The organism is Kitasatospora sp. NPDC056800 (genome assembly GCF_042789775.1).
Taxonomy (GTDB): Bacteria; Actinomycetota; Actinomycetes; order Streptomycetales; family Streptomycetaceae; genus Kitasatospora.
Map to the genome: position 1 here is coordinate 1 of NZ_JBHUAL010000048.1, position 45,343 is coordinate 45,343.

At 72.3% G+C, this 45,343-nt stretch carries 32 protein-coding genes; 17 read left to right on the top strand and 15 right to left on the bottom strand.

Annotated elements, in window-relative coordinates; all coding sequences use genetic code 11:
- The first annotated feature begins 245 nt into the window (after positions 1–245).
- Together ACFRQN_RS13680 and ACFRQN_RS13685 are read left to right on the top strand one after the other, a co-directional pair.
- Entirely contained in the window at positions 246–950 is a 705-nt protein-coding gene (locus ACFRQN_RS13680) for a hypothetical protein (protein WP_380740384.1), read from the top strand.
- Between the two features lie 46 nt (positions 951–996).
- Entirely contained in the window at positions 997–1,218 is a 222-nt protein-coding gene (locus ACFRQN_RS13685) for a hypothetical protein (RefSeq protein WP_049649072.1), read from the top strand.
- 82 nt (positions 1,219–1,300) lie between these two features.
- Here ACFRQN_RS13685 and ACFRQN_RS13690 read toward each other — a convergent pair whose 3' ends face one another.
- Both ACFRQN_RS13690 and ACFRQN_RS13695 read right to left on the bottom strand, forming a co-directional pair.
- Positions 1,301–1,828 (bottom strand): GNAT family N-acetyltransferase, encoded by a 528-nt coding sequence (locus ACFRQN_RS13690; RefSeq protein WP_380740387.1) that lies wholly within the window; start codon positions 1,826–1,828, stop codon positions 1,301–1,303.
- Between the two features lie 100 nt (positions 1,829–1,928).
- The gene (locus ACFRQN_RS13695; RefSeq protein WP_259316736.1) at positions 1,929–2,363 is read right to left on the bottom strand and encodes an ATP-binding protein; all 435 of its coding nucleotides are present in this window, start codon (positions 2,361–2,363) and stop codon (positions 1,929–1,931) included.
- 159 nt (positions 2,364–2,522) lie between these two features.
- Here ACFRQN_RS13695 and ACFRQN_RS13700 point away from each other — a divergent pair, with 159 nt between their 5' ends.
- The 3 genes from ACFRQN_RS13700 (at position 2,523) to ACFRQN_RS13710 (ending at position 4,611) form a co-directional block, all read left to right on the top strand.
- Positions 2,523–3,311 (top strand): helix-turn-helix domain-containing protein, encoded by a 789-nt coding sequence (locus tag ACFRQN_RS13700; RefSeq protein ID WP_380740389.1) that lies wholly within the window; start codon positions 2,523–2,525, stop codon positions 3,309–3,311.
- 17 nt (positions 3,312–3,328) lie between these two features.
- Positions 3,329–3,529 carry a DUF397 domain-containing protein gene (locus tag ACFRQN_RS13705; RefSeq protein ID WP_380740391.1) on the top strand — a complete coding sequence of 67 codons (201 nt, stop codon included), beginning with the start codon at positions 3,329–3,331 and terminating at the stop codon, positions 3,527–3,529.
- A 209-nt stretch (positions 3,530–3,738) separates the two neighbouring features.
- Positions 3,739–4,611 carry a hypothetical protein gene (locus ACFRQN_RS13710; protein ID WP_380740393.1) on the top strand — a complete coding sequence of 291 codons (873 nt, stop codon included), beginning with the start codon at positions 3,739–3,741 and terminating at the stop codon, positions 4,609–4,611.
- Positions 4,612–4,983: 372 nt separating this feature from the next.
- On the opposite strand, the gene ACFRQN_RS13715 is transcribed toward ACFRQN_RS13710, so the two are convergent.
- The 4 genes from ACFRQN_RS13715 to ACFRQN_RS13730 form a co-directional block, all read right to left on the bottom strand.
- Positions 4,984–5,484: an ATP-binding protein gene (locus ACFRQN_RS13715; protein ID WP_053111920.1), complete on the bottom strand. Its 501-nt coding sequence runs from the start codon at positions 5,482–5,484 to the stop codon at positions 4,984–4,986.
- A 197-nt stretch (positions 5,485–5,681) separates the two neighbouring features.
- Positions 5,682–6,926, bottom strand: a complete 1,245-nt coding sequence (locus ACFRQN_RS13720) for an Ig-like domain-containing protein (protein ID WP_380740395.1) — start codon at positions 6,924–6,926, stop codon at positions 5,682–5,684.
- Positions 6,927–7,111: 185 nt separating this feature from the next.
- Positions 7,112–8,365 carry an Ig-like domain-containing protein gene (locus tag ACFRQN_RS13725; protein WP_234348164.1) on the bottom strand — a complete coding sequence of 418 codons (1,254 nt, stop codon included), beginning with the start codon at positions 8,363–8,365 and terminating at the stop codon, positions 7,112–7,114.
- Positions 8,366–8,561: 196 nt separating this feature from the next.
- Entirely contained in the window at positions 8,562–9,848 is a 1,287-nt protein-coding gene (locus tag ACFRQN_RS13730) for an Ig-like domain-containing protein (protein WP_380740397.1), read from the bottom strand.
- Between the two features lie 175 nt (positions 9,849–10,023).
- Here ACFRQN_RS13730 and glgX point away from each other — a divergent pair, with 175 nt between their 5' ends.
- Positions 10,024–12,189: a glycogen debranching protein GlgX gene (glgX, locus tag ACFRQN_RS13735; protein WP_380740399.1), complete on the top strand. Its 2,166-nt coding sequence runs from the start codon at positions 10,024–10,026 to the stop codon at positions 12,187–12,189.
- A gap of 7 nt (positions 12,190–12,196) precedes the next feature.
- Here the strand turns inward: glgX and ACFRQN_RS13740 are convergent, their stop codons facing one another.
- On the bottom strand, positions 12,197–13,624 hold the full coding sequence (locus ACFRQN_RS13740) for a family 2B encapsulin nanocompartment shell protein (RefSeq protein ID WP_074001470.1): 1,428 nt from the start codon (positions 13,622–13,624) through the stop codon (positions 12,197–12,199).
- Between the two features lie 234 nt (positions 13,625–13,858).
- Here ACFRQN_RS13740 and ACFRQN_RS13745 point away from each other — a divergent pair, with 234 nt between their 5' ends.
- Entirely contained in the window at positions 13,859–15,733 is a 1,875-nt protein-coding gene (locus tag ACFRQN_RS13745; RefSeq protein WP_380740401.1) for an ABC transporter ATP-binding protein, read from the top strand.
- Complete coding sequence (locus ACFRQN_RS13750) at positions 15,730–17,577, top strand: ABC transporter ATP-binding protein (protein WP_074001468.1); 1,848 nt, start codon at positions 15,730–15,732, stop codon at positions 17,575–17,577. The genes ACFRQN_RS13745 and ACFRQN_RS13750 overlap by 4 nt, the downstream gene beginning before the upstream one ends.
- 139 nt (positions 17,578–17,716) lie before the next feature.
- Here the strand turns inward: ACFRQN_RS13750 and glgP are convergent, their stop codons facing one another.
- Complete coding sequence (gene glgP, locus ACFRQN_RS13755; RefSeq protein ID WP_380740403.1) at positions 17,717–20,383, bottom strand: alpha-glucan family phosphorylase; 2,667 nt, start codon at positions 20,381–20,383, stop codon at positions 17,717–17,719.
- Between the two features lie 1,042 nt (positions 20,384–21,425).
- On the opposite strand from glgP, the gene ACFRQN_RS13760 reads away from it, so the two are divergent.
- The 7 genes from ACFRQN_RS13760 (at position 21,426) to pyk (ending at position 34,518) form a co-directional block, all read left to right on the top strand.
- Positions 21,426–23,381, top strand: coding sequence for an alpha-1,4-glucan--maltose-1-phosphate maltosyltransferase (locus ACFRQN_RS13760; protein ID WP_380740421.1), 1,956 nt, complete (start codon positions 21,426–21,428; stop codon positions 23,379–23,381).
- A complete protein-coding gene (gene treS, locus ACFRQN_RS13765; protein ID WP_074001467.1) occupies positions 23,378–25,102 on the top strand; it encodes a maltose alpha-D-glucosyltransferase in 1,725 nt (574 codons plus the stop codon). Before ACFRQN_RS13760 ends, treS begins: the two co-directional genes overlap by 4 nt.
- 252 nt (positions 25,103–25,354) lie before the next feature.
- On the top strand, positions 25,355–26,845 hold the full coding sequence (locus ACFRQN_RS13770; RefSeq protein ID WP_380740405.1) for a phosphotransferase: 1,491 nt from the start codon (positions 25,355–25,357) through the stop codon (positions 26,843–26,845).
- Positions 26,846–27,000: 155 nt separating this feature from the next.
- On the top strand, positions 27,001–29,430 hold the full coding sequence (gene glgB, locus ACFRQN_RS13775) for a 1,4-alpha-glucan branching protein GlgB (protein ID WP_380740408.1): 2,430 nt from the start codon (positions 27,001–27,003) through the stop codon (positions 29,428–29,430).
- Positions 29,431–29,607: 177 nt separating this feature from the next.
- A complete protein-coding gene (pta, locus tag ACFRQN_RS13780; RefSeq protein WP_380740411.1) occupies positions 29,608–31,776 on the top strand; it encodes a phosphate acetyltransferase in 2,169 nt (722 codons plus the stop codon).
- Positions 31,773–32,996: an acetate kinase gene (locus tag ACFRQN_RS13785; protein WP_074001464.1), complete on the top strand. Its 1,224-nt coding sequence runs from the start codon at positions 31,773–31,775 to the stop codon at positions 32,994–32,996. Before pta ends, ACFRQN_RS13785 begins: the two co-directional genes overlap by 4 nt.
- 94 nt (positions 32,997–33,090) lie before the next feature.
- The gene (gene pyk, locus ACFRQN_RS13790; RefSeq protein ID WP_049656903.1) at positions 33,091–34,518 is read left to right on the top strand and encodes a pyruvate kinase; all 1,428 of its coding nucleotides are present in this window, start codon (positions 33,091–33,093) and stop codon (positions 34,516–34,518) included.
- Positions 34,519–34,592: 74 nt separating this feature from the next.
- Here the strand turns inward: pyk and ACFRQN_RS13795 are convergent, their stop codons facing one another.
- From ACFRQN_RS13795 to ACFRQN_RS13810, 4 genes are all read right to left on the bottom strand, one after another.
- Positions 34,593–35,966 (bottom strand): hypothetical protein, encoded by a 1,374-nt coding sequence (locus ACFRQN_RS13795; protein WP_380740413.1) that lies wholly within the window; start codon positions 35,964–35,966, stop codon positions 34,593–34,595.
- On the bottom strand, positions 35,963–36,631 hold the full coding sequence (locus tag ACFRQN_RS13800; protein ID WP_380740415.1) for a DUF6114 domain-containing protein: 669 nt from the start codon (positions 36,629–36,631) through the stop codon (positions 35,963–35,965). Before ACFRQN_RS13800 ends, ACFRQN_RS13795 begins: the two co-directional genes overlap by 4 nt.
- 132 nt (positions 36,632–36,763) lie before the next feature.
- Positions 36,764–37,426, bottom strand: a complete 663-nt coding sequence (locus tag ACFRQN_RS13805) for a DUF6230 family protein (protein WP_049651461.1) — start codon at positions 37,424–37,426, stop codon at positions 36,764–36,766.
- 742 nt (positions 37,427–38,168) lie between these two features.
- The gene (locus ACFRQN_RS13810) at positions 38,169–39,170 is read right to left on the bottom strand and encodes a tetratricopeptide repeat protein (protein ID WP_380740417.1); all 1,002 of its coding nucleotides are present in this window, start codon (positions 39,168–39,170) and stop codon (positions 38,169–38,171) included.
- Between the two features lie 365 nt (positions 39,171–39,535).
- Between ACFRQN_RS13810 and ACFRQN_RS13815 the strand changes: the two genes are divergently transcribed.
- Positions 39,536–40,201 carry a TetR/AcrR family transcriptional regulator gene (locus ACFRQN_RS13815; protein ID WP_079271888.1) on the top strand — a complete coding sequence of 222 codons (666 nt, stop codon included), beginning with the start codon at positions 39,536–39,538 and terminating at the stop codon, positions 40,199–40,201.
- Between the two features lie 74 nt (positions 40,202–40,275).
- On the opposite strand, the gene ACFRQN_RS13820 is transcribed toward ACFRQN_RS13815, so the two are convergent.
- From ACFRQN_RS13820 to ACFRQN_RS13830, 3 genes are all read right to left on the bottom strand, one after another.
- A complete protein-coding gene (locus ACFRQN_RS13820; protein WP_049651459.1) occupies positions 40,276–41,961 on the bottom strand; it encodes a methylmalonyl-CoA mutase in 1,686 nt (561 codons plus the stop codon).
- A gap of 250 nt (positions 41,962–42,211) precedes the next feature.
- A complete protein-coding gene (locus ACFRQN_RS13825; RefSeq protein ID WP_049651458.1) occupies positions 42,212–42,553 on the bottom strand; it encodes a DUF3817 domain-containing protein in 342 nt (113 codons plus the stop codon).
- A 76-nt stretch (positions 42,554–42,629) separates the two neighbouring features.
- The gene (locus ACFRQN_RS13830) at positions 42,630–43,166 is read right to left on the bottom strand and encodes a MarR family winged helix-turn-helix transcriptional regulator (RefSeq protein ID WP_049651457.1); all 537 of its coding nucleotides are present in this window, start codon (positions 43,164–43,166) and stop codon (positions 42,630–42,632) included.
- A 497-nt stretch (positions 43,167–43,663) separates the two neighbouring features.
- On the opposite strand from ACFRQN_RS13830, the gene ACFRQN_RS13835 reads away from it, so the two are divergent.
- A complete protein-coding gene (locus ACFRQN_RS13835; protein WP_380740419.1) occupies positions 43,664–45,295 on the top strand; it encodes a M4 family metallopeptidase in 1,632 nt (543 codons plus the stop codon).
- The last annotated feature ends 48 nt before the right edge of the window (positions 45,296–45,343 follow it).

The following is a 45,343-nucleotide window of genomic DNA, read 5'->3' on the forward strand; positions in this document are numbered from 1 at the left end:
GGGGGGGGGGGGGCGCGCCGGGGGGCGGGTGGGGGGGGGGGCCCCCCCGCCCGGGCCCCGCCCCCCCCCGCCGGGCGCGCCACGGGGGCGGGCCCCCCCCCCCCCGCGGTCGGCGGATGGCCGCGCCACCCGCGACGGCCCCGGGTGTTCCGTCCTGTGGGGGCGAGGAGGCGGTTGCCGCCACTGGTGGCGGCGCCCGGAAAACCCCGGCGGGCCTTGCGGGCGCTGCCGTAGGATCCGGGCCCGTGCAGAGTGACGATACGACCGGGTCCGAGAGTGTCCAGGGGGCCGAGGAGCCCAGCGGCCTCCGGGCGATCTGGGCGAACACCCTGGAGCCGGTGGCTCCGCTGCCCTGGTACCGGCGGGTGCCCCGCAGTGCCGTGATCGCGGGGGCCGTGGTCGTCGTCCTGTTCACCGCGGTGACGGTCGCGGCGGTGACCGGGTTCGGCGCCCCGACGCGGCACCGGATCGTGCTCGCGGACCGGATCGGCGACCAGGTGCGGCTCCCGGACGACGACAGCGTCCTGACCCTGCGCGCCGACTACGAGCGGCAGATGACGGCCCTGCGGCCGTACCGGGAGCTGACGGTGGCCGGCTACGGCGCCGCCGGGTCGACCGAAACCACGCTGACCGTGATCGGGCTGACCGGCAGCTTCCCGGACGTCCGGCGGGAGCTGGACAAGTACTTCGGCACGGAGACGCAGACGGCGGGCGCCCCGTCGGACGACCCGGTGGTGGTCGGGCGCCAGGACTACCCGGCCGGCCCCCTCGGCGGCGCGCTGGACTGCGCGGTGATCGAATCCCCGGCCACGTCCCTGGCCACCTGTGCCTGGGCGGACGGCAACACCGTCGGCATCGTCGTCGACGAAACGGGCGCCGGCAAGCCCGGGGAACTGGCCCGGCGCACGCTGGACATCCGGGCGGCCGTCGAGGTCGAGGAGAAGGACTGATCGACGGTCCGGCCGGAATCGTCGGACACGACCTGGAGCCGCTGAGATGAAACCCAACCTTGTGGACCCGTCGACGGTCACCACGGAGATGGCCGTGCAGGTTCGCACCTGGCGGGTCGACGAGGAGTTCAGTTGGCGCGCCGTGGCCCGGGCCGCCACCGACCTGTGGGGCTCCGGGTACGGCAGCAACCAGCTGTACGGCCGGGACCTCTGTGCGGCCGCCGCCCAGGTGCTGGGCGAGGACCCGGACCGGGAGCCGTGGAACTGACCTCCACCAAAGCGGTTGAGCGCGAGAAGTCGGCCCACCCGACTTCTCGCGCGGCCGGCGACAGGACCAGCGGCGGGGCCGGTCAGTCCCGGTGGGGCTCCGGGGACCACCGGCCGAGCCACTGGTCGGCGCCGAAGGCCTCGAAGCGCTCCACCTCGGTGAAGCCCAGCTTCGCGGCGAGGCGCATCGAGGGGAGGTTGGCGGTCTGGGTGGCGAGCACCACCGGCTCGCCAGGCAGCACGCCGGTGAACCAGTCGAGGACCGCCGCGCACGCCTCGGTGGCGTAGCCACGCCCCCAGGCCTGCGGCAGGAACAGGTAGCCGAGTTCGGCCTGCTCGCCGACCCGGCCGAGGCGCCCCGCCTCCTTGCGGAGCAGGACCTGGCCGATCGTCTCCCCGTCGCGATCGACGGCGAAGACCCCGGGGCTCCGGCTGGGTGCCCCGGGCATCTCGCGCTCGATCTCGTCCCGCGGCTTGGGCCCACCGAGGTAGGTGTTCACCTCCGTCGAGGCCAGCAGCTCGACGAACGCCGCACGGTCCCGGGCCTCGGGCTCGCGGAGTACGAGCCGCTCGGTCCTGATCGGGGCGGGCGGCCAGGGCAGCGGGCGCATACAGGTCTCCTGATCCTCTCGGGCGCCGGTTGCCGACGCCGTCGAAGATCAGGACGCGCTCCGGCGGAGCGCCAGTTGCGCGTCTCCGCAGGTCGCGGGCTCAGCCGTGCGGGTTGGCCGGGGTGGGGAGGGCGAGTTCGCACCAGACCGTCTTGCCGATGTAGCCGTCACCGCGCAGGTGGGCGCCCCACGACGTGGCCAGGGCGGCGACGAGTTCGAGGCCCCGGCCGGACTCGTCCTCCGGGGTGGCCTCGCACGGGGTCGGGAGGGTGGAGTTCGCGTCCGAGACCTCGATCCGGAGCAGGGAGTCGGTGGGGAGGAGAACGCGGACACCGATCATCCGGTCACGCGGGGAACGGGCGTGGCGGCAGGCGTTGGTGACGAGTTCGCTGAGGAGGATCAGCCCGGTCTCGGCGGAGTCGATGGGCACCTCCCACTCGAAGGCCTGCCGGATGAACCGGATACGGGCACGGCCGGCGCTGCGGGGGAGCCGGGGGAACATCCACTCGACGACATCGGCAGGCTGAGTGAGCATCAGGGTCCTTGGGTGTGTACGGACGGCGTCACTCGGGAGAGCTGAGTTCGGCCATTTCACCCTTCGATCGTCGGCATCCAGGCATAGCCTCAGCAGTTACACCGCATGTACAACGACAGCTTGACCGCCCTGTGACCAGGGCAGGGAGGGGTACCGGCCGTGAGCGCGCCGAAGGAGAACCCGATGTCGTGGAAGTACTGCGGCGACCAGCTCAAGCGGTGGCGCCAACGGTCGGGCGTGACGCGGGAGCAGTTGAGTCAGGCAGCCAGCTATGACATCGAGAGCATTCGGTCGATGGAGGCGGGGAGGCGGCGGCCGACGCTCAAGGTTCTTCAGGCTGCGGATGAACTGTGCGACGCGCAGGGGATGCTGACAGCGGCCAACCCTTACCTGATGCCAGAGCCACGGCCCGCACGCAGCGATGTCTTCTTTGATATCGAGAAGGAGGCAGTTGCCCTCTACTTCTTCGAAGCCCTCCACATCCCGGGCTTGTTGCAGACCGAGAACTATGCCCGGACGCTTCTCAGCCTGCCCATTCCGCCCGTGGACAGCGCCACCGCCGAGAACCGCCTGGCGATCCGTCTCAAGCGACAAGAGAGGCTCACGGACCCCGAGGTACTGTTCAGCTTCACCATCTACGAAGCAGCCCTCCACACTTCCATCGGCGGCAGGGAGGTCATGAAGGAGCAGCTCCACCGGCTGCTTGAGTTCGAGGACTCTCACAACATTCGGATCCAGATCGTGCCTACCGGGCGAATCACCCCGTCCGGACTCTCGGGATCGCTCACGATCTTGGAGACGATCAACAACGAGCAGTATGCGTATGTTGAGACGCACGAGACGAACGCACTCCACTCCGAACCGCGACTCGTAGGTAGGCTCAGCCGACGCCACGCGATGATCCGCGCGCAGGCCCTGAACACGCGGGAGTCAGCACAGCTCATCTGAAAGACAGTGGAGCAACTATGAACGCCACCAAACCGTGGTATCGCTCTAGCTACAGCAACCACGACGGTGGCGAGTGCGTCGAGGTCGCCACCTCCCCCTCCACCATCCACGTCCGCGACTCCAAGGACAAGGCCGGCCCGACCCTCACCTTCTCCCCCGAAGCCTGGTCCGCCTTCATCGCCTTCGCCTCCGAAGCTCAAGCAGCACGAGCCGAGTGACCCCTTAATGGAACGGTGAGGTAACTACCTCCCAACCACCCCCGCACGCAGCACATATGACTTATCGTCACGACTACACCACAGCCGGTTCCCCCGTGTAGCGTGCGCACCAACGAAACAACCCCCGCCGGTGCGCCAACACCGAACGGGGGTCTGACCGGCACGATCGAAAGAGACTCGATCCTGTGGCTACCCACGACGATACCGCCATGGCCACCCCTGGGTACGGCAAGCAGTCCGCCCCGGAGCAACTCCCCCGCTCCGCGCGCGACTTCGCCCACCTTCCGGCCCGCGAGGCCTACCTCGCCTCGCTCATCGACCGGCTCCCCGACGGCGCGGCCATGGACGCGAAGACCCTCGCCGTCCTCCAGCCCCACTACGGGCAGATGGCCTGCCGCTCGGCCCTCACCAAGCTCTCCACCGCAGGTCACCTGCGTCGCGTCCGTGAGCGCCTCGACTCCCGCCAGTGCCGCTGGGTGTTCCGCACCTACTTCTCCCGGACGCCCCGCTCCGACGGCTGGTGGGCGCACTTCCTCTCCACCGGGGAGGCGTCAACGCCCGCCGCACCCGATCCCCCCAGGGAGCGAACGCTCAACCGCACCTCCCCCACCTCGGCCGCCTACGCCGCCCTCGCCGGCCTCGGCCTGGTCGACCCCCGCCTCGCCCTCTCCGCCGCCGACTGCGCCGCGCTCGAACCGCTGGCCGCCGAGTGGCTGGACCGGGGCACCACGCTCCCCCTCTTCACCGCCGCGCTCACCGCGAACCTGCCGCCGGACATCCACAGCCCGGCGGGCTTCACCCGGCGCCGCCTGATCGACAAGCTGCCACCCGAACGTCCGCAGGCCCCGCGACCCCCACAGCCGGTCCCCATCCCCGAGTGCACCGACTGCCGCACCCCCTGCCGCCCGCACGCCCTCCTCGGCGGCCTCTGCCGCGCCTGCCGCAGCACCCCCGGCACCCCACCGGCCGCACCACCCCGCCCGGGCACCCTCTCCCCGGCCGCCGTCCACCGCCACGCCGCCCGCGCCAGGGGCGCACTCCGGCGGGACAGCGCCCCGCCCCTGCCCCTGCGAGCCCCTTGACACCGAGCCCCCGGCAGACCTCGCCGTCACAGGCAAGCAGGCCCGTGATCATGAATATTCACAGGCGGCAGCGTTAACCTATGCAAAATCCAAAGGTGAACTACGTAACATGCCTTGCATTCGAAGTCATCTGGTTTGCCCGCATGCTGAGATCCATGCGATAGTCGAAGCAGCCCAACGGCGGGCGACACCGCACGCCGCCCTGGGTTGATGACTTCGGCGGGCCCGACCTGGCACTGCCGACGCCCATCGCGCGGCACGCACCCCCTTGGCCGGCGCGATGACTTGCAAGGGCCCCCGCCCGCCGGACCACGGCGAATCCGGGGGCCCTGCGCGTTTCCCCACAAAAAAAGCGCCGACCGGCCGGAGGCCTCAGCCCCGCTCGCGCACCTTCAGCTCGAACCAGACACCCTTGCCCCGCGGCAGCAGGTCCGCGCCCCAGCGGTCGGCGAGGTCGTCGACGACCCTCAGCCCCCGCCCGCGCTCGTTCACCGGCTGGGGCTCGGCGAGGATCATGCAGGGCAGCGCCCGGGAGGAGTCCCGGACCTCGATCCGGAGCCAGCCGGGCTTGCGGCTGACGTGCAGTCCGATGGTGCGTCCGGCCGCGTGCCGCACCGCGTTGGACACCAGCTCACTGGTGAGCAGTTCCCCGGCCTCCAGGTGCTGGTGGAGCTCCCAGGACTCCAGGACCGAGAGCACCAGCCGACGGGCCACCGGGCCCGACTCCGGCCGGGAGGGCAGCCGTACCTCGTTGGGCGCGGACTGGTCGCACAGTCTGCTGGAATACATCTCCTCCAGCTCCGCGGAGGTGAGCCGCTCCAACGCCGAGAGCCCGCCGCCCTGCACGTCGATCCAGGACACTTCGGCGACCACGCCGGCCCCGGAAACCAATGACTGATCTGCTTCGCCCCAACCCGCCATGCGGACCATCATTGCGGAACGCAAGCAGCCGCGTACGGACAATGAGCAAACGATCTCTCCGCGTCGGCATATGCCGGATGCAAGAAGGGGTCCCCCCGGGCCGACTTCCGTCAATCCCGGGTTGACCCCTCCCCCACCTCAGCGGCGGTTTACCAGGCGCTCCACGGGACGTTCCAGCCGCTCAGCCCGTTCGACGGGTCGAGCGTCTCCTTCCGGATCGAGTTCTTCACGATCATCACGTCACCGATCAGCGAGCCGTCGTAGAACTTGCCCGCCGACGTGCCGGAGCCGCCGCCCTCGACGTCCTTGAGGCCCACGCAGCCGTGGCTGACGTTGTCCTCGCCGAAGGTCCTGCTGCTGCTCCAGTAGTTGCCGTGCACGTACGTGCCGGAGTCGGTGAGCCGCATCGAGTGCGGGACCTGGAGGTCGTACGGCGCGCCGGTCATGCCGGGCATGCTGCTGGACTGCATCCGCACCACGCCCTCCTTGGACATGACCACCATCGTGCCGTTCCAGGTGGGGTGTTCGGGCGCGCCGGCGCTGATGTCGATCTCGCTCGACTGGCCACCCTGTACGACCGTCATCTTGTGCGCAGCGGCGTCAACCGTCGAAATCTGGGACCGCCCGATCGTGAAGGGCTCGTCCCGGTCCGCGCCGTACACCCCGGGGGCGATCTCGACGCTCTTCAGCCGGTACTTGACGGTCACCTTGGTGTCCGGCGCCCAGTACTGCTCGGGGCGGAAGTCCAGCCGGCGGTCGCCGAACCAGTGGCCCTTGACCACGGTGCCGTTGCTGGTCTCGAAGCTGATGCCGCGGGCGACCTCGTCCCGGTTCTTCACGTCCTTGCTGAAGTTCACCGAGACGATCATGCCGACGCCGTAGGTGGCGTTGTCGTCCACGTTGTCCGAGGCCTTGGCGAGCGCCGTCGGGGTCAGCGTGGTGAAGTCGCTGTCCGCCGTGGCGACCGCGCCGTCGGCGTCCGCGGCCATCGCGCTGACCCGGTAGGCGGTGCCCACCTCCAGGCCCGCCGTGGGCGTCCAGGAGGCGCCGTCGGCGGAGATCGTCCCGGGGACCTCCTTGCCGGTCCTGTCGCTCACCTTGACGGTGGTCAGCTTGCCCCCGGTCGCGCCGACCTTGAGCGCGTTCGGCGCCACGTCCACCGAGCCGGCCTTGGGCTCGATGCTCACCGCGGCCGTGGAGACCTTCGGCGTCTTGCTGCTGGGCGCCGCCTCCGTGGGCTTGGCGCTCGCCGCGCCGGCCGCCAGATCGGCCTTGGCCGCGCTCCCCCCGCCCCCGTTCCCCCCGTTTGCCCCGCTGCCCCCACCACAGGCAGCCGTCAGCGCCATCGCCCCGCCGACCAGACCGACGGCCACCACTCTGCGTATCGACCTCATCGTCGATTCCCTCCCTCAGAAGATCCGAGAAACTCCCCGTGGACCCGACGGACCCGACCGGTATACGCAACCGGCCACCGGAAAGGTTGCGCCATGCGCGGGGCTGCTCGCCCCGGAAACCGCGGCGGCCCGACCCCAACGAGTGAGGACCGGGCCGCACGACGGACGACAGACGCCGAAGGGGCCTACCAGGCGGCCCAGTCGACGTTCCAGCCGCCGAGCCCGTTGGAGGGCGCGACGGTCTTCTCCTTGGTGTTCACGACCTTGATCGGGTCACCGATCATCGAGTCGTTGAAGAACTTGCCGGCGACGGAGGAGTCGCTGCCGCCCTTCACGTCCTGCATCGACACGCAGCCGTGGCTGGCGTTGGTCTTGCCGAACGGGCTGGCCCAGTAGTTGCCGTGCACGAAGGTGCCGGAGGTGGTCAGCCGCATCGCGTGCGGCACGTCCTGGATGTCGTACTCGCCGCCGAGACCGACGGTCTGCGAGTTCATCCGGGTGACCTTCTCCTTGGACATGACCACCATCGTCCCGCCCCAGGACGGCGTGGCGTCCGCGCCGAGGGTGACCGGCAGGGTGGTGCTCTTGCCGTCCCGCTCGACGGTCATCTGGTGCGCCTTGGCGTCCGCGGTGGAGACCATCGACCGGCCGATGGTGAACGGCTCGTCCTTGTCCACGTCGCCGTAGATGCCGGGGGCGACCTCGACGTTCTTCAGCCGGTACTTGACGGTCACCTTGGTACCCGGCGCCCAGTACGCCTCCGGACGGAAGTCCACCCGGCGGTCGCCGAACCAGTGGCCCTTCACCACGGTGCCGTTGCTGCTCTCGATGGAGATGCCCTTGACGACGGCGTCCTTGTTCTTGACGTCCTTGTTGAAGTTCACCGAGACGATCATGCCGACGCCGTAGGTGGCGCCGTCGCTGATGTTGTCGTTGGTGGAGATCTTCTTCTCCGGCGTCAGCGTGGTGAACGAGGTGGTGGACGCGGCCACCAGGCCCTCGCCGTCCTTCGCCTGGGCGTTCACCTTGTACGCCATGCCGACCGCGAGCGCGCCCGCGGGCTTCCAGCCGGAGCCGTCCGGGGTGATCGCGCCCTCGACCGGCTTGCCGTCCTTGTCGGTCACCTCGACCGTCGTCAGCTTGCCGTTCGAGACGGACACCTGCAGCCCGTTCGGCGGGACGTCCAGGGCACCGTCCTTCGGCTCCACGGCCAGCACCGCGGCCGAGGGCTTCGGCGTGGCCGACCCGCCCCCGTCCGCCGCGGCCGAGGCCGCGCTGCCGCCGCCCGAACCCCCCGTACCGCCCGAACCACTGCCCTTGTCGTCGCCACAGGCCGCGGTGAGCAGCAGTACCCCGCCCATGACCAGCGCCATCGCACTCTTCCGCCCGTAGCGGTTGGTGGTGCGTATCGCGGTGCCGGCCGTCTTCCCCGTCTTCACGGTTTCTCCCCTCCCGGTATTCACTCTCTTGACGCGTTGAGTGCCCCCGTGAGTTGCACCGGACGTGGATCTTTCCGGGCCGGGCTGCGGGCGCGCCGGAGCAGGATAGCTAAGCCGTCCGAGTGAATCCTGAGAGGAGTCGGTTGACGCGGGCGTGAAACCGTGGTGAAGACAGGACGTAACGGGCGAACGGGACTTACGGCAGCGCCGAAGCCGACGGAGGAGCCGCCGAAGCGGACGCGGTGGCCGCTGCCCCCCGACCCAGCGCACTCCCCGCCACCCACTGCTCCCACGGCACGTTCCAGCCGTTCAGCCCGTTCTGCGGCGGCACGAAGTCCCCGGACGAGGCCTTCACCTCCAGCACGTCCCCCTCCAGGGTGTGCTCGAACAGCCAGCCCGCCGGGGAGTCCTTGCTCGCCCCGCCCTTGACGTCGGACAGCCCGATGCAGCCGTGGCTCGTGTTGGCGGCGCCGAACACCCCCGGGTCCGCCCAGTAGTTGCCGTGCACGAAGGTGCCGGAGGCGGTCAGCCGCATCGCGTGCGGGACGTCCTTGATGTCGTACTCGTCGCCCATGCCGACGGTCTGCGAGTTCATCCTGGTCACCTTGTACTTCTCCGACACCACCATCACCCCCCGGTAGGTGGAGTGGTCCCGGCTGCCGCCGGAGACCTTGAGCACCCGGACCACCTTGCCGCCCTGCCCCGCCCGGACGGTCAGGGTGTGGGCGTCCAGGTCGACGGTGGAGACCTGCGCCCGCCCGACGGTGAAGTGCAGCTCCCGGCTCTGGGTGCCGTACTCCCCCGGCGCGCCCTGCACGTCCTTCAGTCGCAGCGCCACCGTGACCCTCGTCCCGGCCGCCCAGTACGCCTGCGGGCGGAAGTCCAGCCGCTGCCCGTCGAACCAGTGCGCGGCCACCGGCACCGGCGGATCGGCGGTGACCTGCACCGCCTTCTCCACCGCCGCCCGGTCGGTGATCGGACGGCTGAACCGCAGCGAGACCGGCATCCCGACCCCGACCGTGGAACCGTCCTCCGGGGTGAAGAACGCCACGAAGGTGTGCGTCGGGGTGACGGTCGTGAACGCCGAGTGCTGCGCCGCCCGCTGCCCCTGGTCGTCCTCCGCCACGGAGTCCACCGTGAAGGCCGTCCCGAGCGGCAGCGGCCCGTCCGGCGCCCACGCGCCGCCGTCGGCCGCGATCGTGCCCGGCACCTCCGTGCCCTTCCCGTCCGCCAGCCGCACCGAGACCAGCCGCCCCTGCGCCACCGTCACCCGGACGGCCCCCTCCGGCCGCACGTCCTGCGCCCCGTCCACCGGCTGCACCGAGAGCACCGCCCGCGAGGGCGCCGCCGGGGCCGTACGCCCACCCGGCCCCACCGCGTCCCCGTCCGGCACGACCGGAGGCCCGCCGCACCCCGCCAGGACCGCCACGCAGCAGGCCACCGCCGCCACGCCCCGCGCCCACACCCGTCCACGGCGCCGCATCCCGGGGCCCTCCCACTGTTCAAGTCCGATGCCCGGAACAACGAGAACCCTCCCAACGAAGACACGCCGCCCCCGAAACCCCCGCTCCCGAAACCCCGGACCGCTTCCGGCCAACACATTCCGGGAAAGAGAAGGTGAATGGACCCAGAACACCCCGCCCAGGGAGGCCCCCGCCATGGCGTCAGAACAGCAGCTGAACCCCGGCAGCTGCCAACCCCTCGGCGCCCGCCACCACCTGGACCGCACGGGCCGGCGAGGCACCAACTTCGCCCTCTGGGCCCCCGCCGCCGAAGCCGTCGAACTGTGCCTGTTCGACGAGGACGGCCAGGAGACCCGCCACCACCTCACCGAGCAGGACGTCCAGGTCTGGCACGGCTTCCTCCCCGGCGTACGCCCCGGCACCCGCTACGGCTACCGCGTGCACGGCCGCTGGGACCCGTGGACCGGCGCCCGCTGGAACCCCGCCAAGCTGCTGCTCGACCCGTACGCCCGCGCCGTCGACGGCTGTTACACCTCCCACGACGCCGCCTGCGCGGCCGTCCGCAACTGGCCCGAGGCGGACGTCGCCGACACCGTCCGGGACAACCGCGACTCCGCGCCGTACGTGCCCAGGTCCGTGGTCGTCCACGACGAGGACGACTGGTCCGACGACCGCCGCCCGAAGACCCCGTGGGCCGAGACCGTCCTCTACGAGCTGCACGTGCGCGGCTTCACCATGCGCCACCCCGACGTCCCCCCGCCGCTGCGCGGCACCTACGCCGGCCTCGCCCACCCCGCCGCCCTCGCCCACCTCACCCGCCTCGGGGTGACGGCCGTCGAACTGCTGCCGGTGCACCAGTACGCCAGCGAGGACCACCTCCAGGCCCGCGGCCTGGTCAACTACTGGGGCTACAACACGATCGGCTACTTCGCCCCGCACGCCGGCTACTCCGCCTCCGGCTCCCGCGGCGGCCAGGTCGGCGAGTTCAAGCGGATGGTCCGCGCCCTGCACGCCGCCGGGATCGAGGTGATCCTGGACGTGGTGTTCAACCACACCGCCGAGGGCGCCGAACTCGGCCCCTCGCTCAGCCTCCGCGGCATCGACAACGCCGCCTACTACCGCCTCCCGCCGAACCGCCCGCGCGGCTACGCCGACTACACCGGCTGCGGCAACACCCTGGACACCCGCCGCCCCCAGGTGATCCGGCTGGTCACCGACTCGCTGCGGTACTGGGTCACCGAGATGGGCGTGGACGGCTTCCGCTTCGACCTGGCCGCCGCCCTGGCCCGCGGCAGCACGAACGGCGGCGACGCCGTCGACACCGACCACCCCTTCCTCGCCGCCGTCGCCCAGGACCCGGTGCTGAACCGGGTGAAGCTGATCGCCGAACCCTGGGACGTCGGCCCCGGCGGCTACCAGGTCGGCGGCTTCCCCCCGCTGTGGGCCGAGTGGAACGACAAGTACCGCGACACCGTCCGGGACTTCTGGCGCGGCGCCCGCCCGGACGTCCGCGAACTCGGCTACCGCCTCTCCGGCTCCTCCGACCTCTACCAGCGGGCCGGCCGCCGCCCGTACGCCTCGGTCAACTACGTGACGGCGCACGACGGTTTCACCCTGCGCGACCTGGTCTCCTACGACCGCAAGCACAACGAGGCCAACGGCGAGGACAACCGGGACGGCACCGACGACAACCGCTCCTGGAACCACGGCGCCGAGGGCGAGACCACCGACGAGCAGGTCAACCGGCTGCGCCTGCGCCAACTCCGCAACCTGACGGCCACCCTGCTGCTCTCCGCCGGCGTCCCGATGCTCACCGCCGGGGACGAGCTCGGCCGCACCCAGGGCGGCAACAACAACGCCTACTGCCAGGACAACGAGGTCGGCTGGCTGGACTGGTCACTGCTGGAACAGCCCGGCTGGCAGGAGCTGTGCGCGCTCACCGCCCGGCTGGTCCGGCTGCGCCGGGACCACCCGGTGCTCCACCGGCGGGCGTTCTTCTCCGGCCGGGCCACCACCCCCGGCGGCCGGCCCGACCTCACCTGGTTCACCCCGCGGGGCACGGAGATGACCGAGGCCGACTGGTTCGCGCCGACCGCCTGCCTCGGCATGCTGCTCTCCGGCTCCGCGCTGCCCGAACGCGACGAGGCCGGGCGGCCGATCGGCGACGACGGCTTCCTGCTGCTGCTCAACGCGGGCCACGAAGCGGTGGTGTTCACCCTGCCCGCGGCGGCGCCGGCCCCCGGCTGGGAGCCCCTGGTCGACACCGCCGCCGCACACCCCGACGAACCGGCCCCGGCCGGCGCCGTCGTGCTGGGCGGGCGCTCGCTGCGGCTGCTGCGCGCGCCCGCCCCCGCCACGTAGCCGGGGCTCAGCTCCCGGCGTGCCCGAGCTCGACGTTCTCCAGCACGCCGATCGCGTCCGGCACCAGCACCGCCGCCGAGTAGTAGGTGCTCACCAGGTAGGAGGCGATCGCCTTCTCGTCGATGCCCATGAAGCGGACGTTCAGACCCGGCTCCACCTCGTCCGGGATGCCGATCTGGGTCAGGCCGACCACGCCCTGGTTGTCCTCGCCGACGCGCATCGCGATGAACGCGCTGGTCTGCTGGTCGGACACCGGGATCTTGTTGCACGGGAAGATCGGCACCCCGCGCCAGGTCGGCCGCTGCTTGCCGAGGACGTCGACGGTGGACGGGTAGACGCCGGCCCGGTTGCACTCCCGCTCGAAGGCCGCGATCGCGCGCGGGTGGGCGAACAGGTAGTCGGTGTCGCGGCGCATGCTCAGCAGCTCGTCCAGGTCGTCCGGGGTGGGCGCCCCGGCGCGGGTCTGGATCCGCTGGTCGAAGTCGGTGTTGCCGAGCAGCCCGAACTCCGGGTTGTTGATGATCTCGTGCTCCTGCCGCTCCCGCAGGGCCTCGATGGTCAGCCGCAGCTGCTCCTCGGTCTGGTTCATCGGCTGGTTGTAGAGGTCCGCGACCCGGCTGTGCACCTTGAGCACGGTCTGCGCGACGCTCAGCTCGTACTCGCGCGGCCTCAGCTCGTAGTCCACGAAGGCGCCGGGCAGCTCGTACTCGCCCTGCCGGCCGGCCGCGAGGTCGATCTCCGCCTCGCCGTGCTCGTTCTGCGCCTGCGCCGCGTCCGCGGCGAAGCCCAGCAGCTGCTCGCGCAGCGACTCGGAACGGCCGATCAGCTCCTGGAGCACCGGCCAGGACAGCGCCATCGCGACCCCGGAGGTGCTCGCCTTCACGGTGTACGGCCAGCTGCCGCCGCCCTCGGTGATCGCCTCGTCGCCGACGTGGTCGCCGTCGGCGAGCGTGCCGAGCACCGTCACCTCGCCGTACTTGCCGGTGCCGATCCGGTCCACCTTGCCGTGCGCGATCAGGAACACCTCCTCGATCGGCGCCCCCTCCTGCACCAGCACCTCGCCCTGCGCGAAGTCCCGCTGCACGAACCGGCGGGCCAGCTCGGCCAGCACCTCCTCGTCCTCGAAGCCGCGCAGCGCCGGGACCTCCGCCAGCGAGGGGGCGATCACCGTCACCGCGGCGCCGGTCTTGGCGAAGCTCACCCGGCCGCGCCCGGGCGCGTAGCTCAGCCGCCGGTTGACCCGGTAGGTACCCGCGCTGACCTGCACCCACGGCAGCATCTTCAGCAGCCAGCGGGAGGTGATCTCCTGCATCTGCGGCTTCGACTTGGTCGTCGTCGCCAGGTTCCTCGCCGCGGTCGTGCTGAGGCTGAGCTGGGCCCGTACCTGCACGATTGCCGAGCCGGGGCCGGGGGTGGGCTCGGTTTCGACCGTCATCTGTGCACTCCTGTCACTCACGCACCACTGGACATCCGTACAGGACGTGTCATCGGCTCATCGGCAGGCGCCCGCAAGAGGCGCACGGCGCACTCCTACCTGCACGAATGGCGGCGCGCGCCCCCTAATTCGCGCCCGCACCGCCCGTCCGAGTGGCCGGTTCTCGCCGGGCGCCACCGACAGGGGCGAAAAACCGGATGAGAAATGACGGCCCGTCTGCCTACCCTCACCGCGATGGCCGAGAACAGACAAGACCCCGAGAACCCGACCCCGGGAAGCCCCCAGAGCGACGGAACCGGCCCCGCCGGGCCCGGGCCGCGGCACTCCACGGTCCGCTCCCTGCTGCGCCTGTGGCCGTACGCGCGCGCCGTCCGCGGCCGGCTGGCCGTCTCGGTGACGGCCGCCACCCTCGGCATGCTCAGCACCCTCGCCGTCCCGGTGGTCCTCGGCCTGATCGTGGACGGCCCGCTCGCCGAGCACGACCTGGCCGGCCTCTGGCCGCTGGTCGGCCTGCTGCTGGTCCTCGGCACGGTCGAGTCCGCGCTGTTCTACACCCGCCGGGTGGTGCTGGCCCGCCCGCTGGCCGGGCTGGAGACGGCGATGCGCGGAGACCTCTTCGCCAAGCTCCAGCGGCTGCCGGTCTCCTTCCACGACCGCTGGGGCTCCGGCCAGCTGCTCTCCCGGGCCACCGCCGACATGTACACCATGCGGCTGTTCCTGGCCTTCCCGCTGGTCTTCCTGATCGTCAACTCGGTGATGTTCCTGGCCGGCACCGTGGTGATGTTCACCCAGGACTGGCGGCTCGCGCTGATCGCCCTGGTGCCCGTCGTCCCGCTGTTCGTGCTCACCCGGCGGTTCGAGTCCGGCTTCTCCGGCGCCGCCCGGCTCGCCCAGGACCAGAACGGGGACATCGCCACCCTGGTCGAGGAGTCCGTCCTCGGCATCCGCATCCTCAAGGCCTTCGGCCGGCACCGGTCGATGACCGAGCGCTTCCGCGCCCAGGCCCAGGAGCTGCGCCGCACCGAACTGCGCAAGGCGCACCTGCTCGCCAACCTCTGGGCCGTCATCGTCGGCCTGCCGGAGATCGCGCTCGCCGGCGCCCTCGCCGTCGGCGCCTACCTGGTGGCCCACGACGACCTGAGCGCCGGCACCCTGGTCGCCTTCCTCTCCACCGCGCTCGCGCTGCGCTGGCCGGTCGAGTCGCTCGGCTGGCTGCTCGCCTACGCCAACGAGGCCGCCACCGCCACCGACCGCTTCTTCGAGGTGCTGGACGAACCGGACACCCCCGAGGCGGACACCCCCGCCCCAGGCACCGCCGCGGCGCCCACCGCCCCGGACGGCATCCGCTTCACCGGCGTCCGCTTCCGCTACCCCGACGCCCCCGACGGCAGCCCCGACCTGCTGGCCGGCGTCGACCTGCACATCCGCAGCGGCGAGACGATGGCCCTGGTCGGTGCCACCGGCAGCGGCAAGACCACCCTCACCGCCCTGCTCCCCCGGCTGTACGAGGCCACCGCCGGCACCATCACGCTGGACGGCCGGGACATCCGCGAACTGCCCCGGCCGCGGCTGCGCGAACTCGTCTCGGTCGCCTTCGAGGAGCCCACCCTGTTCTCCGCCACCGTCCGGGAGAACGTCCTGATGGGCGCCCCGGGCGCCGGCGAGGAACAGCTGCGCACCGCCCTCGACACCGCCCAGGCCGGCTTCGTCGAGAAGCTCCCGAACGGCCCGGACACCGAGGTCGGCGAGCAGGGCCTGAGCCTGTCCGGCGGCCAGCGCCAGCGCCTCGCGCTGGCCCGCGCGGTGGTCGGCGACCCGGCCTTCCTCGTCCTGGACGACCCGCTCTCCGCCCTGGACGTGCACACCGAGGCCCTGGTCGAGCGGGCCCTGCGCGAGGTCCTCGGCACCACCACCGCCCTGGTCGTCGCCCACCGCCCCAGCACCGTGCTGCTCGCCGACCGGGTCGCGGTGCTGGCGGACGGCCGGATCACGGCCGTCGGCACCCACCAGGAACTGCTGCGCGACTGCGCGCACTACCGGGAACTGATGTCGGGCGAGGCCGCCCTGATACCCGACGGCCCCCTCGCACCGGAAGGAGCGCGCGCATGACCACCACCGCCGAACCCGTACGGGCCGAACCCGTCGCGCCGGCCGAGGAGGAGCTGCCCCCGCCGCCCGCCGACGAGGAGGACATCCCCGTCCCACCGGGCGCGCCCCGGGCGCTGCTGCGCTCGCTGCTGCGCACCCACCGGGCCCGGATCACCGTCGCGATGGTGGTGATCCTGGTCCAGCAGGCCGCGCTCCAGTCCGGCCCGCTGCTGGTCGCGGTGGCGATGGACCGCGGCATCCCGGCGCTGCGCGAGCACGACTCCGGCCCGCTGGTCGCCGTGGTCGCGGCCTACCTGTTCTGCGCGCTGCTCAGCCCGGTGCTGCAGTGGGTCTTCATCAAGATCAGCGCCCGGGTCAACCAGGACATCGTGCTGGAGCTGCGCGGCCGGATCTTCCGGCACGCCCAGCGGCTCAGCCTGGACTTCCACGAGCGCTACACCTCGGGCCGGATCATCTCCCGCGCCACCAGCGACATCGACGCGCTGCGCGAGCTGCTCTCCGAGGGCCTCCAGGAGCTGCTGACGGTCCTGCTGTCGGTCTGCTACATCTCGGTGCTGCTGGTGGTGCTGGACTGGCGGCTCGGCCTGGTCTCGCTGGCGTCCTTCCTGCCGCTGGCCCTGATCGCCCACTCCTTCCGCCGCCGCTCGCGCCGGGTCTACCGGCGCTCGCGCACCTCGGCCGCCTCGCTGATCGTCCGCTTCACCGAGACCATGAACGGCATCCGCCCGGTGCAGGCCTTCCGCCGGGAGAAGGCCAACGACGCCGCCTTCGCCGTGGTCAACCGGCAGTCCGCCACCGCCACCGCGGACGGCCTGCTGGAGATCGCCCGCTACGTCGGCCTCTCCCGCCTCACCGCCAACCTGTGGTTCGCCGGCGTGGTGCTGCTCGGCGCCTACCTGGTCGTCGACGACGCGCTGGAGCTGGGCGTGCTCACCGCCTTCGCGCTCTACCTGCGCCGGCTCTTCGACCCGGTCGACCAGCTGGCGATGTTCCTGAACAGCTACCAGTCGGCCGCCGCCGCCCTGGAGAAGATCGCCGGCCTGCTCGCCCACGAGCCGACCGTCGCCGAGCCGGCCGAACCCGCCGAGCTGCCGGAGGCCTCCGGCCAGGGCCGCGCGGTCGCCTTCGAGGGCACCCGCTTCGCCTACCGGACGGGCAAGGAGGTGCTGCCGGCCTTCGACCTGCTGATCCCCGCCGGGCAGACGGTCGCGGTGGTCGGTGCGACGGGCGCGGGCAAGTCCACGGTCGCCAAGCTGCTGGCCCGCTTCTACGACCCGACCGACGGCCGGATCCGGCTGGACGGCGTGGACCTGCGCGACCTGGCCACCCCCGAACTGCGGCGCGGCGTGGTGATGGTGACCCAGGAGTCCTTCCTGTTCTCCGGCACCGTCGCCGAGAACATCGCGGTCGGCCGCCCCGGCGCCACCCGGGAGGAGGTCGAGCAGGCCGCCCGGGACATCGGCGCGTACGAGTTCATCGCCGCCCTGCCGGACGGCTTCGACACCGACGTGCGCAAGCGCGGCGGCCGGATCTCGGCCGGCCAGCGCCAGCTGGTGGCCTTCGCCCGCGCGCTGCTGGCCGACCCGGCGGTGCTGATCCTGGACGAGGCGACCAGCTCGCTGGACGTCCCCGGGGAGCAGGCCGTGCAGCGGGCCATGCGCACCGTGCTGGCCGGCCGGACGGCCGTGATCATCGCCCACCGGCTCTCCACCGTGGAGATCGCCGACCGTGTCCTGGTGATGGACCAGGGCCGGATCGTGGAGGATGGCTCCCCACAGGAGCTGATCGACGGCTCCGGCCGTTTCGCCGCCCTCCACCGGGCCTGGCGGGACAGCCTGGTCTAGGGCCCCGGCCCCGGACCCCACGAATGTGCCCGTCCGGGTGCGCCGTCACGCACCCGGCCGGGCATTCCCCATTTCCCGCACGGAGGTACGCGGGCGGCCGCCCACCCGGTTCACCACCGGTGGACGGCCGCCCGCGGCCTCAGCGCAGCAGCCCCGCGTCCATCCCGGCCGACTCGGCCGGCAGCGCGACCAGCCCCAGCTCGGCCGGCGAGGCCAGCCGCGGGTGCGCGGGCAGCACCCGGACGGTGTAGCCGAACGGGCCGGTCCGGCAGAGCTCCAGCGAGCCCTCGTAGCGGATCCGGCCGTCCAGATCGGGCCCGCCGACCGGCTTGAGGGCGAGCAGGCAGGCGTCCGAGATCCGGTCCCGCTCGTCCACCCGGCCGGAGACCGCCTGCACCTCCACGTCGCCCGGCCGCAGCGTCCCGAGCGCGACCTGCACCCGCAGCTCCAGCGAACTGCCCAGCTCCTGCGCCTCGGTCGGGCAGTCCGCCTCGACGTGCTCGACCCGGACGGCCGGCCAGGCCTCCCGGACCGTCGCCTTCCAGAGCGCCAGCTCGCGCGCGCCGTGGCCGTGCTGCCCGGCCAGCTCCCGCTGGGCCTGCGCCGCCGGGGCGTACAGCCGCTCGACGTACTCCCGGACCATCCGCCCGGCCAGCACCTTGGGCCCGAGGGTGACCAGGGTGTGCCGGACCATGGCGATCCACTGCTGCGGCAGCCCGTCCGCGTCCCGGTCGTAGAACCGGGCGGCGACCTGGTTCTCGATCAGGTCGTAGAGCGCGGCCGCCTCGATGTCGTCGCGCCGCTCGGCCTCGCCGCTGTTCGGGTCGAGCGCCCCGCCGCTCTCGTCGGCCGTGGGGATCGCCCAGCCGTTGCGGCCGTCGAACCACTCGTCCCACCAGCCGTCCAGGACGGACAGGTTGAGGCAGCCGTTGAGCGCCGCCTTCATCCCGGAGGTGCCGCAGGCCTCCAGCGGGCGCAGCGGGTTGTTCAGCCAGACGTCGCAGCCCGGGTAGAGGCGCTGGGCCATCGCCATGTCGTAGTCCGGCAGGAAGACGATCCGGTGCCGCACCGCCGGGTCGTCGGCGAACGCGACCATCTGCTGGATCAGCCGCTTGCCGCCGTCGTCGGCCGGGTGGGCCTTGCCGGCGACCACGATCTGCACCGGCCTGGTGGGGTGCAGCAGCAGCGCGCGCAGCCGCTCCTGGTCGCGCAGCATCAGGGTGAGCCGCTTGTACGAGGGCACCCGGCGGGCGAAGCCGATGGTGAGCACGTCGGGGTCGAGCACCGAGGAGACCCAGCCGAGCTCGGCCTCGCCGGCCCCGCGCCGGCGCCAGGAGGCGTGCAGCCGGCGGCGGGCCTCCTCCACCAGCTGGGCCCGCAGGGCGCGCCGCAGTTGCCAGACCTCGGTGTTGCCGATCCGCTCCAGACCCGTCCAGCGCTTGCTCTCGCCGGTGGTCATCGCCTCCTCGGCGCGCTCGGCGCCGATCTCGGCGGCGCCGAGCCGGACCACCGCCGGGTCGATCCAGGTGGCGGCGTGCACGCCGTTGGTGACCGAGGTGATCGGCACCTCAGCCGGGTCGAAGCCGGGCCACAGGCCGTTGAACATCGAGCGGCTGACCTCGCCGTGCAGGGTGGAGACCCCGTTGGCGCGCTGGGCCAGCCGCAGGCCCATGGCGGCCATGTTGAAGAGCTTCGGGTCCCCGTCCTGCCAGCTCTCGGCGCCGAGCGCGAGCACCTGCTCGACCGGCACGCCGGGCAGCGCGGCGTCGCCGCCGAAGTGGCGGGCGACCAGCTCGCGGTCGAAGCGGTCGATGCCGGCCGGGACGGGCGTGTGGGTGGTGAAGAGGGTGCCGGCCCGGACGGCCTCCAGGGCGGCGGCGAAGTCGAGGCCGGTCCGGTCATCGGCGACCAGTTCGCGGATGCGCTCCACGCCGAGGAAGCCGGCGTGGCCCTCGTTGGTGTGGAAGACGTCGGGGGCGGGGTGCCCGGTGAGCCGGCAGTAGGCGCGCACCGCCCGGACGCCGCCGATGCCGAGCAGCATCTCCTGGAGCAGCCGGTGCTCGCTGCCGCCGCCGTACAGCCGGTCGGTGACGTCCCGCTCGGCGGGCGAGTTGGCCTCGATGTCGGAGTCGAGCAGCAGCAGCGGGACCCGCCCGACCTGGGCCTTCCAGATGTGGGCGGCCAGGGTGCGGCCGCCGGGCAGGGCCAGGTCGACCCGGCCGGGGGTGCCGTCGGCCTCCCGCAGCAGGCTGACCGCGAGTTCGTCCGGGTCGAGCAGCGGATAGCGCTCCTGCTGCCAGCCGTCCCGGCTCAGGGACTGGCGGAAGTAGCCGTGCCGGTAGAACAGTCCGACGCCGACGACCGGCACGCCGAGGTCGCTGGCGGCCTTGAGGTGGTCGCCGGCCAGGATGCCGAGCCCGCCGGAGTACTGGGGCAGCGCGGCGGCGATGCCGTACTCGGGCGAGAAGTAGGCGATCGCGGCGGGCAGCGGGGCGGCGTCGGACTGCTGCCGGGTCTGGTACCAGCGGGGGCCGGTCAGGTACTCGCGCAGGTCGTCGGCGAGGTCGCCGAGTCTGCGCAGGAAGCGCCGGTCGGCGGCGAGCGCGGCCAGCCGGGCGGCCGGGACCTCCCCGAGCAGCCGCACCGGGTCCTCGCCGGTCGCGGCCCAGACCTCCGGGTCCACGGACCGGAAGAGGTCCCTGGTCTCGGGGTGCCAGGACCAGCGCAGGTTGAGGGCCAGCTCGTGCAGCGGCTGGAGTTGTTCGGGCAGGACGGTGCGGACGGTGAATCTGCGGATTGCCTTCACGGCGTGAAGCGTAGCCGTGGCGGTCGGCCGGACAGTGCGTCAAGTGGACTATTGGGCATCCGTTCGGGCTATTGATGAGATCGCATTCGGCGCATTGGACTGCACGGGGGGCGCGCGAGGCGCACATTTCGGGGGCCCGCGCTACCAATACGTGAACTCTTCGGTACGGCTTCATTTCCGATGGCGCATCCACCCGGGAGAAGGCCCGAAACTACTGTCGTACCGCTGCAAAAACCTTGTCGCCGGTGCGAGGATGACCGAAGGTCGTTGATGCAGTGGGGAGTACGACGACGGGTGGCGTCCCCCGCGAAGCAGCACGTCCGAATCCTTTTCGTGTTGTCCGTTCCCGTCCTTCTTAGCCCATTCGGCGCTCACCGCGCACGGACGCGTGTCCTCCCTACCGGCCCGCTCGTTCACGGGTGGACCGGGTCGGCCGGGGCGCGCCCGGCGGAGGCGTGCGCCGGGACGCACACGGGCTCCGGGGCGTCCCACCGCCGGCTCGGCGGGCGCCGGGCAGGTTGCCGGGAACAGCGGCGCGGGCAGGCTTCCGGTCGCACGTCCTCCCCACCCAGCAGTCCTCCGGTACTCCCCCGGCCCGTACCCAGGCCCGCGGGGAGCTGCCGCCGATCTCGGGCAGGAGCTTGGCATGCACGGCGACACGCGGGACCAGTCCACACCGGTGGCCGAAGGCCTCGACGCAGCGGTCGCGGAATCCGCCGGACGGATGGATTCTGACACTCGGACAGATCCGGCGATGCCGGCGCCGAGGGCCTCCGGGGCGGTCCGTGCCGGATCCTCCGAATCCGAAGCCCCCTCGACGGCCCGGCACCCCGCGGCCGAGGAGGACCGGGCGGCGACACCCCGCAGGCGCACCACCACCACGCGCCGCACCACCGCCGCCACCCCGAAGACCGCAGCTCCGAAGGCCGCCACCGCGGAGGCCGCCGGGTCCGCCTCCGCGAAGGCCCCGGCCGCCGGGGCAGCCGCCCGGAAGGCCCCCGCTCGCAAGCCCTCCGCCCGCAAGACGACAGAGAGCGACACCGTGATCGGCCGCATCCCCGTCCTGGACGTCAGTCCCCTCGTCGACGCCGGCCGCCGCCCGGCCAAGGCCGTCGTCGGCGAGACCTTCCTGGTCACCGCGACCGTCTTCCGCGAGGGCCACGACGCCGTCAACGCCAACGTGGTGCTGCGCGACCCGCGCGGCCGCAGCGGCCCGTGGACGCCGATGCGCGAACTGGCCGAGGGCACCGACCGCTGGGGCGCGCACGTCACCCCGACCGCGCCCGGCCGCTGGTCGTACCTGGTGGAGGCGTGGAGCGACCCGGTCGCCACCTGGCGCCGGACCGCCTCGGTGAAGCTGCCCGCCGGGATCGACACCGCGCTGGTCCTGGAGGAGGGCGCCCGGCTGCTGGAGCAGGCCGCGGCCGGGGTGCCCAAGAAGGAGGGCCGCGCCGACGTGCTGGCCGCCGCCGACGCGCTGCGCGACCAGACCCTGCCGCCGCTGTCCCGGCTGGCCGCCGCGCTCGCCCCCGAGGTGCTCGACGCGCTGGTCCGCCACCCGCTGCGCGAGCTGCTCAGCGCCTCCCGCCCGATGCCGCTCCAGGTCGACCGCGAGCGCGCGCTGTTCGGCTCCTGGTACGAGCTCTTCCCCCGGTCGGAGGGCGCCGTGGTGGACCCGGCCGGCGTCGAACCGCCGCGCCCGGGCAACCTGCGCAGCGCCGCCGAACGCCTGCCGGCCGTCGCCGCGATGGGCTTCGACGTGGTCTACCTGCCGCCGGTCCACCCGATCGGCCGAGCCTTCCGCAAGGGCCCGGACAACACCCTGACGGCCGGCCCGCACGACGTCGGCTCGCCCTGGGCGATCGGCTCCCCCGAGGGCGGCCACGACGCCGTCCACCCGGACCTCGGCACCATCGAGGACTTCGACCACTTCGTCGCCGAGGCCAAGGCGCTGCACCTGGAGGTGGCGCTGGACTTCGCCCTCCAGTGCTCCCCCGACCACCCCTGGGTGAACAAGCATCCGGAATGGTTCAGCCACCGCACGGACGGCACCATCGCGTACGCCGAGAATCCGCCGAAGAAGTACCAGGACATCTATCCGGTCAACTTCGACCAGGACATGGACGGAATCGTCAAGGAAACCATCCGGATCCTCCGGTTCTGGATGTCGCACGGCGTCCGGATCTTCCGGGTCGACAACCCGCACACCAAACCGGTGGTGTTCTGGGAGAAGGTGCTCGCCGACGTCGCCCGGACCGACCCCGACGTGGTGTTCCTGGCGGAGGCCTTCACCCGCCCCGCGATGATGCACACCCTGGCGAAGATCGGTTTCCACCAGTCGTACACGTACTTCACCTGGCGCACCACCAAACCGGAACTCACCGACTACCTCACCGAACTCAGCGGTGACGCCGCCGCCTACATGCGGCCCAACTTCTTCGCCAACACGCCGGACATCCTGCACGAGTACCTCCAGCACGGCGGCCGGGCCGCCTTCGCGGTCCGCGCGGTGCTCGCCGCCACCCTCTCCCCCAGCTACGGCGTCTACGCCGGCTTCGAGCTGTACGAGAACGAGCCGGCCCACCCGGGCTCCGAGGAGTACCTCCACTCGGAGAAGTACGAACTGCGCCCGCGCGACTGGAGCCGCACCGACACCCTGGCCCCGCTGCTGACCGTGCTGAACCGGCTGCGCCGCCGCCACCCCGCCCTCCAGCAGCTGCGCGACCTGCGCTTCCACCCCACCGACAACGACCAGGTGCTCGCCTACTCCAAGACCGCGACCACCCCCGAGGGGCTCACCGACCAGGTCGTCACCGTGGTGAACCTCGACCCGCACCACGTCCAGGAGGCCACCGTCACGCTCGACGGCGACGGCCCGTACGCGGTGCACGACGAGCTCACCGGCGCCGTCTACACCTGGGGCCGGCACAACTACGTCCGGCTCGATCCCTCAGCCGAGCCGGCTCACCTCCTCACGGTTCGGAGGAACCCAGCGTGACAGTGAACGAGCCCGTCCCCGACACCTTCCCCGAGACCTCGAAGAAGAAGCTCGACCCGCAGTGGTTCAAGCGTGCGGTCTTCTACGAGGTGCTGGTGCGGTCCTTCCAGGACAGCAACGGCGACGGTGTCGGGGACCTCAAGGGGCTCACGGCCAAGCTCGACTACCTCCAGTGGCTCGGGATCGACTGCCTCTGGCTCCCCCCGTTCTTCGCCTCGCCGCTGCGCGACGGCGGGTACGACGTCTCCGACTACACCTCGGTGCTGCCGGAGTTCGGCGACCTCGCCGACTTCATGGAGTTCGTCGACGCCGCCCACGCCCGCGGCATGCGCATCGTGATCGACTTCGTCATGAACCACACCAGCGACCAGCACCCGTGGTTCCAGGCCTCCCGCTCCGACCCGGACGGGCCCTACGGCGACTTCTACATGTGGGCCGACGACGACAAGCAGTACCCGGACGCCCGGATCATCTTCGTCGACACCGAGACCTCCAACTGGACCTACGACCCGGTCCGCAAGCAGTACTTCTGGCACCGCTTCTTCTCGCACCAGCCGGACCTCAACTACGACAACCCCCGGGTCCAGGACGAGATGATCGCCGGGCTGCGGTTCTGGCTCGACCTCGGCATCGACGGCTTCCGGCTGGACGCGGTGCCGTACCTGTTCGCCCGCGAGGGCACCAACTGCGAGAACCTCCCGGAGACCCACGAGTTCCTCCAGCGGGTCCGCAAGGAGATCGACGCCAACTACCCGGACACCGTGCTGCTCGCCGAGGCCAACCAGTGGCCGGAGGACGTCGTCGACTACTTCGGCGACTTCGCCTCCGGCGGCGACGAGTGCCACATGGCGTTCCACTTCCCGGTGATGCCCCGGATCTTCATGGCGGTGCGCCGGGAGTCCCGCTACCCGGTGTCCGAGATCCTCGCCAAGACCCCGCAGATCCCCGGCGGCTGCCAGTGGGGCATCTTCCTGCGCAACCACGACGAGCTGACCCTGGAGATGGTCACCGACGAGGAGCGCGACTACATGTACGCGGAGTACGCCAAGGACCCGCGGATGCGCGCCAACGTGGGCATCCGCCGCCGGCTCGCCCCGCTGCTGGAGAACGACCGCAACCAGATCGAGCTGTTCACCGCGCTGCTGCTCTCCCTGCCCGGCTCGCCGGTCCTCTACTACGGGGACGAGATCGGCATGGGCGACAACATCTGGCTCGGCGACCGGGACGGCGTGCGCACCCCGATGCAGTGGACCCCGGACCGCAACGCGGGTTTCTCCTCCGCCGACCCGGGCAGGCTCAGTCTGCCGCCCATCATGGACCCGGTGTACGGCTATCAGGTGACCAACGTCGAGGCGCAGCAGAGCAGTTCGAGCTCCCTGCTGCACTGGACGCGTCGCATGATCGAGATCCGCAAGCTCAATCCGGCGTTCGGCCTCGGCAGCTACGCCGAACTGCCCTCCAGCAACCCCGCCGTGCTGGCCTTCGTGCGCGAGTACGAGGGGGACCTGGTCATGTGCGTGAACAACTTCTCGCGGTTCGCGCAGCCGACCGAGCTGGACCTGCGGCAGTACGGCGGGCGGTACCCGGTCGAGCTGATCGGCGGGGTGCGCTTCCCGTCGATCGGCGAGTGGCCCTACCTGCTCACCCTGGCCGGGCACGGCTTCTACTGGTTCCAGCTCCGGCAGCCCCCGCGCCTGAGCGGGACCAGGCGATCGAAGTAACGATCCGCCGCACGTGGCACAGCAGCCGTGAACAGCACCACCAGACCCTCCGGGGGCGCGAGTTGAACCCCCGCGCCCCCGGAGTTCTCTGCACCACCGCGTACGGAGAACAGCCCAACGGCCACCCACACGAAGGCGTGACACCCGAGCCGTGCTCGCGTGCCGCGACCGCCGCGCCGCCGCAATCCGGAAGACTGACGGACCCGGCCACGACCCGTCGGGCAGTCCGCGTGCTTCCGGGGAAAGGGAGCCATGTCCGAAACCTCCCGTTCTCAAGCCCACCTCCAGGACGACGCCCCCACCGGTCCCGCCACCCCCGCGGGCACCCGGGGCGCCGGGGCCCGGAGAACCGCCCTGGGCGTCAGCGAACTCGTCCAGGCGGCCCTGCCACTGATCGCCTCATGGCTGCCCACCCAGCGCTGGTACGCCGGCAAGGGAAGGCCCATCACCGGCCTCACCCCGGTCGTCGGCACCCCGCTGCAGGTCGGCGACCCGGCCCTGCTGCACCTCCTGCTGCGGGTCGAGCACGCCACCACGGCCGGCGCCCCGCACGGCGACATCTACCAGCTGCTGCTCGGCATCCGCTCCGGCGGGCTCGGGGACATCGGGCCCGGCGCCGTGCTCGGCCGGCTCAGCCAGGGCCCGTACGACGGCGCGACCCTCTACGACGCGGTGCACGACCCCGAACTCACCGGACGGCTGCTCGAACACCTGGCCACCGGGGACCGCTTCGGCGCGCTCTCCTTCCGCCGCACCCCCGGCTCCGGACTGCCCGCCAACCTCCCCGGCCGCGCCTCCACCGCCGAGCAGTCCAACAGCTCGGTCATCTACGGCACCTCGTACATCCTCAAGCTGTTCCGCCGCATCCACCCCGGCACCAACCCCGACCTCGAACTGTCGCTCGCGCTCTCCCGGGCCGGCTCCACCCGCATCCCCCGGGTCGCCGCCTGGTTCGAGAGCCGGATGGAACGCGCCGAACCCGCCACCCTCGGACTCCTGCAGCGCTACCTGCCGGACGCCGAGGACGGCTGGGAACTCGCCCTCGACCAGGTCGGCCGGCTCAAGGGGGACCGCTCCCCCGGCAACTTCGCCATCGAGGCGCACCGGCTCGGCCGGGCCACCGCCGAGGTGCACCGGGTCCTCGCCCGCTCGATGCCCGTCGCCCGGCTCGACCGCGCCCAGACCGGACGGCTGGCCGGCGCCATGGCCGACCGGCTGGACAGCGCCGTCGCCGCCGTCCCCGGACTGCTGCGCTTCCGGGCCGCCCTGCGCACCGCCTTCCAGCAGCTCGCCGACGCCCACCCGGACGGCCTGCCGGTCCAGCGCATCCACGGCGACCTCCACCTCGGACAGGCCATGCGCACCCCGCACGGCTGGGTGCTGCTGGACTTCGAGGGCGAGCCCGCCAAGTCGGTCAACGAGCGCCGCGAACCGCAGCCCGCCCTGCGCGACGTCGCCGCGATGCTGCGCTCCTTCGACTACGCGGCCGCCCACCTGCTGGCCGGCGGCCCCGTCGACCCGGAACTGGCCCACCTGGCCGCCGCCTGGGCCCAGCGCAACCGCACCGCCTACGGCGCCGGCTACACCGCCGGCGGCGGCGCCGACCCGGCCGCCTCGCCGGAGCTGATGCGGGCGCTGGAGATCGACAAGGCGGTCTACGAGGTGGTGTACGAGGCCCGGCACCGGCCGAGCTGGCTGCCGATCCCGCTGGCCGCGATCAACCGGCTCGCCCTGTCCGTCTGACCGGCCCTTCCCGTACCCACGCCTTTTCCGCACCGCCCGATTCCCGCACCACGCGTTTCCGCACCACCCGTTTCCCGTCCCACCCGTTTCCTGTCCCGACCGTTTCCTGTCCCGCCCGCAGGAGTTCGCCCACCCCGCCGCAGGAGGACCCCGCCGTGACGCCGATCGACCCGACCGGCCGCCCCACCCGCCCCGTACCGGCCACCTTCCTGGCCGGACCGCTCCCCGCCGAAGGCCACACCGGCCACGAGCACGGGGCGCACCGGGCGGCCGAGGAGGAGGGGGGCGCCGGCACCGGCTCGGAGCCCCCGGACGCCCTCCCGTCCCCGGCCGACCCACTCGCGGCCCCGCAGCCCCGGGGGGCCGAGCGCCCGGCCCCCACCGGGGCGCTGCGGCTGCCCGAGGCGCCGCTGCCGCCGGCCGAGGTCGACCGGCTGGTGGGCGGGCAGCACCACGACCCGCACGCGCTGCTCGGCGCGCACCCGGTGCACGGCGGCACGGCGATCCGGGTGCTGCGCCCGTTCGCCGAGCGGGTGGTCGTCGAGACCGCCCACGGCCCGGCCGAACTCACCCACCAGCAGAGCGGGTTGTTCACCGGCCTGGTGGCCGGCGGCGAACCGCCGGAGTACACCCTGCTGGTGACGTACCCCGACGGCGAGCCGCTGCGCCAGCACGACGGCTACCGCACCCCGCCCACCCTCGGCGAACTCGACCTGCACCTGATCTCCGAGGGCCGGCACGAGCAGCTGTGGCGGGCGCTCGGCTCGCACGTGCGCACCGTCGACGGGGTGGCCGGCACCGCCTTCGCGGTCTGGGCGCCGAACGCCGTCGGGGTGCGGCTGATCGGCGGCTTCAACCACTGGAACGGCACCGGGCACCCGATGCGCTCGCTCGGCTCGTCCGGGATCTGGGAGCTGTTCGTCCCCGGCCTGGCCGAGGGCGCCACCTACAAGTACGAGGTGCACACCCGGCAGGGCTGGGTGCTGGACAAGGCCGACCCGCTGGCCCGGGCCGCCCAGTGCCCGCCCGGCACCGCCTCGGTGGTCACCTCCTCCGACTACGCCTGGCAGGACGGCGAGTGGATGGCCCGCCGGGCCCGCGCCGCGCACCACCGGGCCCCGATGTCGGTGTACGAGCTGCACCTGCCCTCCTGGCGGCCGGACCTCACCACCTACCGCGCCATCGCCGAGGAACTGCCGCGCTACCTCCAGGAGTTGAACTTCACCCACGTGGAGCTCATGCCGGTGATGGAGCACCCCTTCGGCGGCTCCTGGGGCTACCAGGTGTCCGGCTACTACGCCCCCACCGCCCGGCTCGGCGGCCCCGACGACTTCCGGTACCTGGTGGACACCCTGCACCGGCACGGCATCGGCGTGATCGTCGACTGGGTGCCCGCGCACTTCCCCAAGGACGACTTCGCGCTCGCCCGCTTCGACGGCGAGCCGCTGTACGAGCCCGCCGACCCGCTGCGCGCCGAGCACCCCGACTGGGGGACGCTGGAGTTCGACTACGGCCGCAAGGAGGTGCGCAACTTCCTCGTCGCCAACGCGGTGTACTGGTGCGAGGAGTTCCACGTCGACGGCCTGCGGGTGGACGCCGTCGCCTCGATGCTCTACCTCGACTACTCCCGCGAGGGCGGCGACTGGACCCCCAACCGGTTCGGCGGCCGGGAGAACCTCGACGCCGCCTCCTTCCTCCAGGAGATGAACGCCACCGTCTACCGGCGCTGCCCGGGCGCGGTGACGATCGCCGAGGAGTCCACCGCCTGGGACGGGGTCACCCGCCCCACCGACGCCGGCGGCCTCGGCTTCGGGCTGAAGTGGAACATGGGCTGGATGCACGACTCGCTGGTCTACATGTCCAAGGAGCCGGTGCACCGCAAGTACCACCACAACGAGATCACCTTCTCGATGGTGTACGCCTACTCCGAGAACTACGTCCTGCCGATCTCGCACGACGAGGTGGTGCACGGCAAGCGGGCGCTGGTCTCCAAGATGCCCGGGGACTGGTGGCAGCAGCGCGCCAACCACCGCGCCTACCTCGGCTTCATGTGGTCCCACCCGGGCAAGCAGCTGCTGTTCATGGGGCAGGAGTTCGCCCAGGGCGCGGAGTGGGACCACGAGCAGGGCCCGCAGTGGTGGGTGCTCGACGAGCGGTGGCCGGCCCACGAGGAGCACCTCGGGGTGCGCCGGCTGGTCCGCGACCTCAACCGGCGCTACCTCGACACCCCGGCGCTGTGGGAGCTGGACACCGTCCCCGAGGGCTTCCGCTGGCTCGACGGCGGCGCCGCCGAGGACAACCTGCTCTCCTTCGTCCGGTACGCGGCCGACGGCTCGCCGCTGGTCGCGGTCTGCAACTTCTCGCCGGTCGTCCGGCACGGCCACCGGGTCGGCCTGCCCCGGCTGGCGGGCCGCGACCAGCTGTGGGAGGAGGCGCTGAACACCGACGCCGAGGAGTACGGCGGCAGCGGCGTCGGCAACTCCCACCCGGTCAAGGCCGAGCCGGTGGAGTGGGACGGCCAGCCCCGGTCCGCCGAACTGGTCCTCCCCCCGCTCTCCACCGTCTGGCTCCGCCCCGCGCGCTGAGCGCCGGGCGCCTCCGGTGCCCCGGACGCCCCGGGTGCCCGCCCCGTCGGCGGGCGCCCTGGGCGGGACCTCCGCCCCTTGCCCGAACCCCGTCGCTCTGCTCGCGGACACCCGTTCGGGGTGCGAAGGTATGGTCGATATGACCACTTTCCGAGACGACGGGACGGAGACAACCACGTGGCGCGCAGCGTGTACGTGACCGGCATCGACCGGGGGGACGGCCGCCAGGCGGTCGAACTCGGGGTCATGGAACTGCTCACCCGCCAGGTGGACCGGGTCGGGGTGTTCCGCCCGCTGGTGCACGCCGCCCCCGGGCAGCCGGGCTCCGACCACGTGGTCGAGCTGCTGCGCGGCCGCTACCGGCTCGACCTGCCCAGCAGCGAGCTGTACGGCCTCGGCTACGAGGAGGCCGCCGCCCTCCAGGCCGCCCACGGACAGGACGAACTGGTCTCCGCCCTGGTCGACCGCTTCCACGCGCTGGAGCGGCGCTGCCAGGCCGTCCTGGTGCTCGGCACCGACTTCGCCGACACCAGCATCCCGGACGAACTCGCCTTCAACGCCCGCCTGGCCAACGAGTTCGGCGCCGCCGTGCTGCCGGTGGTCGGCGGGCACGGCGAGGACCCCGAGACGGTGGTCGCCGAGCTGCTGGGCGCCCACCGCGCCTACACCGACCTCGGCTGCCAGACCCTGGCGATGATCGCCAACCGGGTCGCCCCCGGCGCCAAGCAGCGCATCCAGCGCACCCTCACCGAGAAGCTGCCCGTCCCCGCCTACGTCATCCCGGAGGAGCCGGCCCTGGCCGCGCCCACCGTCGCCCAGCTGGTCGAGGCGACCGGCGCCGAGGTGCTGCTCGGGGACGCCGCCGGCCTCGCCCGGGACGTGCGCGGCTACGTCTTCGGCGGCGCCATGCTGCCCACCTTCCTGGACGCGCTGACCGAGGGCGCCCTGGTGGTCACCCCCGGGGACCGCGCCGACCTGGTGATCGGCTCGCTGGCCGCGCACGCCGCCGGCGCCCCGCCGATCGCCGGCGTGCTGCTGACGCTCGGCCAGCACCCCGGCCCCAACGTGATGGCGCTGGCCGCCCGGCTCGCCCCCGGCACCCCGGTCGCGGTCGTCCCCGAGGGCAGCTGGCCCACCGCCGCCCACCTGACCCACCTGGAGGGCAAGCTCACCTCGGCCAGCCCCCGGAAGGCCGAGATCGCCCTCGGCCTGTTCGAACTGCACGTCGACACCGCCGAGTTGACCAACCTGATCGAGGTCGGCCGGTCCGAGCGGGTCACCCCGATGATGTTCGAGCACGAGCTGCTGGAGCGCGCCCGGGGCACCCGCCGGCACGTCGTCCTGCCGGAGGGCACCGAGGAGCGGGTGCTGCGCGCCGCCGAGATCCTGCTGCGCCGCAACATCTGCGACCTCACCCTGCTCGGCGAGGCGGACGCCGTCCGCCGCAAGGCGTCGAGCCTGAGCATCGACCTCCCCGCCGAGGACCCCACCGCCGACCGCGCCCAGGTGCGGATCGTCGACCCGGCCACCAGCCCGCTGCGCCGCCAGTTCGCCGAGCTGTACGCGAAGCTGCGCGCCCACAAGGGGATGACCGTCGAACTGGCCCTGGACGTGGTCACCGACGTCTCGTACTTCGGCACCCTGATGGTCCAGGAGGGCATCGCGGACGGCATGGTCTCCGGCGCGGCGCACTCCACCGCCGCCACCATCCGGCCCGCCTTCGAGGTGATCAAGACCTCGCCGGGCGCCTCGATCGTCTCCTCGGTCTTCTTCATGTGCCTGGCCGACCGGGTACTGGTGTACGGCGACTGCGCGGTCAACCCCGACCCGGACGCCCAGCAGCTGGCCGACATCGCCATCCAGTCGGCCGCCACCGCCGCCCAGTTCGGGGTGGAGCCGCGGGTCGCGATGCTCTCGTACTCGACCGGCACCTCCGGCTCCGGCGCGGACGTCGACAAGGTCCGCAAGGCCACCGAACTGGTCCGCGAGCTGCGGCCGGACATCCTGGTCGAGGGCCCGATCCAGTACGACGCGGCGGTGGACGCCCGGGTCGCGGCCACCAAGCTGCCGGGCTCCCCGGTGGCCGGGCGGGCCACCGTGCTGATCTTCCCGGACCTCAACACCGGCAACAACACCTACAAGGCGGTCCAGCGCTCGGCCGGGGCCGTCGCCGTCGGCCCGGTGCTCCAGGGGCTGCGCAAGCCCGTCAACGACCTCTCCCGCGGGGCGCTGGTGCAGGACATCGTCAACACCGTCGCGATCACCGCCATCCAGTCCCAGGACCACGCCTCCCAGGACCGCACCTCCCAGGACCTCGCGTCGGACAGCAAGGAGCTCCCCGCATGAGCAAGGGCACCCGCGTCCTCGTCCTGAACGCCGGCTCCTCGTCGGTGAAGTACCAGCTGATCGACATGCTGGACGGGGCCAGGCTGGCCGCCGGGCTGGTCGAGCGGATCGGCGAGGCCGGCGGGCGGCTGGTGCACACCCCGCGCACCGGCGGGCCGCGCGAGACCGTCCAGGCCTTCCCGGACCACGCCGCCGCGCTCAAGGCCGTCGCCGAGGAGCTGTCCGCCGACGGCGTCGGGCTGGACTCCCCCGAGCTGGCCGCGATCGGCCACCGGGTGGTGCACGGCGGCCTGCGGTTCACCGAGCCGACCGTGATCACCGACGACGTGCTCAAGGAGATCCGCCGGCTGATCCCGGTCGCCCCGCTGCACAACCCGGCCAACATCACCGGCATCGAGGTCGCCCGGGCCCTGCGCCCCGACCTCCCCCAGGTGGCCGTCTTCGACACCGCCTTCCACGCCTCGATGCCCGAGTACTCGGCCCGGTACGCGATCGACAAGGACGTCGCCGACCGGCACCGGGTGCGCCGCTACGGCTTCCACGGCACCTCGCACCAGTACGTCTCGCGGGCCACCGCCCGGCTGCTCGGCAAGGACCCGGCCGAGGTCAACGTGATCGTGCTGCACCTGGGCAACGGCGCCTCCGCCTCGGCGGTCGCGGGCGGCCGCTGCGTGGACACCTCGATGGGCCTGACCCCGCTGGAGGGCCTGGTCATGGGCACCCGATCGGGCGACATCGACGCCGGCGTGGTGTTCCACCTGCACCGGGTCGGCGGGCTGTCCGTGGACGAGATCGACGACCTGCTCAACCGCCGCAGCGGCCTGCGCGGGCTGTGCGGCGAGAACGACATGCGCGAGATCATGCGCCGGGCCGACGAGGGGGACGCGGACGCGAAGCTCGCGTTCGACTCGTACGTCCACCGGCTGCGCAAGTACATCGGCGGCTACTACGCGGTGCTCGGCCGGGTGGACGCGATCGCGTTCACCGCCGGGGTCGGGGAGAACGCGGCGCCGGTGCGCGCGGCGGCCACCGCGGGACTGGAGGAACTGGGCATCGCCGTCGACCCGGAACTGAACTCGGTGCGGTCCGGCGAGGCCCGGATCGTCTCGCCCGAGTACGCCCGGGTGGCGGTCGCCGTGGTGCCCACCGACGAGGAGCTGGAGATCGCCCGACAGACCTTCGCGCTGGTGCACCGGGAACGCCGGGAGTCCGAGGACTGACACGGATCCGTCTCACTCCTCGGAAGCTTTCGTCGGCGATTCCTCCCGGTGCGTGCCGAATGCACCTATAACACGAACGGATAGACTGATCCATATGCGCCGAGCGAAAATTGTCTGCACCCTGGGTCCGGCGACGGACTCCTACGAACAGCTGAAGGCCATCGTCGAGGCGGGCATGAACGTCGCCCGACTGAACATGAGCCACGGCAACCACGCGGACCACGAGGAGCGGTACCGCAAGGTCCGCCAGGTCTCGGAGGACACCGGCAAGGCCATCGGCGTCCTGGCCGACCTCCAGGGTCCGAAGATCCGTCTGGCGACCTTCGCCAACGGCCCGGTGACCGTCGACAACGGCGACGAGTTCACCATCACCACCGAGGACGTCCCCGGTGACCAGCACATCTGCGGCACCACCTACAAGGGCCTGCCCGGCGACGTGAAGGCCGGCGACCCGATCCTGATCAACGACGGCGTCATCGCCCTGGAGGTCGTCAGCGTCGACGGCCCGCGGGTGAAGACCGTGGTGATCGAGGGCGGCGTGCTCTCGAACAACAAGGGCATCAACCTGCCCGGCGCGGCCGTGAACGTGCCCGCCCTGTCCGAGAAGGACAAGGACGACCTGCGCTTCGCGCTGCGCCTGGGCGTCGACATGATCGCCCTGTCCTTCGTCCGCAACGCGGACGACATCAAGGACGTCCACGAGGTCATGGACGAGGTCGGCATCCGCGTGCCGGTCATCGCCAAGATCGAGAAGCCGCAGGCCGTCGAGGCCATGGAGGAGATCGTCCTCGCCTTCGACGCCATCATGGTCGCCCGCGGCGACCTGGCCGTGGAGTACCCGCTGGAGCGGGTGCCGCTGGTCCAGAAGCAGCTGATCACCCTGGCCCGCCGCAACGCCAAGCCGGTCATCGTCGCCACCCAGATGATGGAGTCGATGATCCACGCCTCGCGCCCGACCCGCGCCGAGGTCTCCGACGTCGCCAACGCCATCCTGGACGGCGCCGACGCGGTCATGCTGTCCGCCGAGTCGAGCGTCGGCAAGTACCCCGTCGAGACCGTCCGCACCATGGCCCGGATCTGCGAGACGGCCGAGGGCGAGCTGCTCGCCCAGGGCCTCCAGCCGCTCAACCCGGGCCGCAAGCCGCGCACCCAGGGCGGCTCCGTCGCCCGCGCCGCGTGTGAGCTGGGCGACTTCCTGGACGGCAAGGCGCTGGTCGCCTTCACCAAGTCCGGCGACACCGCCCGCCGGCTGTCCCGCTACCGCTCGCCGATCCCGGTGATCGCCTTCACCCCGGACAGCGCCACCCGCAACCAGCTCTCGCTGAGCTGGGGCGTCGAGGCGTACGTCACGGAGCAGGTGGCCACCACCGACGCGATGGTCGCGCAGGTCGACCGGGAGCTGCTGAAGCTCGGCCGGCTCGGCGAGGGCGACACCGTCATCGTCACCGCCGGTGTCCCGGTCGGCGTCCCCGGCACCACCAACATGGTGCAGGTGCACCACCTGGGCACCCGGGGCGAGTGAGCACCCGTCAGGCCTGAACGCCCGTGGGGCGGTCCTCCTTCCGGAGGGCCGCCCCACGGTCCTTGTGGCGTCCGCTACTTGTCGCTGTAGGGGGCGTCGTCGTTGAACAGGCGCATCCCGGGGATGCGCAGGGTGCCGCCGAACTGGCCGGCCTGCTTGGCGGTGACGCCGGTCAGCTCCAGGTCCAGCGGGATCGGGATGGAGCCGATCAGGTCGTACAGCCAGCGCGGCAGGGTGTCCGGGGTGAGGGTGATCTCGCCCAGGTCGATCGGGATCGGCAGGCCGAGCACCTTGGAGAGGTGGCCGGACAGCCGCTCCACGTACATGGTGACCGGGCCCTTGCGCATCGTCGAGGTGGAACCCGGGGCGCCCTGGACGTGGAAGGTGACGCCGTTGCCCTCCAGGGTCGACATGTCGAGGTTGTCGATGTCCACGCTGTCGACCACGAACTTCAGGACGCGCTTGCTGCCGGTCACGGTCTTCACGTCGTAGACGCCGTGGAAGGCCGCGCCGTGCAGGGCGAGCCGACTGGTCTTCAGGGTCCAGTTCTGCTCCGGGACGACGTGCCCGGGGGCGGGCGCGCCGGCGGTCAGGCCCCGGGCGTCCACATCGCAGTCGGGGTTCTCGGTCGGCGTGCCGGACGGGCTGCCGGAGGGCGTCGCCGAGGCGTCCGCGGACGGGGTCGCGGAGGGCTTCGGCTTGCCGCTCGCCCTGCCACTCGGCGTGGCGGTGGGCGAGGGCTCGTCGGCGGCGGGCCGGGTCGCGGGCGGCGCGGCCTGCGGGGCGGCGGCCGGGGCCTGCACCGGGGCGTCCGGGTGCGGGGCCTCGGTGTGCGGGGCGGGGGCGGCCGGAGCGGCCGGGCCGGCGGGCGCCGCGGGGGTGGTGGTCGGGGCGCTGGCCGGGGTCGGAGCCGGGCTCGGCGAGCCGTTCGGGGTGAGCAGCCGGTTGACGCCGTCGACGAGGCCGTCGATCAGCCCCGCCCGGGCCGCCGGGCCGGTGGTGGTGGGCGTCGCGGCGGCCGACGGCTTGACCGGCGAGGTCGGCTGCTGGGCCGGGCCGGTGGTCGGTGCGGGGTTCGGCACCGAGCCCGGGTCCGTCGAGGGTCCGGCGGTGGGCGCGGTGCTCGGCGCCGTACTCGGCGCGGTGCTCGGCGCCGTGGACGGGCCCGGCGGCGGCTCGGGCAGCTCGCTCTTGGGCACCGGCGTCTCGACCGGCGCGACGTCCGGCACGGCGGCCGGCGCGGTGCCGCAGGGCTTGCCCGCCGCCGACTCGGCGACCGCCGGGTTGGGCGTGTAGGCGGCGGCCATCAGCAGCGCGGTCGGCACCGCGGCCAGCGCCAGTGCCCGGCCCCTCAGCCGGACCCGTACGGGCGTGCGCGGGGCCGCGTGCCGGCCGGAGCGCTGCGCGGGAACGGTCGTACCGTCGGCTTGCTCGGCCGGCCCGGTCACCGCGCCTCCTCCTGGTCCACGGCGGCGGCCCGCTTCCGGTCCGCGGCGTCGGCCTGCTTCGGGACGGCGGCCGCGGGTTCGGCGGCCTGCGGCCCGCCCTGGGCGGGCAGTTCGGCGGTGGGCGCCTCGACGGCGCCGTCGGTGGCCGGCTCGGTGGCGACGCTCCGCGCCACGGCGTTCCCGGCCGCCGCGTCCCCGGCGCCGCCCTTGGCCCGGCCCCAGCGTCCGCGCCCGGCCGCCTTCGCGGCCTTGGGCTCCGGCAGCGGCGCCCAGGAGACCATCAGCCCGCCGCCGATCAGGCCCGGCAGCAGGGCCAGTCCGAAGCCCCCCAGGTTGGAGACCGGGAGGGAGACCAGCGTCAGCAGCGTGGTGGCGATGCCGGCGAAGACCCGTACGGCCGGCTGGAACCAGGCGGTCAACCCGAGCACGATCAGCAGCACGCCGATGATCAGTGACCCGGCACCCGCCGTGGTGGCCATGGCCACCGTCATGCCGCCCAACGAGAGCTTGGCGTACGGGAAGTACATGATCGGGACGCCGGCGATCATGGCCAGCAGACCGCCGTAGTACGGCCGCGTCCGACGGAACGTACGGAACACCCGGCGCAGCCACTGGGCGGGGTTCTCGTGCTCGGCGGGCCGGTAGGAGGCAAGGGCGCTGGACACGGTGCAGCTCCTCGATGGTGTGAACGAGGGATGGAGGAGACACGGGATCCGGGGACGGCGCACGCACCGTCCCCGGTCCCGCGGGTGCCGTCGGGGCGGGCGGGCCGGGCCCGGCCCGCCGCCGTCAACGGCCTAGTAGCACTCGCCGGAACCGTCGGTGTGCAGCGCGAGCTTCAGGCCCGGGAGCTTGAAGGTGCCGGCCGAGGTGGCCCAGGCGGTCTGCTGCACGTTGTACAGGTCGGCCTTCTCGGCGGCCTGGGCGAAGCCGGTCTGACCGGACGGCAGGCCGCCGAGCTTGGACTTCCAGCCCTGGGTGGCCTCGCCCTTGAGGGTCGACGCCTCCTGGCCGATGTTGATGTTGGAGAACTCGGCGTCGGCGTTCAGCTGGTCGAGGTCGATCAGCAGGTTCTTGGCGTAGACCTGCTTCTTGACGTCCTCGCTGTTGCCGGCCTCCAGACGCAGGATGATCTTGGGCAGCTTCCACGGCAGGCCGGGGATGACGTTGGGGTCGGTCACCACCGACTGGCAGAGGCCCTTGATGGTGGCCTCGTCGAAGGCCGAGACGGCGACCGGGTGCGGCGTGCCGTTCGACTCCGCGTCGATCGAGCCGAACTGGGCGAAGTTCCTGCCGTGCAGCTCCGGCGTGGTGACCTTGAAGCTCTGGCCGGAGACGCTGAACGAAGCCGCCAGCGCGTTGTTGGCGATCGAGACGCCCACCGCGGCGGTGGCCGCGATGCTCGGCACCATCACCAGGGCGAAGCGCTTCCAGCGGGTCTTGCCGTAGGTCTGGGACATGCGAGTCCTCCTTCTAGGACGTACATCTCCGGCTCCCCGGCGGCGCGTCCCGCACCGGTGGGGACCTGGGATGGGAGAGAGCTACGTCCTCGGTAGCGGAGAGCGCCTTGGGCGTCGTCGGACGCGGGAGCGGCCCGCGTGCAGCGGACCTCCCGTCCAAGCACCGGCCGTCCTTGCGGGGCGGCGGGCAGGACCGACGACATCGGCGATCACCCCCGAGCGACAACCAGCGACCGCGCAGGGCCGCGCGGCCGGTCGAAGGACAGGAACCGCCGTGGGACCGCGGATACCCCCCTGCCCTCCCTCCCGCCGGCCGGGGCCGACGGACCGCCCGGTGGGGATCCCGCGCTCCGCGTGGCCGACCGGGGTCGGGGTGTGGAGCCCGGGACCGGGCGTGGCCGATCGTGCTTGAATCCCGGGCGAAGCACAAGAGGTTCCTTACTGACGGGTAATGCAACATCAGGTGGCGTTGATCATGGAATCGACCCGGACCGCACCCTGCGTGACGTCTTGAAGGAAACGTGACGGCGAAATCTGCCGGAAACGCAAGCGAAACACCCGTGGGCGGTCACACAAGGTGACCACCCACGGGTGAAATCAAGATTTGGTAAACCTCTGTTCAGTTGACCGGATTGTCGCCAAATCACCAGCGACACCGCAGGTCATCCGCCGTGCCAGGCAGCGGACCTGATCCGGGCTCAGAACGGGCTCGGGACGGACCGGGAACCGGCCCGGAGCGGGCTCAGAACAGCACGCGCGCCAGCGCCGTACGGGCCGCGACGACCCGCGGGTCCTCCGGGCCGATCACCTCGAACAGCTCCAGCAGGCGCAGCCGGGCGGTGTCCCGGTCCTCGCCGGCCGTCCGCCCGACGGTGGCCACCAGGCGCCCGAAGGCGTCCTCGACGTGACCGCCGACCAGGTCCAGGTCGGCCGCCTTGAGCTGGATCCCGACGTCCTTCGGGTCGGCGGCGGCCGCCGCCCGGACGGCCTGGAGGTCCAGACCCTCGATCCGCTTCAGCAGCTCGGCCTGGGCCAGGCCCAGCTTGGCCTCGGTGTTGCCCGGCTGCTCGGCCAGCACGTTCCGGTAGGCCTGGATGGCACCGCCCAGGTCGCCGGCGTCCAGCGCGTCGTGCGCGGCGGACAGCGCCGGGTCCTCGGGGCGCTGCGGGGCGGCGGCCGGGGCCTCGCCCGGGGCGGCCGCGCCACCGGCCAGGCCGGCCACGCCGAAGCGCTGCTCGGCGACCAGGATCAGCTGGTCCAGGATCTGACGGATGTTGGCCGCGCTCTCCGCGCCCTGGAACAGCGGCACCAGCTGGCCGGCCACCACGGCCATCACGGCCGGGATGCCCTGGATGCCGAACTGCTGGGAGAGCAGCGGGTTGGCGTCGACGTCGATCTTGGCGAGCACGAAGCGGCCGGCGTACTCCTCGGCCAGGCCCTCCAGGACCGGGCTCAGCTGCTTGCAGGGCCCGCACCACTCGGCCCAGAAGTCGATGACGACCGGCACCTCGGTGGAGCGCTGGACGACCTCGGTCTCGAAGGTGTCCTCGGTGACGTCGATGACGAGCTGGTGGGCGGACTGGGCGGGGGCGGCTCCGTCCGCATCGGCGGCGGACGCCTGACGAGCCCGCTCGGCCCGGGCCTGCTCGGCCTTCTGGGCGGCTTCGCCGGCCGCCTTCACTGCGGCGAGGTCGACCGCACCGCGCAGGGCGGAGCTGTTGAGACGCGAATTCCGTGGCTGCATGGCACCATCCTCCCCCGTCCGCGCTGCTCGCGGGCACCAACCTCCGGAAAGTCGCCCCGCGCGGGCCGCGCGGTGCGGGTTCCCGGGCGCCGTGCCCCTCCCCCGGTAGCCTGGACCGTTCGGCGCGGATCCCCACCCGCGCCCGCGCCGCTCCCGTCCCACGGGACGCGGCGCCTGGTTGTCACTGCTTTCGCTACGAGTCGTAGCGTAACTGGAGCCGGTGGCCCGGCCGCAAGCCCCTCCGGTGGTTCGGGGACGTGACCTGCCCCACTTTCCCGGGGTGCCCCGCTGCCCGAACGGACGAACAGTCGCTACCGTTACCAGCCCCACCCAAGTTACTTACCAGTAGAGCGCAAGGAGGCCCGGTGCCGGCCGCCCAGCCCCCAGCGAGCCCGCAGGGCACGCACCAGGACTGCCCGGCGCCCGCGGGCACCGCCCGGGCCAAGGGCCGCCCGCGCAGCGCCGCCGCCGACCGCGCCATCCTCGACGCCACCCGCGAGACCCTGGCCGAACTCGGCTGGGGCGGACTGACCATGGGCCACGTGGCGAGCCGGGCCGGGGTCGCCAAGACCACCCTCTACCGCCGCTGGCCGTCCAAGAACGAGCTCGTGGTGGACGCCGTCGCCACCCTCTTCGACGAGCTGGTGATGCCCGACCTCGGCAGCCTGCGGGCCGACATCGAGGCCGTGGTGGCCCAGTTCGCCGACCTGCTGGCCCGCCCGGAGACCCAGGCCGCGCTGCTCGCGCTGTTCGCCGAGGGCACCCGCGACCGGCAGCTGCGGCGGCGGATCCGCGAGGCCATCGTGGACCCGCAGAAGCGGCTGGTCCGCCAGGGCCGGGCGGCCGCCCAGGCCCGCGGCGAACTGGAGGCGGACACCGACGACACCTCGGCCCGCGAGGAGGTCGACATCATCTTCGACACCATCGCGGGCACCGTCGAGCACCGCGTCCTGGTCAGCGGCGAGCCGATCACCCCGGAGTGGACCCGCCGCTTCACCGACCTGCTGCTCGGACCGATGCTCGCGGGCTGAGAGCACCCCGGCCGGAGACACGGCAAAGCCGCCGTACGGGATCCCGTACGGCGGCTCCGCGTCGGCCGTCGGCCTCAGAACATCGCGTTCTCCTGGTACGTGCCCCACTCCTCGCGCAGCGCGTTGCAGATCTCGCCCAGCGTCGCCTCGGCGCGCACCGCGTCCAGCATCGGCGGGATCATCGACTCGCCCGAGCGCGCCGCCGCCAGCATGGCGTCCAGCCCGGCCCGGACGGCCGCGTCGTCCCGGGCCGCCTTGCGCTCCCGCAGCACCCGGACCTGCTCGCGTTCGACCTCGTGGCTGACCCGCAGGATCTCCAGCTCCGGGGTGACGCTGCGCGGGTGGCAGTTGACGCCGACCACGCGCTTGTCGCCCTTCTCCACCGACTGCTGGTACTGGAAGGCCGCCTCGGCGATCTCCCCGGTGAACCAGCCCTCCTCGATGCCGCGCAGGATGCCGGAGGTGATCGGGCCGATCTCGTGGTCCTCGCGGCCCTTGTCCAGGATCCGCTGGAAGATCGCCTCGGCCTGCTGCTCGATCCGGTCGGTCAGCGCCTCGACGTACCAGGAACCGCCCAGCGGGTCGGCGACGTTGGCGACGCCGGTCTCCTCCATCAGCACCTGCTGGGTGCGCAGGGCGATCTCGGCGGCCTGCTCGGAGGGCAGCGCCAGGGTCTCGTCCAGGGCGTTGGTGTGCAGCGAGTTGGTGCCGCCGAGCACCGCGGCCAGCGCCTCGACGGCGGTGCGGACCACGTTGTTGTACGGCTGCTGCGCGGTCAGCGAGACGCCGGCGGTCTGGGTGTGGAAGCGCAGCCACTGCGCCTTGTCGGTCTTGGCGCCGAAGCGCTCGCGCATCCAGCGGGCCCAGATCCGGCGCGCGGCGCGGAACTTGGCGATCTCCTCGAAGAAGTCCAGGTGCGCGTCGAAGAAGAAGGACAGGCCGGGCGCGAAGACGTCCACGTCCAGGCCGCGGGAGAGGCCCAGCTCGACGTAGCCGAAGCCGTCCGCGAGGGTGTACGCCAGCTCCTGCGCGGCCGTGGCCCCGGCCTCGCGGATGTGGTACCCGGAGACCGACAGCGGCTTGTACGCGGGGATGCCCTCGGCGCAGTAGGCCATCAGGTCGCCGATCAGGCGCAGGTGCGGCTCGGGGGCGAAGAGCCACTCCTTCTGCGCGATGTACTCCTTGAAGATGTCCGTCTGGAGGGTGCCGTTGAGCACCGCCGGGTCCACGCCCTGGCGCTCGGCGGCCACCAGGTACATGCAGAAGACCGGCACGGCCGGGCCGCTGATCGTCATCGAGGTGGTGACCCCGCCGAGCGGGATGCCGTCGAACAGCACCTCCATGTCGGCGGCCGAGTCGATGGCCACGCCGCAGTGGCCGACCTCGCCGAGCGACTTCGGGTCGTCCGAGTCGTAGCCCATCAGGGTCGGCATGTCGAAGGCGACCGAGAGGCCGCCGCCGCCCGCGTCCAGGATCATCCGGTAGCGCTCGTTGGTCTGCTGGGCGTTGCCGAAGCCGGCGAACTGGCGGATGGTCCAGGTGCGGCCCCGGTAGCCGGTCGGGTGCAGACCGCGGGTGTACGGGTACTCGCCCGGCCAGCCGATCCGCTCGAAGCCCTCGTAGGCCTGCCCGGCGGGCGGGCCGTACACCGGCTCGACCTCGTCGCCGGAGAGGGTGGTGAAGTCCGCGTCGCGCTTGCGGGCCTTGTCGTACCGCTGCTGCCAGCGCTGCCGGCCCCGCTCGATCTCCTCGGCGTCCATGATCCCGAACTCCGCTCCGTACGGCCGCCGCGGCGACGGGGCGGCACAGCTAGTAGGACGTCCTAACAATTTACTCGGACGTCCTAGTACTTGTCGATGGACAACCCGCCCGCACGGCCCGCGATCCCCCGAAAGGGACCCGGAATCCGGCCCGGGGGCTCCGGGAGCCGCCCGAACGGGGCCCGGGAACGCCGGAGCGCCCCTCCCCCGGTCGGGGAAGGGGCGCTCTCGCGGAATTCGGGGCCGCGGCTCAGACGCCGGCCGGCTGGCGGGCGCCGCCGCCCGCCGGGAGCTGCTCGGCGGCCTCGCGGGCCACCTTGCGCTCGAAGACGAAGGAGAGGAACGGGATGCAGCCCGCCGCCAGGGTGAGCACCAGCCGGCCCATCGGCCACTTCAGCTTCTGCCCGAGCATGAAGGTCACCACGAAGTACCCGATGTAGAGGTAGCCGTGCAGCATCGCGACGTACGTGGTCACGTCCTTGGCCGCGTCGAAGCCGTACTTCGCGACCATGAAGCCGCAGAACACCAGCAGCGCCGTACCGGTCGCAATGGCCAGGGCCCGGTACCAGCCCAGCAGGGGGGTCGCCTTCATGATCTTCCTCGCCTCGCTCGGCACGGTCCGCCGGTACGCCCGGATCCGCGCACCGCTCACACGAGGGTAGCCGCCTTCACGCCCGGCCCTTCGCAGCCCCCTCGGACGGCTCGGCGAAGTCGCCGGCCGCGATCCGCAGCGGCCTGAGCAGTTCGAACACCTGGTGGCACTGCTCGGCGTCGTACTCCTCCAGCCCGAACTCCATCGCCATCAGCTCCCGGGTCGCCTCCTCGACCACCTCGCGGCCGCGCCCGGTGATCGCGGCCAGCACGCCGCGGCCGTCCAGCGGGTTGGGGCGGCGGGCGACCAGGCCGGCCCGCTCCAGGCGGTCGACGGTGTTGGTGACGCTGGTCGGGTGGACCATGAGCCGCTCGCCGATCTTGGAGAGCGAGAGCTCGCCGGTCCGGCTGAAGGTCAGCAGCACCAGGGCCTCGTAGCGGGCGAAGGTCAGCCCGTACGGCTTGAGCACCGCGTCCACCCGGGAGAGCAGGATCTGGTGGGCGCGCATGACCGAGGTGATCGCCGCCATCGAGGGGACCCCGCCCCAACGGCGGGTCCACAGCTCGTCGGCGCGGGCGATCGGGTCGAAGTCGAGAGCGAGGGGCTTGGCCACCTCCTTACCGTACCGGCGGACGGGACGTGTGCTACCAGGCGTCCTGATGGTGGACAAGCGCAACACGTGGCGGGAACCCGCCAATCGGACGGCCAGGTCCATACCAGGACATTGCGCCGGTGTGAACGCGCGGCAACGGGCCACCGGCGCACCGGGGTTGGCCCCGGAGCGGCCCGGCGCCGCGCCACCAGGCTTCGGTTCGGACGGTAACCCGCTGCAAACCAGGACGATTTGCCCCTTTTGTCCATCCGTTCACATTCCTCCGCCGTGGCGGGACTTGGCCAATTCATGAGCAAGACCTGTCATTTGATTTGCTCGATTGTCATGCTTTCGATCAACCCCGTTCGGCAGCCACCACCCCCACCCACCGGTGGCGAAGCCGCTCAGTCCGCACGGGGCCCGCACGTCAGCGCCCGTTCCGCCCCTCAGGTGCCGTCCCCGGCCCCCGGAACGCCGCGCGACCGCGCCCGCTCGCGGTTTTCCGGAAGGACTCGTTCGTGAAGCGAAAGCTCGCCGCAGTCGCCGTACTCTCCGCCACCGCCCTGCTCACCGGTGTCGTCCAGGTGAGCACCGCAGCCGTCGCGGACCCCGCCCCGCAGTCCCAGGGCGCGAAGCAGCGCGCCGACCTGATCGCCCTGGCCAACGGCCAGGCCGGCAAGGTCGCGCACGCCCTGGCCCTGGGCGGCCAGGAGCAACTGGTGGCCAAGGACGCCGTGGTGGACGCCGACGGCACCCGCCACCTGCGCTACGAGCGCACCTTCGCCGGCCTCCCCGTCCTGGGCGGCGACCTGGTGGTGCACCAGAAGGCCGACGGCTCGACCACCTCGGTGGACAAGGCCACCGGCGCCACCATCGCCCTGCCGAGCCTCACCCCGCAGATCCCCGCCGACAAGGCCGCCGACCAGGCGACCGGCGCCGTGCAGTCCACCGTGGGCATCGCCGCCGACAAGGACGAGTCCCCGCTGACCGCCGTGCACCAGACCGGCAAGGCCGAGCTGGTCGTGTGGGCCACCGACGGCAGCCCGCGCCTGGCGTACCGCACCACGGTCGAGGGCGAGCGCGCCGACGGCACCCCGAGCCGCCAGCTGCTGGTCACCGACGCGGCGAGCGGCGAGGTGCTCTCCAGCCACGAGCAGGTGCGGACCGCCGCCGGCACCGGCAAGGGCGTCTTCGTCGGCTCCGTCCCGCTGACCACCACCCAGAGCGGTTCGAGCTACCAGCTCAAGGACGCGACCCGCGGCGGCCAGGCCACGTACACCCTGAAGGGCAAGACCTCCGGCTCGGGCACCCTGGTCGCCAACACGACCAACAGCTTCGGCAACGGCCTGTCCTCCAACAGCGAGTCCGCCGCCGTGGACGCCCAGTACGGCGCGGCGGTCACCTGGGACTTCTACAAGAACACCTTCGGCCGCAACGGCATCAAGAACAACGGCGTCGGCGCCACCAGCCGGGTCCACTACGGTTCCAACTACGTGAACGCGTTCTGGGACGACTCCTGCTTCTGCATGACGTACGGCGACGGCAGCGGCAACACCCACCCGCTCACCGAACTCGACGTGGCCGGCCACGAGATGAGCCACGGCGTCACCTCCGCCACCGCCAACCTCAACTACTCGGGCGAGTCCGGCGGCCTGAACGAGGCCACCTCGGACATCTTCGGCACGATGGTCGAGTTCTACGCCAACCTGCCCTCCGACAAGCCGGACTACCTGATCGGCGAGTTGATCAACATCAACGGGGACGGCACCCCGCTGCGCTACATGGACAAGCCCTCCAAGGACGGCGCCTCGGCCGACTACTGGTCCTCCACCGTCGGCAACAAGGACGTCCACTACTCCTCCGGCGTCGCCAACCACTTCTTCTACCTGCTCGCCGAGGGCAGCGGCGCCAAGACCATCAACGGCGTCAGCTACAACAGCCCGACCTCCAACAACTCCACGCTCGCGGGCATCGGCCGGGACAAGGCCGCACAGATCTGGTACCGCGCGCTGACCACCTACTTCACCTCCACCACCAACTACGCGGGCGCCCGCACCGGCACCCTGAAGGCCGCCGCCGACCTGTACGGCGCCTCCAGCGCCGAGTACAGCGCCGTCGCCGCGACCTGGGCCGCCGTCAACGTCAACTGACGTACCGCACAGGCGCGTCGGACGCCCGGGGCCTCCGGCAGGAGGCCC

What these genes read in the sequence shown, in the direction of transcription:
- ACFRQN_RS13685 (WP_049649072.1), top strand. Translation starts at nt 997, where the DNA reads ATGAAACCCAACCTTGTGGACCCGTCGACGGTCACCACGGAGATGGCC.
- ACFRQN_RS13690 (WP_380740387.1), bottom strand. Translation starts at nt 1,828, where the DNA reads ATGCGCCCGCTGCCCTGGCCGCCCGCCCCGATCAGGACCGAGCGGCTC.
- ACFRQN_RS13695 (WP_259316736.1), bottom strand. Translation starts at nt 2,363, where the DNA reads ATGCTCACTCAGCCTGCCGATGTCGTCGAGTGGATGTTCCCCCGGCTC.
- ACFRQN_RS13705 (WP_380740391.1), top strand. Translation starts at nt 3,329, where the DNA reads ATGAACGCCACCAAACCGTGGTATCGCTCTAGCTACAGCAACCACGAC.
- ACFRQN_RS13710 (WP_380740393.1), top strand. Translation starts at nt 3,739, where the DNA reads ATGGCCACCCCTGGGTACGGCAAGCAGTCCGCCCCGGAGCAACTCCCC.
- ACFRQN_RS13720 (WP_380740395.1), bottom strand. Translation starts at nt 6,926, where the DNA reads ATGAGGTCGATACGCAGAGTGGTGGCCGTCGGTCTGGTCGGCGGGGCG.
- ACFRQN_RS13730 (WP_380740397.1), bottom strand. Translation starts at nt 9,848, where the DNA reads ATGCGGCGCCGTGGACGGGTGTGGGCGCGGGGCGTGGCGGCGGTGGCC.
- glgX (WP_380740399.1), top strand. Translation starts at nt 10,024, where the DNA reads ATGGCGTCAGAACAGCAGCTGAACCCCGGCAGCTGCCAACCCCTCGGC.
- ACFRQN_RS13740 (WP_074001470.1), bottom strand. Translation starts at nt 13,624, where the DNA reads ATGACGGTCGAAACCGAGCCCACCCCCGGCCCCGGCTCGGCAATCGTG.
- ACFRQN_RS13745 (WP_380740401.1), top strand. Translation starts at nt 13,859, where the DNA reads ATGGCCGAGAACAGACAAGACCCCGAGAACCCGACCCCGGGAAGCCCC.
- ACFRQN_RS13750 (WP_074001468.1), top strand. Translation starts at nt 15,730, where the DNA reads ATGACCACCACCGCCGAACCCGTACGGGCCGAACCCGTCGCGCCGGCC.
- ACFRQN_RS13770 (WP_380740405.1), top strand. Translation starts at nt 25,355, where the DNA reads ATGTCCGAAACCTCCCGTTCTCAAGCCCACCTCCAGGACGACGCCCCC.
- ACFRQN_RS13785 (WP_074001464.1), top strand. Translation starts at nt 31,773, where the DNA reads ATGAGCAAGGGCACCCGCGTCCTCGTCCTGAACGCCGGCTCCTCGTCG.
- pyk (WP_049656903.1), top strand. Translation starts at nt 33,091, where the DNA reads ATGCGCCGAGCGAAAATTGTCTGCACCCTGGGTCCGGCGACGGACTCC.
- ACFRQN_RS13805 (WP_049651461.1), bottom strand. Translation starts at nt 37,426, where the DNA reads ATGTCCCAGACCTACGGCAAGACCCGCTGGAAGCGCTTCGCCCTGGTG.
- ACFRQN_RS13810 (WP_380740417.1), bottom strand. Translation starts at nt 39,170, where the DNA reads ATGCAGCCACGGAATTCGCGTCTCAACAGCTCCGCCCTGCGCGGTGCG.
- ACFRQN_RS13820 (WP_049651459.1), bottom strand. Translation starts at nt 41,961, where the DNA reads ATGGACGCCGAGGAGATCGAGCGGGGCCGGCAGCGCTGGCAGCAGCGG.
- ACFRQN_RS13825 (WP_049651458.1), bottom strand. Translation starts at nt 42,553, where the DNA reads ATGAAGGCGACCCCCCTGCTGGGCTGGTACCGGGCCCTGGCCATTGCG.